Raw genomic sequence first — 57671 nt, forward strand, 5'->3', positions numbered from 1 at the left:
GAACAGTCGTAAAATCCAACAGGTGGAAAGGATTTTGGAATGAATTTTCTGAAAGGTATTATACAAAATTAACTGCGTAATATGAGAACTGCACCCTTATATTGTTTACATTTTCAGCTTTCCCCCAATCCCAAACCAACGAGCGGGCCCGGTGGTTTACTGATGCCCGGTTTGGCATGTTCATCCACTGGGGTGTTTATAGCGGCGCTGAAGGATTCTGGAAAGGCGAAAAACTGCGGAACGATAACGATTATGCTGAATGGATAATGTACCGCAACCGGATTGACCGGGAGGAATACCTCTCCTTACTGAACCGTTTCGATTGGGATAAAATCGATCCGGAAGAATGGGTCATTCTTGCCAAAAACTCAGGAATGAAATATGTAACGCTCACAGCAAAGCACCACGACGGATTTGCACTATGGGACAGTCAGGTAAGCGATTATGATTTAGGAAATTATACCAGCCCGAAGCGCGATATTGTAAAGGAACTGGCTGATGCCTGTCAAAAACACGGACTAAAACTGGGTTTGTATTATTCGCACTGGGTGGACTGGGAGCATGAATTTGGTTGGGATCACACCAAAGAAATTACCGGAATTGCTCCTGAAAAATACGACCGGTACTGGCAGGAAAAAGTGATTCCTCAAGTTCGGGAACTACTTATCAATTATGGCGAAATTGGTATGTTTTGGTTCGACATGTGGATTCACCACTCAGAAACGGTGGTTACGAAAGAGCAACTTTTGCAACTGAAAGGACTCATTCGGGAGCTGCAACCCAACTGCATTGTAAACTCGCGGCTGGGACTTTCCATCGAAGAAGACCCCGATGTTGATTTCAAAACGCTGGGCGATAACCAACTGGGTAGTCAAAAGGAAGATTTCCCCTGGCAATCACCGGCAACCGTGGCACATTCATGGGGATTTCATTCTGAAGATACTGATTGGAAATCAACCACAACCCTGCTCAAATCACTCATCAATAATGTAAGTTTGAATGGCAATTTTATGCTGAACATCGGACCGCGGGCCAATGGTGATGTGCCATACGAAATTTCGCAACGCATGTTGGAAATGGGAAAATGGCTTGACGTAAACGGTGAATCGATTTATGGCGCAGAAGCATTCGATTTGGACAAAGACCTGCACGACTGGGGAAAAATTACCTGCAAAAAAGAAGGGAACAAAACAAAGCTTTACCTGCATGTTTTTAACTGGCCATTAAACAAAAAGCTAAACTTCACCGGTATTTCCGCCACTCCCGAAAAAATTTACCTGCTGACCGACAAGCAACAAAAACCGCTTTCTTTTAAACATACTGGTGTTTTCACACAAATAGATTTACCTGCTATGGAACCTGATCCATACATTTCGGTGCTGGTGGTTGAATACGACCAATATCCGGAAACAGTTCAAAAACTGGTAGCCAAAACAACCGATGGCGGTTTTTCGCTTACCCCCCGAAACCTGATTTATTCAAAAGACGAAATAAAAATTCAGACCAAAAGCAGAAGGGGAACTATCCCGGAATTCACTCCGGTTGTTGGTTCACAAAAAATGAAATGGAAAATTTATGTGGATGAACCCGGAACCAAAACGGTTGACATTTCATACAGTTTCCAGGGGAAAAACCCGAAAAGTAAATTGGTGATAAGCGGATTTGATACCGCTCTGACGCATCAAGTTGAACCCACCGGGAAAACTGTAGGCGAACCAAATTCTGATTGGGTGATCGACAATTTCAAATCGTTTAGCCTGGGTGAAATACATTTTCCTGAAAAAGGATTTTATGAAATCAACCTGGAAGCTGAACCTGGCAGGAATGAAGAAATTAAATTTCAGTGGATCTGGCTGAAATAATCAACCAAAAAGGAAGGTAAAAGATATCAACAATTGTTAATAACACACGTTGAAACATGGTGAATACAAAACCAAATAAAAACTTGACAGATATTAGATTTTAATCTTACATTTGTTCTTACCAGGTGAGCGATAAAAGGCAGCTTCAAAAATGTGGAAACGGGGAACGTTTCTTAGTTGAAACCGGAACCATTTCTCCCCTTCCTTCGGGAAGGCACATCAGAGGAGCCGAAGTTTGAACCAGGAAGTCTGGAAACCATCGGTTCATTCAATCAACTGGAAGAAAACCAGACGTTCTTTCAAGATTGAGTCTTCAGGCAGAAGTTCAGCCAACCGAAAGGAAGGCATTTAAGACTTCGGTTTTTTTTAAGACAAACTGCACAGTAAACAACGGGTTACACCGCAAAATGCTGATTGACAACGACAAATTTCTTCGGAAAATTGTTTAAAGCACTGAAAGACACTTCGTCCGCGAAGGCATCCGGAAAGCCGAACGGACTGCTCAAAAGTTTAGCCGTAGAAAGCTAAAACGGAGAGTAAAGGGCAAACAAATTCATCTGAAAAGATGAACTTAAAGCCAGCCACGATAACCGTAGCCTGGCACTCGGGAAAACTTCGGTGGACCCAGTGAAATGGGAGCTATTCGTAAAAGAGTAGTTCCCATTTGTGTTTTAAAGAGGTGCAACTTTTAAAAACCGGTACATTTTTCCAAATTCATTTTTCCTGTTTTCCGCATTTTTTTGCAACACCCGCGTAACTAATTGTAAATCAATTACAGGTTAGTAAATTTGGGTGTTGCAAATTTTTTAATATGTATGTAAGAGAGTTAAAGAATCGTAGTGGAAGCATTAGTATCCAGATAATTAGCAAGGCCAGAGGCAGGTATAAAGTTGTCAAATCTTTAGGTTCTGCCATCACACGGCAAAAAATTGAAAGGCTTAGGCGGTTGGCACAACAGGAGATTGAGCGGTTATCAGAACCGTTGACTTTGTTTTCATCGCCTGATGATGTTCTTGTTGAGAAAGTGTTTGAATCGCTTGATAACTCAAGCATTCAGACGGTAGGCCCTGAGTTGGTTTTCGGGAAAATTTTTGATTATATCGGGTTTAATCAGGTTGGTGAGGAATTGTTCAGGCATTTGGTCGTTTCACGGCTTGCATTCCCGCTGAGCAAACTAAAAACCATCGAATATCTATACCGTTACCAGGGAGTAACGCTTGATATCGATGCAGTTTACCGTTTTCTCGATAAGCTGAACACAAAACTTAAAGAGCAGGTAGAGCAAATCGCATTTACGCATACCAAGAAAGTTTTGGAAGGAAACATTAGCGTGGTGTTTTATGATATGACCACGCTTTATTTTGAGGCCAGCGATGAAGATGACCTGCGTAAAACGGGTTTTTCGAAAGACGGCAAACACCAGAACCCGCAAATATTTATTGGTCTGCTGGTTGGTTTGGGAGGATATGCCATTGGGTACGATATTTTCGAAGGCAATTCTTACGAGGGGCACACACTGATTCCGTTTCTGGAAAAGATGAAGCAAAGGTTTAAGTTGGGTAAACTTGTGGTGATTGCCGATTCGGGGTTGTTGTCGAACGATAATATCGCGGCCCTTGAGGCCAATGGTTATGAGTACATCCTTGGCGCACGGCTAAAGAATGAATCGGGTAAAATCAAAACAGAAATACTTCAGCACACGTTTAGTGATGGCGATACCACCAGCATTACAAAAGATGAAAAAACAAGGCTGATTGTCAATTATTCCATGGCCAGGGCAACAAAAGATGAATACAACCGCAAAAGAGGTCTGACCCGTTTGGAAAAACAGGTTAAAGCAGGAAAACTTACCAAATCAAACATCAACAACCGGGGTTACAATAAATACCTGAAACTTTCGGGTGAAGTATCCATTGAAATCGATTACGAAAAGTACAATCAGGATAAAGTATGGGATGGACTCAAAGGATACGTTACCAATACCCGGCTAACTGATGCCGCAGTAATGGAAAACTACAAAAACCTGTGGCACATCGAAAAGGCGTTCCGCATGTCAAAAACCGATTTACGCATCAGGCCCATCTATCACAGGTTGCGAAACAGGATTGAAGCACACCTTTGTATTGCCTTTACTGCATATTGTGTTTATAAAGAACTCGAACGTATTCTTTACCACGAGAAATCAACACTTTCTCTCAAAAAAGCAGCCGAACTGACCCACAATATGTATCAGGTAAAATATACGCTTCCTGATTCCAGGTACACAAAAACAAGATTGCTAAATATGGATGACCAACAAAAGGAATTGTTCGATATTGTCTCAAAAAATTTTTAGGGTGTTGCAACGCTGAAAACAGGAGTAAAGGGCAAACAAATTCATCTGAAAAGATGAACTTAAAGCCAGCCACGATAACCGTAGCCTGGCACTCGGGAAAACTTCGGTGGACCCAGTGAAATGGGAGCTATTCGTAAAAGAGTAGTTCCCATTTGTGTTTTAAAGAGGTGCAACTTTTAAAAACCGGTACATTTTTCCAAATTCATTTTTTTTGGATTTTTGGCCAATAAATCAGATTTACACCGAATGGGTTTAATTGCAATACCTTTTAATAATATTGTATGCCCCTTCAATTCCAAGTTCGCCGGCACGACTCAAATCAAGCGCACCACCATCAATATCGTCGAGAAATATTTTGGTAAGGCCACGGTTAAAGTATGCTTCGGCAAATTCCGGTTCCAGTTCAATGGCCTTATTTAAATCTTCAATGGCACTTTTATACTCTTTCAAACGCAATTTAATATAAGCCCGGTTGTAGTAACCGAAAAAGAAATTGGGTTTAAGGTATAATAAAGCCTGGTAATCGTCCATTATTTTCTGGTATTCGGGTAATGCAACAGGTTCACCTGAGTCCATTTGCTGATTGAAATTTCCAATGGGCACTGAAACTTCATCGCGTGTATTACTCAGCAATTCAATTTGTTCCAGCATTTTATACCGTGTATTTCCCCTCGAAAAGAATCCGATGGCCTGACTTTTATCTAATTCGAGCGAACGGTTTAAATCTTCAAGTGCAGCATTATATTCGCCGGTTAGGCTGTAAAAAATACCGCGATTCAAATAATTATGACTATTTGCCTGAATATTAAGACGGGCATTAAAATACAAAATGAAATTTTCAAAAACGTCACGGTATTCATTCACCGGTTTATTGGTAATAGTTAAAAGCGGATTGTAATTGTTCATCTGATTCAGTTCGTCTATAGCCAGGTTATAATATTGTGAGCGTTCATAATCAACTGCATTTTTCTCGAAGGCAGAAACAATAAATATGGGTTGCAAATCAATTTCAATATTTCGGTTTTGCACCCTTCCGTCGTCAACTTCCTCATCATTATCGGAGGGCAAATCCCGTGAGTCTTCCACAACCAGATTAATGCGCTGACGTCTGTTTCTGCGGTTTTCATTTTCTTCTTCATCACCTGAATCATCATGTGGTGTTGGCACAGCGGAATTTTGTTGTGTGGAATCCTGCTGTGCATTGGTCTGATTGGCTGATTGCTTTTGTGTTCCGGATTGACCAGATGAAGCCCCTGCTTGCGATTGTCCTTGCTGACTTTGCTGATTTTGTGCCAATTGCTCAGCATCAAGACGGCGGCTTTCCAAATCGAACTGTGGATTAAGCTGAGCTGCAATCCGGTAATCGTCCTGAAAACCGGGTTTGCCCAAAATCTCACGCGCCATAGCCCGGTTGAAATACGCACTGGCCATTTCCGGATTTAATCTTAATGCCATATCATAATCCATAATAGCTCCCTCATAATCACCCAGTTTGTGTTTTACAATTCCACGATTATTGAAGGCCAAAGCATTTTGAGGTTCCAGTTTAATAGACTGGTCGTAATCGCGCAAAGCAGAAGCAAAATCATCCATCTCGAAACGGGCCAAACCCCTATTTAGATAAGCAGAACCAAAGTGCGGTCTGATAATAATTACCTGGTTTAAATCGCGGATTGCCTCTTCCACATCACCCTCCACAATATGCGCATTGCTTCGGTTCATTAAAGCGTGGGTTGATTTCGGATTGATTTCGAGTGCTTTATTATAATCTTCAATGGCACCTTCTACATTTTTCAGGGCAAGTTTGGCAATTCCCCGGTTATTGTAAATCGACTCATTTTCCGGATCGAAATCCAGACCGCGATTGTAATCTTCAATGGCTTTCTCATATTCCCCCAGGTTATGGTAAGCCATTCCTCGGTTCATGTAAGCCTGCGGATAAAAAGGTTTTATTTCAATGGCTTTGTTGTAATCGAGAATGGCCCCTCTGAAATCTTCCAGTTGGTGTTTGGCCACTCCGCGGTAAAAATAAGCTTCGGGCAGGTATGGTTTAAATTTTATTACAATGTTGAAATATTCGATAGCGCCTGTGTAATTTCCAATGGAAATTCGCGTGCGTCCTACCCTGATGTAATGGTTAATATTTAATTGTGCTTCAGCAAAAATTGCAGTAACCAGCAACAAAAACAATATGGTCGTAACTTTTTTCATTTTCTTATTTCGAAGTCAACAAAAATAATATTAAAAGAAAACCCGGTACTGATTCATTAATTTTATTTAACTTTTTGCCCAAAATACAGATAATATGTGTGAACGATGTAATTGGTCAACTTCCAGCGAAAGGATGATTAAGTATCACGACACCGAATGGGGAGTTCCCCTCCACGATGATGAAAAATTATTCGAATTTCTTGTACTCGAGGGTTTCCAGGCTGGTTTGAGCTGGCAAATTGTGTTGCATAAAAGAGAGGATTTCAGAAGAGCTTTTGATGGATTTGTTCCGGAAACAATTTCCGCATATGATGAAAAAAAGCTGGAAAAACTGCTTCAGGATAAAACTATTATTCGAAACAAACAAAAAATTTCAGCCTGTGTAAACAATGCGCTACAATTTATCAAAATTCAAAAAGAATTTGAAAGCTTCAACAATTACATTTGGAGTTTTGTGAATTACAAACCCATTGTGAATTCTTTTTCTGAACTAAACCAATTGCCGGCAAAAACTCTACTTTCAGATCAAATTTCTGATGACCTGAAAAAAAGAGGATTTAAATTTGTGGGGTCAACCGTTGTTTATGCCCACATGCAGGCAACCGGAATGGTAAATGACCACCTCACAAATTGCTTCAGATACCAGGAAATAATTTCCTGCTATTAAAAAATAAGGGTTAAAACACGGTTCATCTAAAATTCAGAATGTTTCTAAATGTTAAAATTTTCGTTAAGATATTTTTATTATTATTTTTGGCATTATTAAAAAAATAAGACGTTTTAAAGTTTTTTTAAATGAAGATTAACATTAAATATATACTGACAGCATTTCTTGTTGTCAGTTTTTCATTGGCAACCTACGCAGGCGATGAGGTAAAAAAAGACAAAAAAGAAGCATGGGAATTTGAAGATGTAATTTTGCTCCCAACCTCCCCGGTAGAAGATCAGCACCGTTCAGGTACCTGCTGGTCTTTTTCAGGACTTTCATTTTTACAATCTGAAATGATGCGTTTGGGCAAACCCGAAGTAAATCTTTCTGAAATGTTTGTGGTTTGGCACACCTATGCTGAAAAAGCTACTAAACATGTTCGGGTTCATGGCAACCTTAATTTTTCGGCAGGCGGTGCATTTCATGATGTAACCAATATGATTGCCAGGTATGGAGTTGTTCCCGAGTCGGTTTACGACGGGCTGAAATACGGGGAAGACAAACACGTGCACGGAGAAATGGACCGTGTATTACGCGAATATGTTGACGCAGTTGTTGAAAATAAAAACCGCAAACTCAGTACTGCCTGGCACGACGCTTTCACTCAAATCCTTGACACCTACCTGGGTGAAATTCCCCAGAAATTCGAATACGAAGGAAAAACTTACACGCCTCTCAGTTTTGCCGACAATTTTGTTGGGTTAAACATGGACGATTACGTTGAAATTACTTCCTATACCCATCACCCGTTTTACTCCAGTTTCATTATTGAAATTCCGGATAACTGGTCGTGGGACGAGGTGTACAATGTACCCTTAAATGAGTTGGAAGAAATTATTGATTATTCCCTTGAAAATGGATATACCATTGCATGGGCAGCCGATGTAAGTGAAAAAGGATTTGCTTCAGGAAATAAAGGAATAGCTGTTTTACCCGCCGCACCCGAAACTGACATGTCCGACGCCGAAATTTCGCGCTGGGAAGCTCTGCCGGAAAGAGAGCGTGAAAACGAATTGTACAAATTGGAAAAACCAGTTCCCGAAATGGAAGTGACCCAGGAAATGCGCCAAATTGCTTTCGATAATTTTCAAACAACCGACGACCACGGTATGCATATTATAGGATTGGCAAAAGACCCAAATGGAAATACTTTTTACAAAGTGAAAAATTCATGGGGCGATTATAATAAGTTTAACGGGTATTTTTACGCTTCAAAACCCTATGTAAACTATAAAACCATGTGTATTATGGTTCATAAAGATGCCATTCCTCCAGGGATAAGATCAAAACTGAGCTTATAAGTATATGAAGGACTGCCATATTTTTGCAGTCCTTTTTTATTTATTTTTACCCGGAATTTTAGTGAAAATGAAATCCCGACTTATAATTGTTTTACTTCTTTTTTCTGTTATTCGCGGAATGGCACAACAGTCTGGAAATGACATGTCGTGGTGGAATGAATTGCACGGCTGGGAAGAAGGTGATCCTGGCTGGCGAAACTGGATGAAAATTTCTCCCGGTTATTTTGGTCCCAACGCACTTCCCGTGCCTCATGTTCAAAAAGGAGAACTGTTTAAAGAAACAGAATTCGAACTCACTTTTTCAAATCATTTTCACCCGGGAGATCCTACGCAGGATTTATCAGGGTATGTATATATTCCATTTGCAAGCAATAAAATAGCTGTTGAAATGTATGGCGTTGCATTTGAACGTTTTGCCTTTTCAGAAGAAATACGGAATGAACGTTTTTCCCGCATAAAAGATGGCAAGGGATCGGCCATTGGCGATTTTTATTTCAGCACATTAATTCAGGTTCTAAAGGATAGAAAATTCCCCAACACATTATTCCGTTTTGGAACAAAAACAGCATCAGGAAACCAGTTGGAGGGAGCGCGTTACATTGATAGTCCGGCCTATTTTTTGGATTTGAGTTTTTCAAAAACCATCGGAAATTCTGAAACCGGTGCAGTCAAACCATTCGGGATGATTGGCTTTTACACCTGGCAAACCAACGACGAACTGAATCTGCAAAACGATGCCCTGCTTTACGGGCTGGGTGCAGATTACATTAAAAATACCTGGTTGTTTTCGGCCTCTTGCTCTGGTTATTCTGGCTACAAAAACGAACGCGACAAACCCATGCAGCTTCATTTCGACCTGCGGAAAGATTTTGCAAAAAAAGCTTATCGGGTCCAATATCAACATGGCTTGCGACATTGGGAATATAAAACACTCCGCTTTTCATACATTTTAAAAATTAACCGGAAAGAATAAGAAAAACGGTTTTGCAGCGGATTTATGTACCTTTGCCGAAAATTTCAAAAAAGTTCAGAAATCAAATAATTTCAAAACAATGAAAAAACTCTCGCTGGTTATTTGCGTTTTCAACGAAGAACCCAACATTAAACCCCTTTCGGAACAAATTCAGCAAGCATTAAAAAATATAGATTTTGAAGCCATTTTTGTTGACGATGGTTCCACAGACAATACCCGTTCTGAAATTCTGAAAATTAATGACGACCGTTTTATTTTGGTTGAACTAAAGAGAAATTACGGACAAAGTTCGGCATTGCAGGCAGGAATAGACCAGGCAGACGGCGAATATGTGGCACTGATTGACGGCGATTTGCAAAACGATCCGGCTGACATTCCAGGCATGTTAAAAATGATGGAAAACGAAAACTGGGACATGGTTGCGGGGGTCCGGGCCAATCGGAAAGATGGCATGTTTCTTCGGAAAGCGCCGTCGAAAATAGCCAATTACATGATTCGCCAATCAACCGGCACCAAAATGAAAGACCTGGGATGCACACTAAAGATCTTCACCAAAGAAACCATTAAGAGTATTCATATTTACGGCGAATTGCACCGGTTTATTCCGGTTTTAATAACCCTGGAAGGCGCTACACGAATTACCCAGGTTGACGTAAATCACCGGCCGCGTAAATTCGGAACCTCCAAATACAACCTGAGCCGCACTACTAAAGTCATGAGCGATTTGTTTTTGATGCTTTTCTTTAAAAAATATTTGCAACGCCCCATGCACTTTTTCGGCGGACTGGGAATTATCACCTTCGGAATTGGCGCACTCATCAACCTTTATTTGCTAATTCTGAAAATCCTTGGCCACGACATTTGGGGAAAACCCTTACTTTTACTTGGAATTCTTTTGGTGATGGGAGGAATTCAGTTTGTAACCACCGGAATTATTGCCGAGCTGCAAATGCGAACTTACTTTGAATCGCAACAGAAAAAACCCTATCGCGTTAAAAGAGTAATTGCTGCAAAAGAAGTAAAATAACAGACTACAAATCACGGTATGTTTTTTGATGCTTACTTGTTGAATATTTGAATTTTAAATTAAATTTGTACATTATATTATAAAGAGAGGAAACGCCATGAATACAAAATTTTCAAAAACATTACCTTTAATTGCAGTACTTTTTTTTGCATTGATATCCAATGCACAGGAAAGAATTGTACACGGAATGGTAACCACTTTTGACAGCATACCGCTAATTGATGCAGAAGTTCAGGTTAGAAGCACCAAACAAACCGTTTTAACAGATACCCTGGGAAGATTTTCGGTTGCAGTGAATCCCGGAGAAAGACTAAAAGTTTCAGCAACAGGCTTTTTCAATCAAAAAGTTAAACTGGAAGAAAAAACCAAATTTGCTGCCATTAATCTAAAACTGAAACCCGGAGAAAAAAACCGTGAATATGCCATTGGGTACGGGCATGTTTCTGACAGGGATAAATTGAATGCTTTGGCCTCTTTAAACAGTGATGATCTCGACTTTTCGCAATACAGTGATATTTATGATTTAATTAAAGGCCGTTTTGCTGGTGTTCAGGTGGTTAACGGCGAAATTATTATTCGCGGAATAAACTCCATAAACAGCAGCAGCGCAGCACTTATTGTTGTTGATGGTGTTCCGGTTGACGGAAGCGCACTCTCCTCCATTCCGCCGGTTCAGGTAAAAAGCATTAATGTGATTAAAGACGGAAGCTCAGCCATTTACGGTTCGCGCGGAGCAAACGGTGTGGTACTGATTGAAACCAAACGTGGCGACGATTAAATCTGCATATCAAAATAAATCAAAACAAACCATCTTCAAATGATTCGAATTTTTTTCCTGTTCGTTCTTTCTTTTACGCTTTTTTTTCAAAGCTGTAAAACGCAAAATACCACATCTGAAAGGGAGCTGAAACTCTGGTACGACAAACCGGCACAGGAATGGGTGGAAGCTCTCCCTGTTGGAAACGGACGGTTAGGCGCTATGGTTTTTGGCGGAATAAAAACCGAACGCATTCAACTCAACGAAGAATCGGTTTGGACCGGTGGGCCCATCGAACGTGCAAACCCGGAGGCGCTGGAAAACCTTGATAAAGTGCGCCAGCTTCTTTTTGAAGGCAAATATGCCGAAGGCGACCGGCTGGCTCAGGAAAAAATTATGGGAAAACGTATTGATGCCGGACAACACACCTACCAAACATTGGGCGATCTATTCCTGGAATTTGACGAATTAGGTGAGATTACTAATTATAAAAGATTGCTTGACCTGCGAGCAGCAATTACCACAACTAATTTTGAAGCCGGCGGTGTAAAATATGCCCGCGAGGTTTTTGCTTCGGCACCCGACCAGATTATTGCCATTAAACTCTCTTCTTCAGAAAAAGGAAAACTGAATTTTACAACCTGGCTGGAGCGCCCCGGCGATGCTGAAATAGTTTCAGCCAGCGACAATCAAATACTGATGACCGGTTTTGCCCAATATGAAGGTCGTGGAACCCGTTTTGCTTCGTTGCTGAATGTAAATAATACTGGCGGAGAAATTGTTGCATCAAGCGGAAAAATATCTGTGAAAAATGCTGATGAAGTGGTTTTGCTAATTTCAGGAAGAACCAGCTATTGGGGCGATCACGAAACAGAAAAATCGGCAGACGACATCAGAAGAATTGAGGAAACACCATACGAAGAATTAAAAAAGAACCATATTGCTGACTACCATCAACTTTTCAACCGGGTTGATTTGGTACTGAATGCACCCGATACGCTGAACATCCCAACCAATGAACGTTTAGAGCGGGTGAAAAATGGTGTAAACGACGATCATCTTACCGAACTCTATTTCCAGTTTGGACGGTATTTACTTATAAGTTCATCACGCCCCGGTGGTTTACCAGCCAACCTGCAAGGGATTTGGGACGGAACATTGTCGCCTCCGTGGAACGCCGACTACCACATCAACATTAATATTCAGATGAACTACTGGCCGGCGCTGGTAACCAACCTGGCCGAAACGCAGGAACCGTTTTTCGAATTTGTGGATGATCTGCGCGAACGGGGTTCCCAAACCGCCCGCGAAGTGTATGGCAGTCGCGGTTTTGTGGCCCACCACACCACCGATGTGTGGAAGTTCACCGACCCCATCGGTATGACCGGTTACGGCATGTGGCCCATGGGTGCAGCCTGGTGTTCCGACCACTTCTGGGAACATTATGATTACACCGGCGATGACCAGTTTCTTCGCGAAAAAGCATATCCGGTGCTGAAAGATGCTGCCCTCTTTTTTGTGGATTTCCTGGTAGAAGATCCCAAAACCGGGCTTCTGGTTTCGGGACCGGGCATGTCGCCCGAAAACAAGTTTATTGCGCCAAACGGAGAAACTGCGGCGGTTTGTATGGGGCCTGCCATGGATCATCAAATCATCCGCGAACTTTTCAATAACTGTATCAAAACCTCTGAAATGCTGAATATCGACACCCAGTTTGCCGACACATTGCGCACCATGCTGGCACAACTTACGCCGTCGCAAATCGGTTCCGACGGACGTGTTCTGGAGTGGTCGGAAGAGCTACCGGAAGCCGAGCCGGGGCACCGGCACATTTCGCACCTTTATGCCTTGTATCCCGGTGAGGAGTTTACCAATCCCGACGACCCGAAGTGGATGGAGGCTTCACGAAAATCCATTGAGGAACGATTGAGGCACGGTGGTGGGCACACCGGCTGGAGTCGTGCCTGGATCATCAACTTTTTTGCCCGGCTGAAAGACGGTGAAAAAGCGCACGAAAACCTTCTGGCGCTGCTGGCCAAATCCACGCACCCAAACCTGTTCGATAACCACCCGCCATTCCAAATTGACGGAAACTTTGGCGGTACTGCCGGCATTGCCGAAATGCTGCTACAAAGTCACAACGGAGTACTGCAAATGCTGCCTGCCCTCCCACCCTCCTGGCAAAAAGGCCACATTAGAGGCCTCCGTGCCCGTGGCGGTTTCGAAGTGGATTTGGCATGGGAAAATAGCCGGCTCATCGAAGCCAAAGTGCGGTCATTGCTCGGAAATACTTGTAAAGTGATGTATGGGAACAAAACGGTGGCCATTGAAACGGAAGTCGGGGAAGAGGTTTTGCTGGATGGGAATCTGCAATAAAATAAAATATCATTACACGAAATTTTTCCTCTCCTATAACAAATTTAACTATTAGAATAAATTTTTGCCTAAAGTAAGGGTGTCCGCCAGTTGGCTGACGGGGTGGTCAAACCAGATAAAAACTAATTTTAATTTTTTGTTTCTAAAAGATAAAAACCTTATCCCAACCTCCCCAAACCTCTCAGTAAATAAGGTCAACTTCACCCGTTTCAAAACCTTATACATCCACCTTATTCGATCCAAAGGCAATTAAGAAGGTTAATAAGGTTGGGTTTTAAGGGTGGTCAAATTGCTACAAAGGTTAAAAACAGAAAATTAGGTTTTCGAAGAAAAGTAACAACTCACACCTCCTGCACCGTTTCTACAATCTCTTGGCCTTTTTTAATGGCTTCCAGGTTTAGCGGAATGAGTTTGTGGTAGCGCTCGGGCAGTGATTTTTCCAGACCTTTTTCCACGTTGTCGAGTTTTAGAATGGGTCTTACTTTAAGAAAACTGCCGAAAACAATCATGTTGAAAACTTTTGGATTGCCCATTTCCACAGCCGTTTTGGTACCTTCCACCTTGTAAATGTTAATGTCTTTCCGTGTAGGGTGATTTACAATTCCGTTGGGATCGTACAACAACGTGCCGCCCGGTTTCACGGCCTTTTCAAACTTGTCCATACTTTGCTGGTTCAGAATAATGGCAGTATCGAACTCGTGCAAAACCGGTGAACTGATGCGGTTGTCGCTCACAATTACAGTTACGTTGGCTGTACCTCCGCGCATTTCGGGCCCGTACGACGGAAACCAGGTTACTTCCTTATCTTCCATAATTCCTGAATAAGCGAGAATTTTCCCCATGGAAAGAACGCCCTGACCACCGAATCCGGCAATTATCATTTCTTCTGTCATAACTTCTGGTTTTTAATTGTTTGTAACAGGTTCTCCTTTTTCACTGTCTTTCATGTCGCCCAGCGGATAATACGGAAACATGTTTTCTTCCATCCACTTGTTGGCCTGCACCGGCGACAATTTCCAGCCCGAGTTGCAGGTAGAAACCACTTCCACAAACGATGTCCCTTTTTTGTCGAGCACATTCTGAATGCCCTTTTTCAGCGCCCGTTTGCATTTACGAACCGATGCGGCTGTTTGTGCCGACTGCCGGGTTACATAAGAAGTTCCCGGAAGTTTAGCCACCAAATCGGTCATTTTCAGAGGGTAACCATTTCTTTCATGGTCACGTCCGCAGGGTGTGGTTGAAGTCACCATTTTATCGATGGTGGTTGGCGCCATCTGGCCGCCGGTCATTCCGTAAATGCCATTGTTAATAAACACCACCAAAATATTTTCGCCGCGATTGCAGGCGTGTATGATTTCGGCGGCTCCAATGGAAGCTAAATCGCCGTCGCCCTGGTATGTAAACACAAACTTTTCCGGATTCAGACGAACGACCCCGGTTGCCACTGCAGGCGCCCGTCCGTGGGCTGCTTCCTGCCAGTCGATGTCGATGTAGTTATAGGCAAATACGGCACAACCAACCGGTGCAATTCCTATCGTTTTTTCCTGAAGTCCCATCTCATCAATCAATTCAGCTAACAGCTTATGAACTACCCCGTGCGTACATCCCGGGCAGTAATGCGTAATGGTGTCAATCTGTACTTTCGACTTGCTGTAAACCAGGTTTTCCGGTTTTATAATTTCTTTGATATTCATCATTTACCCTCCTTTAAAAATTTCTGCTCCAACGCTTCCACTACTTCTCCCGGTGAGGGAATAATTCCTCCCATTCGTCCGAAATATTCAATACGGCGATGTATGCCAGCATCATAAACAGCGAGTTTTATATCTTCTATCATCTGCCCGGCACTCATTTCAACCGACATAAAACCTTTTACGTTTTTTGCCAGTTCTTTAATTATGGTTTTCGGGAATGGAAAAAGGGTAATTGGCCTGAGCAATCCCACTTTCAAACCTTTTTCCCGGGCAATTTCAACCGATTTCTCGCACACCCTCGATGAAGTTCCAAAAGCAACCAGAATGTATTCTGCATCGTCGCACTGAATGGCTTCGTAGCGTTGTTCTTCAGCTTCCATCTTCCGGTATTTTTCCTGAAAACGCTTGTTGTTGGCTTCCATTTTGTCAGAATCCATTTCCAGCGAGGTAATCACATTCCGCTCGCGGGTAGATGGTTTTCCAACAGTTGCCCAACTGCCGCTAATTTCATTCACTTCCTCATTGGTCCAGCGTTTTTTGTAATCCGAAAGTTCCACTTTTTCCATCATCTGGCCGATGGCGCCATCAGTTAAAATCATGGCCGGGTTTCGGTATTTAAAGGCCAGTTCAAAAGCCAAATCCACAAAATCGTTCATTTCCTGCACCGACGACGGAGCCAGCACAATCATTTTGTAATCGCCGTGGCCTCCGCCCTTAACAGCCTGGAAATAGTCGGCCTGCGAGGGCTGAATAGTTCCCAGACCCGGACCGCCACGCTGAACATTAACCACCAGGCAAGGCAATTCGGCGCCTGCAATGTATGAAATACCCTCCGACATCAAACTGACACCCGGGCTGGAAGAAGATGTCATCACTTTCTTTCCCGAACCGGCAGCGCCATAAACCATGTTAATGGCCGCCACTTCGCTCTCTGCCTGTAAAACCACCATTCCGGTTTCGTCCCAGGGCTGGCGTTCCATAAGCATTTCCATCACTTCCGACTGAGGTGTAATGGGATAGCCAAAATAGCCGTCGCATCCGCATCGGATGGCAGCCTCGGCCAGCACCTCATTTCCCTTCATTAATCTTAGTTCTCCCATTCTTATAAAATTTTGTTATTTCTTAATCCTTATTTTTTGGTCACTGGTCATTGGTCATCGTTGCAGTAAACTGAGACTATGACTGCGACTGCGACTGAAAACTTTCTTAAAGCTTCACCCGATATATTGTAATACAGGTATCAGGACAAACCACGCCGCAGTTGGCGCAACCAATGCAGGCCTCGGGGTTTTGCATATATGAATAGTGGTAACCACGACTGTTTACATCTTTATTCAGGGCCAGCACATCCTCAGGGCAGGCTTCCACACATAAACTACATCCTTTGCAACCCTCTTTGTCAACTACAACAGCTCCTCTTACTTTTGCCATATCTTATCAAATTTTCTGCTAAAATTAATATCCTTTTTATCAGAAAAACACCATAAAAATCAGGTTATTCCATAATTTTCAGACAAGGTTAAAATCTGTAAACCAATGGAATGTACTACTGACAAATTGTTAGTTTTTCTTTGGCACAGATTAAAATTTGAATCTGTTTGACAAAACTATTTTTTAACCGGCGGAAACTATGCAACTATTGTTGCGTTATCAAATTTTATAAAGAAAACGGGTTAGGATGTTACGGTGAATGCCTAAATAGGATGCAATGTGCTGACGTTGAAGCTTTTTCCCAAGTTCGGGATATTCCTCGAAAAATTTACGAATTCGCTGTTCGGCATTTAGTGACTGGAAAGAATGGATGCGCTCCAATGCCTGAATGTAACTTTCTTCGGCCAAAATACGCACAGTGCGTTCGAACTTGGAATTATGGTCGAGTAAATACTTAAACTCTTCTTTTTCAATGCAAATCAGTTCCGAATCTTCGTAAGCACGAATAGACTCGCTGGAATTTTTCCCAAGATAAAAGCTGCGGTGGTTGCTGACAATAAAATTGTTGGGCGGAAAGAAAAACCGCGAAACCCATTCTGTGCCGCTTTCTGCAATGTAGGTTGAATATAGGAGCCCGCTTATAAGAATGCCAATTTTTTGAGTTTTTTCATCGTAATTAATAAAAGAGTCTCCCTTTTTCAGAACAGAAGGTTTGTTTTTCAATTCAACTTTCTGAAGTAGTTCAAGCGTAAGTTTATAGCGCGAAATTACTTTTTTCGGGTCCATTCAAATTTCTCTCAATTCTTTTCTGAAAAATGGATATTGAATAATTTTAACCGGTGCTCCAAATCGGGGAACTGATTCCGTTTCACAAACGAAACACAGGCGCGGATTCCCTGTTCGTTACTTCCGGTATTATCAAGAGCAATGGCGCTGATTCCATAATAAAGCAGATTCGCAACCAGTTGGTTTCCGGTCATTCCGGGGTACGATATGGTGAAATAAAACCCGTCGGCAACAGGCAGATCTATGTCTTTTTTATAAACGATATCGAATCCGTTTTCTATGAAAAGTTTTTTCATCACTTTGGCTTTCTCACCATACTCTTTTACCTCTTCCACAAAATTGAAACGGCCTTCGTTGGCAGCTTTCAGCATGGCAGCCAGCGCCCATTGTGCCGAATGACTGGTGCCTGACGACAGCGCATACAACAACCTCAATGTAATGGTACTGCCAAAATCAGTTCCTCCAAACCGTTTTTGCAACGCCGGGTAATCGCGTTTAAAAAGTGAATCAGAAATCACCATCAATCCGCAACGCTGGCCCGCATAGGAAAATATTTTGGAACTGGAAATGAACAGCATGTAATTCCCGGTGTATTTCGCAACCGTTGGCTGATAAGGCGGCTGACCGGGTTTCGAAAAATCCTGCCTGAAATCCATACCGAAATAAGCCAGGTCTTCCATCACAATCACATCGTATTTGTTGGCCAAATCGCCAATTATATTCAATTCCTCTTCGGTAAAACAAATCCAGGTGGGATTGTTCGGATTGGAATAAACAATAGAACAAATATTTCCTTTGGAAAGAAACTCTTCCAGTTTCGACCTCAATTTTTCACCCCTGAAGTTAAATACATCAAAGGTTTCGTATTTCTGGCCCAACACCATCATTTGTTGTTTCTGCACCGGAAATCCCGGGTCGATAAAAAGGGTGGTATCTTTTCCTTCCACCGCATTTGCCGCGGCCATAAAAGCGGCATAAGTTCCCTGCATGGATCCAACCGTTGGAATACAACCTTTGGGAGAAACTTCGATATTCAGAAAATTTTTTACAAAACGTGACGCTTCCTCTTTCAGTGGTTTTATACCGTCAACCATGGGATAAATAGCCGCCACACCCCGCTGTAAAGCTTCAATTTCAGCTTCCACTCCCACCTTTGACGGCGGCAGTCCAGGTACGCCCATTTCCATGCGCACATATTTTTCGCCGGTTTCTTCTTCAACCAGATTTACCAGCGCAACAATTTCGCGGATGGAAGCTTTTCCCGGATCGGCAATCCGGAGTTCTTTAATTTTTTGATCGATAATTTCTTTTTCGAAAGGTGAATTCTTCATGGTATTTTTCTCTTTTAATACATTGCCGGTAAAAACGAAATTTGCACCAGATAAAACTCCGGTGCAAACTCAAAATTCTGTATGAATTAAAATCTAAATTCCGAAATGCGGACGAATTTGTTTCACCCAATTTTGCACCCGTTCATCGGTCAGTTCAGGCTCAAAGTCCTCATCAACTGGCAACCCCATAAATTTGCCATCGATTATAGATTCAGATTCGTCAAACTCATATCCATCGGTTGGGACCTGTCCCACAAGTGTTCCTCCGTTTTCCATCAGTTCGCGGCCAAGCAAACCAATATGATTCACAAATGTCTGTGCATAGGTAACATGGTCGCCTAATCCGAAAATAGCCAGTGTTTTGCCTTCGTAACGTGTTTTTCCAATTTCAGGTAAAAAATTGGCCCAGTCGGTATTGTTATATTTCGAATGCCAGGTTTCTTTTCCAACAGTTGAAATGCCGAAAATAATTTTGTCATATTTCTCCAAATCGGTAACACTGGCTTCTTTTACAGGAACCAATTCTGCTTTTTCTTCGCCAATGGCATCTCTTACTTTTTTGGCTACCCGGTGAACAGAGCCGTCGAGCGGGCCAAAGAAAATTGCAATTTTATTCATATAATTTTGTTTTTAATTGTTTACTGGTCATGCAAATAAACTTCACCCCTTTCGTATTCACCCAAAATGGCAAGGCTCGAAACACTTTTAAGCGTCTGATGGATAGCCCGTTCATAGTTTTCCATATTTTCCCATTCCACATCTACATGAATGGTATATTCATTGGGTTTTCCGATTATTGGCACCGACTGAATTTTCGCCAAATTAATTTCATTCTCGGCAAATACGTTCAGTACCCTGGCAAGCGCACCATAAAAATGGCCAACTTCAAAACAAAGAGATGCTTTGTTGGCTTTTTCAGTAGGATTGCCATGTTTTGCCAAAATGAGAAACCGGGTGTAATTTTTTTTGTTGGTTTCAATTCCGGTTTCAAGAATATTTAGCTTGTACAATTCTGCTGAACGCAAATTGCCAATGGCGGCAGCATTCACAGGCCTTTCTTCTGAAATAAATCTGGCTGCACTTGCAGTATCCATTCCTTCATGCAATTCAGCATTCGGAAAATACTTTTCAATGTATTCCACACATTGCTGGAGTGCAATAGGATGTGAGTAGATATCGGTAATATCGGCAGGTTTAACTCCCGGAATGGCCATCAGGTTCATTTGAATGTGCAGGTAAATTTCGCCAATAATACGAAGGTGGTAATCGCGAATCAACTGGTAATTTTTAAGTAAACTTCCGGCAATGGAATTCTCAATGGCTAAAACAGCAAAATCCACTTTGTCGGTATCAATTAACTGACAAACACTGGTAAACGACTTACATTCAACTACTTTAATTTTTTCACTGAAATATTTTTGTGCCGCATCTTCATGAAAAGACCCCACAATTCCCTGTACTGCAATACGCTTCATTCGTTTTTATTAAATTGAATTCAAATATACACATTATGATTTTAGAACAGGTCACCCTTATTTTGGTTCTTTAAAATTTTAATTTATAGCTGGTATTGATCATCGCCTGCTGATAATTCATTTTTATGATTTTCAAGAACCGAGAGGCATTTATCCAGATTAGCCGGCCTGATGACAATGACGGCTGTTTTATCATTCATCGAAAAAGCGTAAAGGTATTCGATAAATACACCCTCCGCATTCAGAATCTGAAGCATTCGCGACAACGCTCCCGGCTGGTTCGGGCTTTTTACCAAAACCACATCGGTGGTGCGCACCGAAAAATGTTTTTCCTTTAATACATTGCATGCTTTGTCCGGATCGGATACGATGAGCCGCAATACGCCAAAATCCGATGTGTCAGCTACAGTAAATGCAGAAATATTGATGTTTGCTTCACCCAAAATTTGAGCTACTTCGTTTAGTCTGCCCGATTTATTTTCCAGAAATACCGAAACTTGTTTTGCTTTCATATCTTTTCAGATTTTTCGATTGTCGATTACCCGTTTTGCTTTGCCTGCCGTTCGCTCAATTGTTTTCGGTTCTACCAGTTTCACATCCACCGAAATGCCCAGCATTCCCTGAATATTGGCCGTAATTTTTTTGCGCAGTGCTTCCAGTTCACGAATTTCGTCCGAGAAAAACTGTTCCTGAACTTCCACCAGTAGTTTGAGCACATCCAGCGAGCCTTCGCGTTCCACAATGAGGAGGTAGTGTGGTTCGGTTTCGCTCATTTCCAACAATACGCTTTCAATTTGCGACGGGAACACATTCACTCCGCGAATAATAAGCATATCGTCGGACCGGCCGGTGCATTTTTCCATCCGAACCAATGTACGACCACAGGTGCATTTGTCGTAATTCAGCCGGGTAAGATCGCGGGTTCGGTAGCGCAGAATGGGAATTCCTTCTTTGGAAACAGTTGAAAAAACCAGTTCTCCCAGTTCTCCCGCAGGAAGCGGTTCCAGTGTTTCCGGGTCAATAATTTCAGGGATAAAATGATCTTCGTTAATGTGCATTCCGGACTGGTGTTCACATTCGCAGGAAACGCCCGGCCCAACCACTTCGCTCAAACCATAAATATCAATGGCTTTCAGTTTTAATTTCGCTTCTATTTCCCGACGCATGTTTTCACTCCACGGTTCGGCGCCAAAAATACCAACACGAAGATTCAGAGAATCGGGTGCAATTCCCATTTCCTGCATCACTTCAGCTAAAAACAGCGCATACGAAGGTGTGCAGGCAATCACCGAAGTTCCGAAATCCTGCATCAGTTGAATCTGCTTTTTTGTGTTTCCGCCCGAAATGGGAATTACTGTGGCTCCAAGGTTTTCGGTTCCGTAATGCAGTCCGAGGCCGCCGGTAAACAACCCGTAACCGTAAGCCACCTGCACAATATCGTTTTTGTGAACGCCGGCCATACAAAGGGTACGCGTTACCACTTCGGCCCACATCTGCAAATCGTTGCGTGTGTAGCCTACCACCGTTGGTTTTCCGGTAGTTCCCGAGCTGGCATGCAAACGCACAATTTCACTCATGGGTACGGTAAACATACCAAACGGGTAATTGTCGCGCAAATCCGATTTATTTGTAAACGGCAGTTTACTTAAATCTTCAACCGACTGAATATCGCCTGGTGCCAGACCTTTTTCCTGCATTTTAGCCCGGTAACTGGGAATGTTGTGGTAAATGCGCCTCACCGTTTGCAACAGCCTTTCGCTTTGAACAGCGGCCATTTCTTCGCGTGATGCACACTCCATTTTTTCGTTCCAAATCATTCGTATTTTTTTCAAACTATTTTAAAACGTTTTCAATTTTTGAAAGGGAATTTTGCCGGTTATTTTCCGTAAACTGTTTGGTCGTCGAGTATTGGAATTCCGTTTTGTTCGAGCAGTTTTTTCGCTTCCAGCACATCCGGAACATCCAGTACCAAAATGGCCATATTGGTTTGGGAAATCAGTCGTGTGTAAGCATTTTCGATATGAATACCAACCCGTGCAATTTGCACAAGCAGTTCATCCAGACCACCTGCCTCGTCTTTCATTTCCAAAGCGATTACTTCGCGCAACGCCACCGAATTGCCTTTTTCAGACAACGCCTGATAAGCTTTTTCGGGTTTATCAACCAAAAGATTAAGTACGCCCCATCCGTGCAGAATGTTACTGAGCGTAAGTGAACGGATATTAATCTGTTCCTTTTTTAGAATATTGGTAATTCCTTCAAAATGAGCAATTTTATTTTCAAGGAAAACTGAGATTTCAAAAGCCATAATTGTTGATTTTTGGTAATACACTGATGCAAAATGCGGCAGCCTATTTTCAAATTTCAAACAAAAATAAAAGGAAAATCAGAAATTGTAAGCCACAGACAACATATTTCTGAAATTTGTTACATTTTCGGCATTTTTAATTTTTCCGAAATTGGTATAGTCGATATCGCCATAAGCCGCAGTTGTCCAACTCATTTCCCAGCCAAACATAAAATTTTTGTACGTATAAATCAGTTGTGGCGATATTTTATAAACCATGTCAATGTCTGTTGCCATACCATAAAATGGTCCGATGGGATTTTCACTGGTACCGAGATTTTTCAGGTAACCGGCAAAAAAACCGAATTTCCAGGTTTGGCCGTAAGTGAAATTGACCCAATTATACATGTGATTTAACGGTGTGTAAGTTTCTGTGCCGGTTGATGCATCGAGCGATGCTACCGCATATCCGCCCGGCAGAAGGCTTTCGTTTACATTCTGTCCATACATCGACTTAGCCTTAAATTCAAACTTGTTTTTAGTGTATTTCAGGTAAGCCAATGCTGCCCAGGTATTTAATTTTTCGGTTGTTTTAAAAGTTCCGTTGGTTCCGGCGGTAGCATTTCTGGGCAAAATACTTTTCCAGTCAACAGCAGCCCCGGCTACCCAGTTTTCATTAAAAAACTGCAATTGGGCATGAAGATTTGGAACCACAGCCTCGCGCTGGTAACGGTAAGTTTTACCGTCGGGCCCGTCGTTGGCATAATTAAACTGGTAAACTGCACCGGCAATAAAATCGAGGTTTTTAGCCAGATGGTGGGTAAGCCTCAACTGCGGACTCCTGTTAAACACCTGAAAAGGAAGGCCGGTATTTTCATTTAAAACCGAAGGATAAACCTTTTCAATAAATGTAGGGTGCCAGGCACGACCGAAAAGAAGGGTGGTTTTAGGCCAGACAAAACTGGTGTAGGCATGACGCAACCTGATGCCGTTTGTTGGAGAATAGCCGGTAAAGTCAACCTCAATATAACCGCTAACAGTTGCTTTTCCCAATTCCAGGCCAGAAAACCGGGTTCCAAATCGTGAGAAGGTATTCAAAAAATGGGCATTTGGCTGAGCATAAATATCTTCCCCATTTTCATCGTAAACCGGTTCGTACGGAAAAAATTCAAGCAGATGATCGCAGGCACATACATTTTTCCTGGAATCGAAAATAAAATCGTTTCGAACGAAACCCGAAAAATCAATTTTAATATTCTTTGAAGTAAGAAATCCCTGTGCTTGTGATCCAAATGAGATTAATAAAAACATTACAATCAGGTTCTGTTTCATAACAAATGTTGATTATTGGTTATTTAACTGAAAAAGAATATTGTATCTATTCTGCTGCTAAATTTAGCAGAAATACGGAGAGTACAGGCAGGTAAAAAAATAACTTCACAACATAATTCGGTAATTTATTTTCATTTTAAATAACGATTCTGCGTTACAATTTTTATATCCTCTTGTAACATCTGTTACAGGTTTAAAGTAAAAATTAAATAAAATTTGAATTTTACTTAACCGATTTAATAATTATGCTGAAAAAACTGCTTCCACCGCCAAAATGGAGGTTTCCTGTAATGATTGCCTCCGCTGTTTTTATAGGAATTGTGCTGTTTACCCTTTACATGTCGAAAGCCCATTCTTACTTGTCGGATGATCCGAAAGCCTGCGTGAACTGTCACATTATGGCTCCACAGTATGCCACCTGGGCGCATAGTTCCCACCGCGAAAGGGCTCATTGCAACGACTGCCATGTACCCCATAACAATATTTTCAACAAGTATTATTTTAAAGCAAATGACGGTTTGCGTCACTCCACACTTTTTGCACTCAGAAAGGAAAGACAGGTAATCCGGATTCTGGAACCCGGGGCCAAAGTGGTTCAAAACAATTGCATCAGATGTCATGAAAAACAACTTGTGGACCCGAAACTTGAAGCCACGGTGGCAAATCACAGAGACATCAGGGAAAGCAGGCGTTGTGTTGACTGTCACCGGGAAGAAGGAGGGCACGGAACCATGAACAGCCTGTCAAGTGTGCCTTATGCACGCGTTCCCCTGCCTGAAAATCCGATTCCTGAATGGTTAAGAAATTATTTAAAAAACTAAAATCATACAAAAATGAACAACAAATTGAGAATAACCGAAAAACACCCATGGTTGGCCTGGGTACTTTTTTTTGCAACCATAGTGGTTGTATTCCTGCTGGGACTTTTAGCTTCATCAATTGTGGAACGCCGGATGGAAGCAGTTTTTGTAAATACCCCGCAAACTGACATAATGCCCTATGAACCACGCAATGAAGTATGGGGAGAAAATTTTCCGCGTCAGTTTCAATCGTATTACGGAACAGCTGATACTTCCTTCCGCAGTAAATACAACGGCAATGTTATGATTGACATGCTGGAAGAAGACCCCAGACTTGTGGTATTGTGGGCTGGTTATGGTTTTTCCAAAGAATACAATCAGGGTCGTGGTCATTATTATGCCATCGAAGATGTACGTAATGTTTTACGCACCGGAGGTCCGAAAAATGCAAATGACGGCCCAATGCCAACTACATGCTGGACTTGTAAAAGCCCAGATGTTCCCAGAGTTATGAACCGCGAAGGTGTGGCCGAATTTTACACAGGTTCATGGGCAAGATTAGGCCCTGAAATTGTAAACCCAATTGGCTGTGCCGACTGCCATGACGAAAAAACAATGAATCTCAGAATTTCAAGGCCTGCTTTGATTGAAGCTTTTGACCGGATGGGAAAGGACATCACAAAAGCCAGTTACCAGGAAATGCGCAGTTTGGTTTGTGCGCAGTGCCATGTGGAATACTATTTTAACAAAGAAGTTGTGGAAGGCGCCCAATATTTAACTTTCCCGTGGGATAACGGTTTCACCGCCGAAGCTATGGAACAATATTACGACAATATAGCGTTTAGCGACTGGACCCATTCCATGAGCAAAGCTCCAATGTTAAAAGCACAACACCCCGGTTACGAAGTTTATATGACAGGAATTCATGCCAAACGCGGTGTGTCTTGTGCTGATTGCCACATGCCCTATTCAAGCGAAGGCGGACAAAAATTCACCGATCATAAAATGCAGTCGCCATTAAATAACATTGCCAATTCGTGCCAGGTATGCCACCGCGAAGAAGCAACCCGGCTGGTTCAGGATGTGTACGAGCGCCAGGATCGGATTATTGAAAACCGCGACGAACTGGAAAAATTGCTGGTGAGGGCACACGTTGAAGCCCAAAAAGCATGGGAATTGGGTGCAACCGAAGAGCAAATGAAGGATGTTCTCACTGGAATACGCCACGCTCAGTGGCGGTGGGATTACGCGGCAGCCAGTCATGGTGGTTCGTTCCATTCGCCGGTTGAAATTGGCCGAACTGTTGCCAACGGCATAACCATTGCTCAGGAAGCACGTATTAAACTGGCCAGGCTTCTGGCTCAATTCGGGCTGAATGAAGAAATTCCTTATCCTGACATTGCTACAAAAGAAAAAGCACAGGAATTTATTGGCCTGGACATGGAACAATTGAACGCCGAAAAGCAGGAGTTTCTGAAAACTCTGGTACCCGAATGGGATAAACAAGCTGCAGAGCGGGAAGCTTCATATGGAGTTTTAATGACGAATTAAATCGTTTTAAATCAATAAAAAATGAGCCGGAATATTTTTTTAACTCTTCTGGCAGAAATGCTTTTTTTCCTGCCGGAAGTTCATGCACAATTCATTCTTTCAGGCGAATTCAGGCCCCGGACCGAATTCAGCAGGGGGTATAAATCGCTTGCAGTTGAAGACCAGAAAATGTCAACGGCCACTGCACAACGCACCCGGTTAAATGCCATTTATAATTCTGAAGGAGTAAAAGCAAAACTGGTTTTGCAGGATGTGCGCTACTGGGGAAATCAGCCTCAACTGGTTACCAATGAAGATTACGCCACTTCAGTGCACGAGGCCTGGGCAGAAATAAAACTGGCTGAAAACTTATTTCTGAAAGCCGGGCGGCAGGAACTGGTGTACGACGACTCGCGCATTTTTGGAAACGTAGGCTGGGCGCACCAGGCACGATCGCACGATTTGGCCCTGTTTAAAATTGAAAATGAAATCAAACTGCATTTTGGGATTGCCCACCACGAAAATGCCGACATTACAAACAATTTTTATAACGGACCCGATGCATACAAAGACCTTCAATTTTTGTGGTTTAACAAAACCTGGGAACAAACCGGGTTGAGTTTGTTATTCCTGAATAACGGAGTTCCGGTTTTTGTAGCAAACAACGAACAGGAAAACCGCTACAGCCAAACCTTAGGCGGAAGAATTACCCACAGTTTGGAAAATGTGAGGTTTGCCGGAAATCTTTATTACCAAACCGGGGAACTTCCCTCGATGCAAAAAATCAGTGCTTTAAACTTTTTGTTCGAAGTATCCCTGAAAAATGGCATTTCTGCAGGATTTGAACACCTTTCAGGAAACTGTTACGATAAAAACGATAAAAATTATGCGTTTAATCCGTTGTACGGAACCAATCATGCATTTAACGGGCACATGGATTATTTTTATGTAGGAAACCACATCAACTCGATTGGTTTGAACGATGTTTATCTGAAATACGGGTACAAAAAAGAGAAATTCGGATTCAACGGACACCTGCACTATTTTGCTTCGGCGGGGAAAATTTCGGCAGATGCCAAAAACTATTTGGGAACTGAAGTGGATTTGGGCATTTCGTATGCCGTTCAGCCCAATGCCGTGTTAAGCACCTGCTGGTCGCTGATGTTTGCCGGCGAAGGTATGGAACTGCTGAAAGGTGGCAGCCATACAGCCGGTCAGCATTGGGGGTACATTATGTTGTCGGTTACACCCACTTTCATTCAATAGAATTATAATAAAGGTCATAAATAAAGTGCAGGGGTATTTGAAAAATTTGTTAAGATAAAACCTTTATATTTGCAGATGTAATTCATTGGATATGAAAATAGCTGAAAGTAAAATACTGCATCTCCCTATTGTTATTGAACAGGATGAAGATGATTTTTATATTGTGAGTTGTCCGGTATTTAAAGGATGCCATTCTTACGGTAAAACAATTGATGAAGCCCTTGAGAATATAAGGGAGGTAATTGATATATGCATTGAAGAAGACAAAGATAATGCTTCGGAATTGAATCGCTTCGTGGGTTTCAGAGAAATGCAGGTTTCAATCCAAACTACCTCATTATAAACACTTCGAACAATGCCTCAATTGCCCGTTATCTCAGGAAAAGACTTTCTTAAATTCCTCATATCCATTGGATTCTCTGTTGTCAGAATAAATGGTTCTCATCATCGGTTAAGGCATCCCGATGGCAGAGTTACCACAATTCCGGTTCACAAAAGTCAGGATTTACCAAAAGGTTTGATTCGGAAAATTATCCGCGAAGATTTGGAATACGAGCTGGATAAATTTTTGGAGTTGTGGAATCAACATAAATAATCCATTACGAATTACATTTCCCTGACCGGCACCTGATCAAAATACTTCTTAAACATTGAAAACCGCTGCGATTTGGATTGCGTGCGTTTTTCCCGGATGAATTCAAACCGAAGCGGCGAATATTTTTCCAAAGCTTGCAGATATTTTTCTGAATAGGATTGCGGATTCAGACCAACTGATTCAATAACCATGGTTTCAATGCTGCGATTCATCAGACACAACATGGATACCATTTCAGTTCCGCTAAAACAGCGGAGCTCTTCCATGGCAATTCGTCCAAAATGAATCGTTTTATTGACAAAAGAACCTAAATCGGGAGTTCCGTCCAGACAGGAGAAAAGAGTTTTGGTATGGGCTTCGGCATCTTCCTTCACATCCTGAATATCATCGAGCAGTTGCAGGTAAATGCCATAACCGAATAACGCCTGTTCCTGTTCTGATGAAAGACGTCCGGCAACCAGGTACCCGTCGGCCAGCACCGAAGCGCCACCTTTTTCGAAACAAATTTCACGAATCACTGAGTCTTCCAGTCCGTTGCAGTTTATCAGGTTCAGGCTGCGGGTTTGCCCCTGCTGAATGGCGTACAAACTTTCGTAAACTTTTGGGAATTCGTTTCGCGGAAACTGCTCTTCGAACATTCCAACCAACCTGAACAACTGCGATTCGGTATGGTTTTGAGGTTCCACATTTTCACCGTGCAAACGCTGGTTAAACCTGTGGCTGAAATCCTGTTTTTCTTTTTCTGTAATGCTCAGATCATCCAGCAGATTGTCGCTGTAAGGATAAATCATACTGTAGGCAAAAACCGAAGGAGTAATTTCAACCGGAATGCCCATCATCAATTGCAGCCCGTTCATTATCCAAACATTGCGCATTCCCTGGTAAATATTTTCGGGCGACAACTCCGGGCCAAACATGCGTGCTTTGTAAAAAAAATCTTTGGAAACATTTTTAAACTCGCTGGAAAGAATAATTTCCAGTTGGTCGGGTTCAAAATCAAAAACATTTTGGAGAAAAGCACGAAAAACAGGAAAAAACGTTTGACCGGGATCACGTTCTTTTAATGCCCGGATGTTCTTTTTCGACTGGAAACTTTTTACTTTTTCCTGAAAAGCATTAAAATTGTTCTCTCTTGCATTTTGCTCTTCTGCTGAATAGCTTCGGTTAAAACCGGGCAAAGTTTCAGCACTTTCTTCCCAAATTTTTACAAAATGATTGATATATGATTCTACAGCCAGCATAAGCTTTTATTTTGACAAGTAAAAATAAACAACAATTGCCGGCTATTTTAACTTTTTAGATAACCTGCTGAATTCTGACGGTAAACAAAGGGTGACGGGGGAAAAGTTCCAATAAACAAGAATCAAAATCCTCTTTTGGAGGCCTTCGGACAAATAAAATCCAATGAAAAAAAAAGAAAATTTCAAACCTTTGAAAACGGATTTATTTGGTATTTGATCTTTGCTATTTGGAATTTCTGTTACGCAATATTGGTGTAAACAGCCTGAATGTCGTCGTCTTCATCGAGTTTGTCGAGCAATTTTTCAATCTCTTCCAGTTGCTCTTCCGTAAATTCCAGCGGGTCGTTGGGAAAGCGTTTTAATAAAGCTTTCTGCACATCAATTTTCAGATTTTCCAGCGCATGGTTTAAATCGCCAAAGCTGGTATAATCGGCATAAGCGTAAACCACGCCCTCGTTTTCTTCAATTTCTTCCAGTCCGGCATCAATAAGCTCCAGTTCAAGCTCATCCAAATCCATTCCTTCCTGTTTTTCAAACTCGAAAACTGCTTTCCGGGAAAACATAAACTCCAGCGAGCCGGAGGGCACCAAACCGCCGCCAACTTTGTTGAAATAACTTTTTACGTTGGCCACTGTGCGGGTGGTATTGTCGGTGGCACATTCCACAAAAACCAGCACGCCATGAGGTCCTTTTCCTTCGTAATTCACTTCGGTAAAGTCGGCGGCATCTTTCCCGCTGGCCCGTTTAATGGCGGCATCAATGTTCGCTTTGGGCATGTTCTGTGCTTTGGCATTCAGAATAGCAGTGCGAAGTGCAGCATTCAAATCGGGGTCGGGGCCACTTACTTTGGCTGCAATGGTAATCTTTTTTGCCAGTTTCGGAAATGTGCGCGACATTTTATCCCAACGCTTCTCTTTGGCCGCCCTGCGGTATTCAAATGCTCTTCCCATGTTTTAAAAATTATGGTATAAAAAATTTCCGCGAAAATAGTTTTTGTATTCGAAAAATCAGTTGACCGGCGTCAGGAAATTTATTCAGTCTTTAATTTTTTTAGGCTTGCACACTTTTTCTTCCTTTTTTACCCGTGCTCTGCACTTTTTGCATTCGTATTTAGCATCCTCTTTATCTTTGAAATCTTTTTTCTTGCATGCCGTTTTCGCCATTCTGTCTCCTAAAATTGTTGTTCCCGGTGAACAAGAACAACGTTAACCGGAAAATTGTTCCGCAACCAGTCTGCCAGTTTTTCGGCAGCGTAAACCGAACGGTGCTGCCCGCCCGTGCAGCCAAAGTTTACGGACAGGTGGCTAAATCCGCGCTCCAGGTAATTTTTCACCGACTGCTCCACCAGGGTTTCTACCGGTTTCAAAAAAAGTTTCATTTCTGAATTTTGCTCGATAAACTGCTGCACATTTAAATCTTTTCCGGTGAGGGGTTTAAACTCGGCATACCTTCCCGGGTTGTTTAACGCCCGGCAATCGAACACAAAACCGCCGCCATTGCCCGAGGGGTCAGACGGAATTCCTTTTTTATAGGAAAAACTGGTAACACGAACTGTCAGGTTACTTTGTACCTGCCCAATTTCTTTCAATGTCTCTGACCGTGTAAGCAGATGTAAAACATTCAATAGTTCCGGAATTTCCACCGGCAGGTTCAGTTCAGGCAGCAGATTCTGCAAATTATTTATGGCAAACGGAATACTTTTCAGGAAATGTTCTTTTTTCTCGTAAAAACCCCTGAATCCGTATGCGCCCATCGCCTGCATAATTCGAATGAGCACAAATCCGTTAAAATACGAAGTGAATTCCGATTCATTTACCGGAATGTAATTTTTCAGCTTTTCAATATAAAATTTAAAAAGCTGTGTACGTATTTCCTGCGGAATATCGGCCTTACCATCGTATAGCAGCGAAGCCAGATCGTATTGCAGCGCGCCGCGCCGGCCTCCCTGATAGTCGATAAAATGAACACCTTCGTTTTTAAGCATCACATTGCGCGACTGAAAATCGCGGTACAAAAAATAATCAGAGGGTGCAGAAAGCAGGTAGTCGCTGAATGCCTGAAAATCGTCTTCCAGGGCCTGTTCGTCAAACGAAATTTTAGCCAGTTTCAGAAAATAGTATTTGAAGTAATTCAAATCCCACATCATCGACTGTTTGTCGAACGCCTCGCGCGGATAGCAAACTGAGTAGTCCATATCTTTGCCACCCAAAATTTGTATTTTTGGCAACACTTTCAGCACTTTCCGGTATTCGGCCACAATGGTTTCCGAAAATCCTTCCGACTCGCGTGTTTCAGAAAGAAAATCGAACAAAGTGACATTGCCCAAATCCTCCTGCAGGTATTTTTTCAAATCGGAACTCACTGCAAAAATTTCAGGAACCGGAAGGCCTTTTTTCCTGAAATGATTGGTAAACGAAAGAAAAGCCGTGTTTTCCTTCACATCGGCGTTAAAAGCGCCAATCACAGACCGGTGGCTGTTTTCGAGCCGGCAATATTCGCGGTACGAACCCGATGGCGGCAACATGGAGAACGTTTCCACTTTTTCCTGGAAATGGTGTTCAAACAACCGGATTATTTCTTTTTTTACTTCGTTTTTCAAAACTATGACAGTTGAAAGATTAAATGTATTTTTATGCTTTATTCAAATTACAATGACTAAAACAAAAATCAAAAGTATTTATTTTTTAAGGATACTCCGAATTTTTTTCGTGTTGTCGGGCATATTCTTTTTAGTCGCAGTATTGCTTGCATTCACTACCCTGCCCTTTTGGGGAATTCACTGGCTGGGCACCAGCAAATCAGAATTAAAATGGGAACCCGAAACCATTATTTTACTGGGCGGCGGCGGAATGCCCAGCGAAAGCAATTTAATGCGAAGCTGGTTTGCAGGAAAAGCAGCCCGCAGTTTTCCTGAATCCAGCCTGATTATTGCCATGCCGGGTGATATTACCGACAGCGTGAGTACCCCGCAGTTAATGAAAAAGGAACTGGTTTTACGCGGTGTCGATCCTCAAAAAATTCTTTTTGAAAGTGAAGGAACCAACACCCGGGCCCAGGCATTAAACTCTCAAAAAATACTTGATAATTCAAAACCAATTTTGCTGATAACTTCGCCCGACCACACCCGCCGGGCAGTACTTTGTTTTGAAAAAGTTGGGTTCGAACAAGTAAACGCCCTGCCCACATTTGAAAATGCCACCGAAGCAAACCTCGTTTTTAACGACGATGAACTGGGAGGCCGTAAAACCGCTGCACCCGATGTGGGAAAAAGCATTCAGATACGCTACCAGGTTTGGAACCATCTGAAATACGAAATCACCTTTGCACGCGAAATGCTGGCTTTGGGGTATTATAAACTAAGGGGGTGGATTTGAAAGGAATTTCCCTGACAGCCTTTTTTATTAAAAATCTGCGAAAAAGTTTTGGAACGGACATCTTAAAATACCGGCATTACATTCCCAGGTAACGGGTTAAAAATTCAGCGCAGGCAATATCTTTCCCGTCAGGATCGTCCAAAACGTTTTTTTTAATCCGGAATAAATCGCCGCAACCTGCCTCGCAAAACAGCGCTTTCAGCTTTTCATCCTTTTTGATATCGGAAAGAATAAAAGTGCTCAGTTTGTCAATGCCCAGGTATTGTTTATCTGCCTTGTGAATACCGGCCAACTCCTGCAATTTTTTCCCTTCAGGAGTGCCATTGTGGGTTAAAAACAAAAAAGTACGGATAATCAGCTTATCACCGATAATGTCTCCTTTTAAATAGCCGAGTTTTATGTTGGCATGTGTTACGGGAAAAAGATAGCTGGTTTTTTCGGCCACAGGTACGGGTTCGTTCACCAGGATGGCCGGGATGATATTTAAGTAATTATACCTGCAGAGTTGTTTACCCAGCCGTAATTCAATTCGGTCGAAGGCATGTTGCTGCATATAAACCTTGAGCGGAAATCTCTGCATAACTCCCGTGATCCCCAGTTTTTCAGGGGTGATGGTCAGTGGGTTAAATTCCTGCCCGAAGTTCAGAAGCAGCCGGTAAACCGGGCGCGTGTAACCATTGATTTTCACCGTTTCAATTTCCGGCTTTTTTACTTCCAGCATGTAATTATTGAAAAAAGCCGAATTATCTAAAACCGATGCAGGTTTATTTATTTTCTCAGGAACAAAACGGATCACGTGCGACGATAAATCGGACAGAAAAAAAGCGGTTTCCTGCAGTTTCTGAACGATCAGGCTGTTTGCTTTTAACCGGATTTCTGTAAACTTCTCATGAAACACGGGGAAACAGGCCCGGAACCTGTCAGCAATTTCAGGATGGTTTTCAGGCATATTGCACCACTGCAGTTGAAGGGTTTCCACGTAAACCGTAAAGTCGTACAAACTCAGCCTGGCCTGTCCCATGTCAACAAACGTTTTTTTCAGAAGGTAATTTAGTACCAGATTGATTTGTTTTAATGTCAAAAGTTTATCCGGGAAATGGCCCATCTCCTTTGGGGCGATTATCTTTACCGGGCGAAGGCGACAATCATATACCAACCGCCGGTCGACTTTATCTAACAGTTTAAAAGCCGAAGCATCGCCCAGAACGGCCATCACCTGCTGCAACCGTTTGAAAAATTCATTCCGGTGGTGCCGGCTCTCCTGTTTTTGCTGTTGGTTCCTTTTTTTCTTTTTACGCTTTTTCATTTGTTAATGGCCGGATTAACATATGTTATCTTTTAACCTTGTTTTTTCATCATCAACCTCTCCTCCTCTGACGCAGATTTATAATCTGTGTCCGCCAATGTCATCACCTTTCCAATAAATTCCGACTTCCCCTCCGTATAGGCTTCCCGGTCGTTTCTGTATTTTTCAGCCAGTTGCAGTTTTAATGCCTCGTAATCTTTAGCCGCATGAATATGCTGAATCAGATAATCCCGGAACCGGATTTCATCCCAGTCGCCTTTGTACCGTACATGCACATGATACGCCTGCCCATCAAACCCGCGGGGCGAATACCCCTTTACAAACGTGAGGTGCGGAGGCGGGTTTTCGGGCCGGCGATTCATCTCGTAACCGAGGGACTGAAAAACATCTTCCAGCTTTTGCAACTCCAGGCGCTCCGAAATCTGCAATAAAATATCGATGGTGGGTTTGGCTTTTAACCCGGGAATGGCCGTACTGCCTATGTGGTCCATCCGTTCAATCTCCCGCGGAGCAAAGGCCTCTGCAATCCGCTTTTCCTCCGCCCGGTAAAACTCCGGCCAGGCACTGTTGTAATTCTCAATCACCACCGGAAACAACTGTCCCAGCTCTTGGGCAGTCATTTTGTGGAGTGGTTTATTTGATGGATTGTTTTTCATGCTATCTTTTTTGTGGTCGAAAACTAATTTCTGTTTAGTTGGGTATTTTTAATGGATTGAGCTTTGCTAACGGTCACTCGTATGTGGGTGGGGCGGGATTTCTTGAAGAAATCGTGTCAGATCCGCAGAAAAGTAGGCACAAGGTCTGACTTGTCAGACCGCTAAAACCCCCGCCTGTCATTTACAATTATCTAGTGTGTAGTTTTTTATTTCTAAATTTCTCCATCTTCTGTATATTCTTCTATTACTCCGTCATTCATATATTCAAGACGTCTTTCTTTTGATAACTCGGTCAATGAGTCGTAAGACAGAAATGAACACGATTTTGCCAACGGACCTTTTTCGAGTAAAGTGAATACTGGCCGTGTTATTTCTTGTAAAACTTTATCTTTTCTCTCGGTCGGTGCGACGATATGAGCTTTTATGTCAAGGTTGGGTTGAAGAGCCATTAAGTCAGCCATTCTTAATATTCCAGAGTAAATTGAAGTTGTATGTTCTACTTCAAATGCTCTAACAATAGAACGCCTCCTTATCCAAAGAACATCAATATTTTCAATTGTTTTTAATGTTGTATCGTCATAATTAAGGGGTAGATTTTCAAGAAGGGTTCCATCTAAAGGTTTCCAAAGTTTCATTACTCTTTCTCTGTCACTTCTTGGTATCCATACTTTCAGATTCATCCTTTCTCCAATTTTTGCAAGCATAGCTTGCATTTTTATAGATTCTCTAACCGTAGTATCCTCAACGTTGTCATCAACATCTTCATCCTCTGGAATTGAAACAGGAACATCCTTGCTATCATGAGTTCGTACTGTAAGATTTTTTAATTTTTTCAAGTCATCTTCTGAAAACTCAAATAACTTTGATTTTTGCATTTGTTTTTCAAGAAGTTGCTCAATAAATTTACCATCCGATGCACTCATTTCTCTTTGACTTACTCTCATTGGTCCAGTCCATACTGAACTGTTTTTATCATGATCTTTTGTAAATGAAATTTTATCCCAAACGAAATCTTCTTTTATAGGAACAGCTTTTTCAAGTGGTAGCCAAATTGTAGGTTTAACTTTGAAACGAATAACAAAAGGGTCATCCGATTCTACGAAAATTGGTGTATTGTCTTCAAAGTTTTTGCTTGTAACTTCAAGAATACCAACCCACCGTGAAAGTCTTGTTACATAGCAAAGAAGTTTATCACCAGGCTTAATTTTTGAAGCAGCATTTAGTTGCCTTGGTCTAAATCCTGAAATCGTTTGGTCAGACTTTGTGTACTTTTCATAAGTCTCAGGGGAAAATAAGTCTAAATAATATTTCATAATTTCATTTTATTCTTCTAATTCTATTTTGAGTTTTTCTTTTATTATTATAATCAATATTCTTCTCCAGTGATTAATGCATTCTTGCATACTATTTGTTAACATCGCAATATCTGCTGGATTTATGTCTTTAGTAATTTTACCTTGATAAAACTTACCTACAAATACCAAGTAATCATTTAAATTATTAATCAATTCGTTTATAGCTTATCTGATTTTTAAAATTACACACAACGGTTATGGACATGTAAAGTTGGGTTATTTCTCTATTATTTGGTTGGGATATAATACCAATAAAGGCGTATAACCCAACTTTTTCGCTAGAAAACTTTATCCGGCTCACCCCGCCTGATTTTCCCCCATTTTCACTGGTACCGGAATTTTCGGGGCCTGGAAAAATTTCATTTTTTCGTGTTATTTCAGGTTCTGAATTCAATTTTTGATTTATTTAGGGTTTAAAAATAAGTATCTTATATGATATGTCAAACAATAAACATAAAAAATGAGCATCATAAAAAATACTGCAGCCGCTGTTCTTGTCCTGTTTATCTTTTTCACCTCGTGTAGCACCGCGCCAAAGAATCCGTTTTGGAACGACGGGCAGCCGGTTTTTGAGGTGCAGCAACTGTTTGCTGATGAACGGTTTCCCAATGTGATTACTGCTACCGACGGAACCATTGTGGCAACGTGGGGTCGTGAACATTTCAGGGTGCGCCGCAGCGAAGACGGCGGAAAAACCTGGGAACCGGAAATCACAGTGGCCAATCCCGGTTTTCAGGGTGGCGGAACAACCGTTGATGAAAACAGCAGCCACATCCTGGTTTTTGTGGAAGGCGGGCATCCGCCTGCCCCGCTCACCGTTTACCGCAGCAAAGACCACGGAAAAACCTGGAACGCGGAGAAAGTAACCATCAAACCCAACAGCCTGGGTCACATCCCATCCATGCACATGAACGAGCACGGCATCACACTAAAGCAGGGGAAATATGCAGGACGGCTGATTCGCCCGTCGCGCTGGTACGGCAACGGCAATGGCCGGGAGTTCTGGGACGAACACTACACCAATGCCATTTTCAGCGACGATGGCGGCAAAACCTGGCAGGCCAGCGAACCGTTTCCGGCGTATGGCACCGGCGAAGCAGCCATTGCCGAACTGTCGGACGGTACGCTCTACTACAACTCCCGGCGCCATAAATCAACAGATGGGCTGAACCCGCGCCGGAGATACATCGCCTACAGTTCCGACGGCGGCCAGACATGGGAAGACTTATGGGTAGATGAAGAACTGCCCGACGGCGCACAGCACACCGATTACGGACTGATGGCCGGGCTGGTGCGGTTGCCCGTGGATGGGCACGACATCCTGCTGTTCAGTAACATCGATGTTCCGGCAGATAAAAAAGACGAAGATGTGCCCTTTGAGCTGCGCACCTCCCGCCGGTTCAACGGAACGGTGTGGGCAAGTTTCGACGGCGGCAAAACCTGGCCGGTACGCCGCGTGGTGGACGAAGGTAGTTTTGCCTACTCATCATTAACCGCAGGGTGTGCAGGAACCGCTTCGGAAGGATTGATTTACCTCTTCTACGAAAGCGACGGCGGCGGAAAAATAGCCCGGTTCAACCTCGCCTGGCTCACCGGCGGCAAAGACTGGAAAGAATTTATCAAACCATAATTAAATCCAATTTTATTATCAACATTTAAATCCATTATTATGAAAACAAAAGTTTTAGCAGCATTCAGCATGGTTTTCTTTTTTATCTCTGTTATGTCCGCTTCGGGGCAATCAACCATTTTCTCAGGCGAATGGAAATTGAACAAGGAAAAATCAACCGCTTTAAACGACCAGCTTTTTCTTTCGAAAATGACGATTTTACAGAAAAACGACAGCCTCTTCACCAACCGTGTTTATGAAAACGGATATGGCGAAGCCTACCCGTTTCAGGAAAACCTGTCACTCAGCGGTGCAGAATCCAAAATCACGATTTACGATATGCCCAGAAAAGCAAAGGCTTTGATGACGGAAAACAATAAATCAATCGCATTTGAATCCATCACAACGTTTTACGGAAACGGCGGTGCAGACGACTTGAAAACAAAGGAAAAGTGGTCGATTGAAAATGGCGGAAAAACGCTGAAGATGGACTATTCAACGAGCTACTCCGGCGGAACAAGCGAGGGTACGCTCTATTTCGATAAGGTAAAATAAGCATCGGAAATTCTCAGCAAGTATCAGTGACTGGTGACCGGAATCCGGTAACCAAATCCGTAGCTTACCTGCACTCTTTGTCCCCTTTCACAAAGGATACGCTCTATTTTGACAAAGTAAAATAAGCTTCGGAAATTCTCAGCGAGTTTCAATGACTGGTGACTGGAGTCCGAAAACCAAATCCGTAGCTTACTTGCACCCTTTGTCCCCTTTCACAAAAGATACGCTCTATTTTGACAAAGTAATATAAGCATCGGAAATTCTCAGCAAGTATCAGTGACTGGTGGCCGGAGACCGGTAACCAAATCCGTAGCTTACCTGCACCCTTTGTCCCCTTTTTACAAGGGGGACAAGACCCGATTTATCGGGTCAGGGGGTTGCAATGACAGAAGAAAGAAGCTCGAAGAGGGAAGTCCGAAGACCGAAGCTCAAAGCTCGAAGCACGAAGTGGGAAGCCCCAACCCCTGTTTCCAATTGACCAACGACAGATGACCGTTTACCTGACAACCGGACAACCACCAGTGAAATTTTCTCCTGACGTCGGATTTCACGGGGTAAACCCGACAATCTACTCAACCATTTCACCATTTATCAATTTCACCATTCCACACCCATATACACCAAAAAATAGTATATTTGGGAAAAAGATAATAAAATGAATCGTCAGCGTATAAACGACCTGGATAACGAAATTGTAAAACGCTTAAAACCACTTAAGCCGCTCAGAATTATTTTGTTTGGAAGTTATGCTTATGGCACCCCAACTGATAACAGCGATATTGATATTTGCATTGTTAAGGAAAAGGTAAAATCTAAAATCGAGGAAAAAAGAAAAGCCAGGAAATTACTTAAAGGCCTCCCCATAGCAAAAGACATTCTTATACCTTCAAAAAGTGAATACGATTTTTATAAAGATGAATTCGGTTCAGTTTATATGGACATTGATAAAAAAGGAAAACTACTGTGGTCAAATACTTAAAACAATATGAGCTTTTTTATAAAAAAGCCGGCGTTGATTTTAAAGCTGCTCAAAATCTTTATGAAGACTTTCAGAATGGAGATTCTGAACTCGATCTTGAAATAATATTCTTTCATTTGCAGCAGACTGCTGAAAAACTTCTTAAAGCCTTGTTGTCATTTATGCAGATAAGCTTTCCGAAAATTCATGATTTGGAAGAACTTTTGAACATTATCCGTCAAAATAATATTGATCTTCAAACAGACAACGAAAAACTTACAGATTTGGGAGATTATGCTGTAGAAGGCAGATATTCAATCATCCACGATGACTTTGAAGAGCAAAAGAATATTTCAATATTATCTCCACCTTAAAAAGCGATATAGAAAATATCATATTTCAAAAATCTCCCAACGCTGGTAATACAGTGTGATAACCAGGACAACCGGACAACAACGAAAACCACGACAACCACCAGTGAAATTTTCTACTGATGTCGAATTTCACGGGGTAAACCCGGCAACCTCCTCAACCATTTCACAATTTTTCAATTTCACAATTTCCCAATGTCCAGTTACCAGTGACAAAATTTCAATCCCAGTCTTTTGCCTTCTCCCGTTTTTAAATATCTTTAGGGCAAATCAACAAAAAGCCTGATTCATGAAGCGAAGAAACTTTATTAAAACCACCGGATTGGCGGCTGCCGGCGCCGGACTGGCAGGAACAACAACAGCCGCAAACTTTCTGAACACCACAAAAAACAAACTTCCGCGCTGGAAGGGTTTTAACCTGCTCGATTACTTTTCGCCCATAGGCAGCGGTGGACGGTCGGCAACCACCGACAATGATTTGAAATGGATGGCCGACTGGGGCTTCGATTTTGTGCGGCTTCCCATGGCTTATCCACGGTATGTGAAGTTCGACCCGTCGAAAGACATTACACCCGACGATGTGCTGAACTTTAACGAAAAAGAGCTGGACAACATCCAGTCGCTGGTGGACAGGGCGAATAAACAGGGGCTGCACATGAGCCTGAACCTGCACCGCGCACCCGGTTTTTGCGTGAATGCCGGGTTTAACGAACCTTACAACCTGTGGCAGGACAAAGAAGCGCAGGATGCTTTTTACGAACACTGGAGTATGTGGGCCAAACGGTTTAAAAACTATTCTTCCGATAAAATCAGTTTCGATTTGGTGAATGAACCCTGTACCCGCGAAGACATGAACGACCAGCATTCGCGGCGGGGCGCCATTCCCGGGCAGCTTTACCGCGAAGTGGCCAAAAAATCAATGGATGCCATTCGCGCGCACAATCCCAACCACCTGGTTATTGCCGACGGCAACAACGTGGGAAGCGATGTCATTCCGGAAATTTTCGACCTCGACATCGGCCAAAGTTGCCGAGGTTACTATCCGCATTATATTTCGCACTACCGGGCATCGTGGGTTTGGAAAAACCCGGATGATGCGCCCACTCCGGTATGGCCAGGCAAAATCAACGGTCAGCAATTCAGCCGAGACAAACTGAAGGAATTTTATGCACCCTGGATTGACGCCGTAAACAAAGGCGTTGGTGTGCATTGCGGCGAGTGCGGATGTTACAATGAAACCCCGCACGATGTTTTCCTGGCCTGGTTTGGCGATGTGCTCGATGTTTTATCGGAACACGGAATCGGTTATGCACTTTGGGAGTTCCGCGGCACGTTCGGCATTATGGACTCCGGCCGCAAAGATGTGGACTACGAAGACTGGCACGGCCACAAACTCGACCGCAAGCTGCTGGCACTGCTTCAGAAATACTAAACTTCAATCCAAAAGAAACACGCTTCAACATCCGCCAGCGAACCATCGAAGCTTTGTCCCCTTGTGGCGTTAGTGCCACAGGGGGACGAGGTCAGATTTATCTGGCCGGAGGGGGTCCGTTGACCGTCATCTTATTTAGAATGTAAACTGATTTCGATACGCGTTCTCAATTTATTTTTAAGCTGTCCGCCAGTTGAATTCATATCATCAGGAAAATCCTGAAATCGTTGTGTCACTAAAATTTTTTCCCTTGACCAGAATTTCTCTATCTGCATTTTGTATTCAAAATACAATATCCTATATTGCCGAAAATTTTGATACATGATTCAACATTCCGACTTGAGTATCCCGGTTTACAACAAGCTCAAAGAAATGATAATTGATAACGAGCTGAAACCCGGAGAAAAACTGCTTCAGGAAAAGCTGGCTGCCCGGCTGGGCGTCAGTCGTACACCGCTGCTAAAAGCCATGCAAATGCTTGAATACGACTTTTTGGTTGAAAGCATTCCGCGCCGGGGCATGTTCGTTAAAAAACTTTCCACCAACGAAATGCGCGACATTTACGATGTGCGTGAAGGAATTGAAACCGTTGCTGTGCGGCTGGTTGCCGAACGGAGAGACGAAAAACAACTCAGGCAGTTAAAAAACATCTGGAAGCCGTTTGAAAATGCTTCTTCCATCGAAGTTGAAAAATACCGGAAAGCCGACGACCGTTTTCATGCACTTTTACTTGAATTTTCGGGAAACAAAATGCTGCAGAAAATTTACAGTCATTCTTTGGTGCAACTCAGGGTGGAGCAAATGGGCCTGATGCGCCCGCCGGAGGAAACAATATCTGAACACCTTGCCATATTGAATGCCATTGAAAAAGGTGATACTGAGCTTGCAGCACTTGAACTTAGAAACCATTTGTTAAAATCAAAAGCTTTAATTCAGGAAAATTTTAAAAATTAAATACCATGCAAAAATCACTATTTATTATTGTACTTCTGTTTGCAACTGTTTTTTGCTTTGGACAGCGTCGTGGCGAATTCGTCCCCAACTACGACGAAAGTAAAGTTCCCCAGTTTGAGTTGCCCAATCCGCTAACTTCATTCAGTGGGCGGAAAATAAAAAACACCCGGCGCTGGGAAAGGGTCCGCAGGCCGGAATTGCTGGACTTTTTCAGCAACAACGTTTACGGAAAAGTGCCCGGCAATCTGGAAATTTCAAAATGGGAAGTGGTGGAAGAGAGCGACAATGCCCTGAATGGAAAGGCCCGTCGCAAACAGGTGGACATCGTGTTCAACAAAAACGGCAGAACACTTTTTTTTAACGTTTTGATGTACTTGCCAAAAAATGTTGAAAAAGCGCCTGTTTTTCTGGGATATAATTTTTACGGAAACCATACAGTTTGCAACGATGTAAACATTCGGATTTCGAATGCCTGGACGCGCGACAATGAATCTTATGGCATAGCCAACAACCAGTTAACTGAAAAGTCGAGAGGTGTGAGTAAAGATAGCTGGCAGGTGGATAAAATCATTGATACCGGTTATGGACTGGCAACCATCTTTTACTGCGAAGTGGACCCCGACAAAAACGATTTTACCGACGGAATCCACCCGCTGCTTTATACCGATGACCAGCAACGCCCTGCTGCCAGCGAATGGGGCTCCATTGCAGCCTGGGCCTGGGGATTGAGCCGCGCCATGGATTACCTGGAACAGGACAAAGATGTGGATGCTTCGAAAGTGATTGTTTTCGGCCACTCCCGCCTGGGGAAAACATCCTTGTGGGCCGGCGCTACTGATGAACGTTTTGCAGCCGTCATTTCAAACAATTCAGGGTGTGGCGGTGCAGCGCTCTCCAAACGCCAGTTTGGCGAAACAGTGGCACGCATCAACAATTCGTTTCCACACTGGTTTGCCAGGAATTTCAGGAGTTACAATCTGAATGAAAAAGCATTGCCTGCCGATCAGCACGAGCTGCTTGCACTCATTGCTCCCCGCCCGCTTTACGTGACCAGTGCCGAAGATGACCAATGGGCTGATCCGCGCGGTGAATTTCTATCTTCCCATTATGCAACTCCTGTTTACGAACTCTATAACAAACAGGGAATCTCAACAGTTGAAATGCCGCAGGTAAACCAACCAATTATCAACACGGTGGCTTACCACATTCGTACCGGAGGACATGGTGTAACTGCCTTCGATTGGAACCAGTACATTAAATGGGCCGACAAAAACCTGTTCAACAAAGAAATTTTCGAACCACAAACCCGCGTTTCCATTGAAGAGGAAAAGTTTTTCATCAACGGAAAACCAACCTTCGAAGGGCGAACCTGGCAGGGAATTTCTGTGGAAGGACTTTTGCCCAATTCACGAATGGTGCAGGGCGTTTTCGACGATTTGAATCCGGAAACAGTGGACAAATGGAAATACCCTGATACCGGAAAATGGGACCCGGAACGCAATACCCGCGAGTTTATCGAAGCCATGCCCGAATGGCAGAAACACGGATTGCTGGCTTTTACCATCAATTTCCAGGGTGGAAGCCCCGAAGGTTATTCTGCCAATCAACCCTGGGAAAACAACGCTTTTGAAACCGACGGAAAATTAAGGCCCGAATTTGCAAACCGAATGGAACGCATCGTAAAAAAAGCCGATGAACTGGGCATGGTCGTGATGCTTGGCATTTTCTATTTTGGTCAGGATGAACGGCTGGAAAATGAAAAAGCAGTAATTGCCGCCGTGGACAATGTGGTGGAGTGGATTCAGAAAAAAGGATTTACAAACATTTTGATTGAAGTGGCCAACGAATGCAACAACCGCAAATACGATCATGAAATTATCAAACAAGACAGAATGCACGAACTCATTTTGCGGGTTAAGGAGAAAGCACCGGAACTGCTGGTTTCCGCAAGTTTCAACGGAAATACGATCCCACCCGATAAAATAGTGGAAGTTTCGGATTTTGTTTTTCTGCACGGAAACGGAGTGAAGCAACCTGAACGGATTATAGAAATGGTGGAGATTGTCCGTTCTCTCCTCTCTTACCGGCCCATGCCCGTCGTTTTTAATGAAGACGATCATTATGATTATGATAAACCTGCCAACAACTTTGTTAATGCCACCAAAGCCTATGCTTCATGGGGCTTTTTCGATTTCAGAAGAGAAGGCGAAAGTTTCGACGAAGGATACCAAAGCGTACCGGTAAACTGGGGAATAAGTTCCTTACGAAAAAAAGAATTCTTTAACAAAGTGAAAGAAATATTTATCGATTAACAAAAAATGAATACATTCAAAATAGCTGTTGTTCCCGGCGACGGGATTGGGCTGGAAATTGTTCCGGCCGCATTAAAAGTGGCGGATGCGTTGGGCGAAAAAGAAGGGTTTCAACTGGAAAAGGAATTTTTCCCGTGGGGAGCCGGAAATTACCTGAAAAACGGTGAATTTATGCCGGTCAACGGATTGGAAATTCTGAAACCTTTTGATGCCATTTTTTTTGGTTCTGTGGGGTTACCCGAAGTGGACGATACACTTCCTGCCAAAGATTACACCTTTAAAGTGAGGACCGGTTTTCAGCAGTATGTAAACTACCGTCCGGTGCGTACCTGGCCTGGTTTTCATGGTCCACTGAAAGAAAAGAAAAACATCGACTTTGTGGTGGTGCGTGAGAATACAGAAGGCGAATTTGTGCAGGTGGGCAGTCAGATAATGCCCGACTCGCCCAACGGTATGGGAATCGACACCAGCGTGTTTACCCGCCGCGGAATTGAGCGGGTGGCACATTATGCTTTTCAACTGGCTCGCAAACGCCGGAAAAAAGTGCACCACATTACCAAATCGAATACATTAATAAACAGCCTCACATACTGGGACAGGTTGATAAAAGAGGTGGCAAGCCAATATCCGGATGTAGAACATTTCCAGATGTACATCGACAACTGCTCGGCCAATTTTGTGCTCCGTCCCGAAATTTTTGATGTGGTGCTCACTACGAATCTTTTCGGCGACATTTTAAGCGATTTGGGTGGCGCTGTGATGGGCAGCCTCGGTTTGGGAGGTTCGGGGAATATCAATCCGGAAAAAGAGTTTCCTTCGATGTTCGAACCTATTCACGGTTCGGCGCCCGACATTGCCGGAAAAAACATTGCCAATCCGCTGGGAACGATTTGGTCGGCCTCACTGATGCTGAAACACCTGGGAGAAATCACCGCGGCAGAAAAACTGATGGCGGCTATGGACAAAACCTGTTCCGAGGGAATACTCCCGGTTGATTTGGGCGGAACAGCAGGGACAACGGAAATTGCAGATGCGATCATTCAACGACTTGAAATATGAAATTCATCGACGTCACATTAACATACCAGCCTGGAATGAGGGGCGTAGACTTTGAGCCGGCCAAAATCTTTTCAAAGGACGGCTGGAACGCCAAAACACTGCACCTTTACTCGCACTCCGGCACACACATGGATGCACCTGTTCATTTTGAAGTGAATGATAAATCCATTGACCAGGTTGATCCTGCCCGGTTTTTTGTTTCGTGTTACGTTGTCGATTTAACCGGAATTCAACCCAACACAGAAATTACGGTTTCCGATTTGGGTGAAGTGGGCAACCAAATTCAAAAGGAGGAAGGACTTATTTTCCGAACCGGTTGGAGCCGGTTTGTAAATGAGCCGGTTTACCGCGACGGACTTCCGGGAATAAGCCGGGAACTGGCAGAGTGGTGCATCAAAAAAGGCATCGCATTCATTGGAGTGGAACCGCCTTCAATAGCCGATGTGAACAACCTGGAAAAGCTGATGGAAATCCACCGGATACTTTTGGGCGGCGATGTTCTGATTGTGGAAGGGCTAACTAATCTGGAAAAAATAACAAAACAGAAAGTACAGCTCGTTGCCCTGCCGTTGAAAATAAAAGATGGCGACGGGGCTCCGTGCCGGGTCATTGTAATTGAAGAATCATGACAAATTATACTGAAACTATTCAATCCTTGCCTTCGGAATATCCCGAACAGCTAACCGGAAAAAACCGGGAAGCCTTTCTGGATTCGGGGCTGACCATTATCGTTTTAGACGATGATCCCACCGGAACACAAACCATTTACGATGTACCGGTTTTAACTATCTGGGGCGAAAAAGAGATTGAAGCTGAATTAAGCGCAAACACTTCCCTCTTTTTTATCCTAACCAATTCGCGTAGCCTGATTCCTGAAAATGCAAACCGGCTGGCATTCGAAATTGGCCGGAACATTAAAAATGCATCTGAAAAAACAGGCCGGAAAACGCTGGTCATCAGTCGTGGCGACTCTACCCTGCGCGGTCATTATCCCAACGAGGTTGATGCACTGGGAGAAGGACTGGGAATAAAAAACGCGCCGCACATTTTAATCCCGGCTTTTTTTGAAGGCGGAAGAGTGACCATTGACGACGTGCATTACGTCCGCGACGGAGAAAACCTTATTCCTGCAGGAAAAACCCCTTTTGCGCAGGATTCCAGTTTTGGGTATCGCTCTTCCAACCTGAAAGATTATGTGGAAGAAAAAACCAAAGGCAGGATAAAAGCTTCGCAGGTAGTTTCCATCAGTCTGAATGATTTAAGGGAAGAAGGACCAGAAAAAGTTGCATCCGTTTTAAAGGAGTTGCAAAACGGGCAGGTTTGTATTGTAAATGCAACGGCCCAATCCGATTTGGATGTTTTCTCCGCCGGATTTTACAACGCAGTTAAACAGGGTTTAAAACCGGTTTTATTTCGAACAGCAGCTTCCATTGTTCCGAGTCTGGCCGGTTTGCCGTTAAAATTGCCGCTGAAAAGAGACCAAATCGAAACCACAGGAAAAGGTGGCGTAGTGGCCGTTGGTTCCTATGTGCCTATGACTTCCAAACAATTGGATTACCTGAAACAACATTTACCGGTGGAATACATAGAAATTCAGGCTAAAAAATTATTGGATGAATCAGGTTTTAAAACCGAAACGAAAAGGGTTTCAGCAAAAATAAATGCCAATCTTGAACTTGACCGGATTGTGGTAATTTATACCAGCCGGGAAGTGATTAAAGGAAAAACGGCTGATGAAAGCCTTCAGATTGTAAACCGCGTTTCGGCAGGTGTGGTGGCAGCGGTGAGGGGAATAAAAGTCAGACCCCGTTTTTTTATTGCCAAAGGAGGAATCACATCCAGCGATATTTTGACCAAATCATTTCATGTAAAAAAAGCGAAGGTGCTCGGGCAAATCATTCCAGGTGTTCCGGTGTGGCAACTCAACGATTGTAAACCTTTTCCGGCGTTGATTTACATGCCCTTTCCCGGAAACTTAGGCGGCGACGATGCCATTTGCAAAGCCATTCTGAAATTTATCTAAAATCAATACAATGAAAAAAATTCAATTTCTATTTTTTGTGCTGCTAATTCCAGCTTTTGCACTTTCCCAAATTAATGTGGAAAAAAACGGAAAAGTGGCTGTGGAAGCCGAACACTTTTTTAAACAGGAAAAAGATGAAATCCGGAAATGGTATGCAATTGACAACCAAAGCGTTCTGCTTTACAAAGGCACAGAACCTGTTCAATGCGAAACTGCCGGTGGAAATCAATTCATTGCTGTTTTACCCGATACACGACAAACACACGACGATAAACTGATACGCGGGGAAAACTTCTCCAACGAACCGGGAAAAATGGCCATCGTTAGTTATAAAGTTCAGGTTGAAAATCCCGGGAAATATTACGTTTGGGTCAGGGCCTTTTCAACCGGCGCCGAAGATAACGGGATTCACGTGGGACTGAACGGAACCTGGCCGGAAAGTGGCCAGCGCATGCAGTGGTGCGAGGGAAAAAACCAGTGGACCTGGGCCAGCAAACAACGTACTGAGGAAGTCCATTGCGGCGAAGAGCAATTAATTTTTCTTGAAATTCCTTCACCGGGAGAGCATGTGATATCATTTTCCATGCGCGAAGACGGGTTCCGGTTCGATAAATTTGTGCTGAGTAAAACTTACGAATTTCCGGAAGAACAGTAACCAATTAATTTAAAAACGATGAAAAAACGGATACCAACCCGCGTAATGCTTGTTTTCGGAACATTTTTCCTGTCGTTGCTGCTTTACATTGACCGCGCCTGCATTTCGGCAGCAAAAATTCCCATTTCCGATTCGCTTGGGTTTTCCGACAAACAGATGGGATGGGTACTTTCGGCCTTTGCACTGGGCTATGCGCTTTTTCAAACGCCTTCGGGTATGTTGGCCGACCGCCTGGGACCACGTAAAATCCTGACTACCATTGTAATTTTATGGTCGGTATTTACAGCACTGACAGCCGCCACCTGGAATTATGCTTCCATGCTGGTGGTCCGGTTCCTTTTCGGAGCCAGCGAAGCAGGAGCATTTCCCGGAATTTCACGGGCCGTTTATTCCTGGTATCCGCTAAAAGAACGCGGACTGGTAACCGGAATCAACTTTTCGGGTTCCCGCCTCGGAGCAGCGTTTGCGTTGCCTCTGGTCGCCTGGCTCATTCATGCCACCGGATGGCGAATCACTTTTGTAATCCTTGGGATTATTGGAATTTTATGGGCAATTTTCTGGTTTTTTTGGTTCAGAAATACACCCGAAGAACATAAAGGAATTTCAGAGGAAGAGAAAAATTATATCATGAATAACCGGCAACAAACCGACATTACCGAAAAAGCCGGAATACGAATGGATACAATGCTGAAATCGGGGAATATGTGGCTGGCCATGCTGCAGTATTTTGCCAGTAACTTCACCTTCTTTTTTACGCTCACCTGGCTTTTCCCACACCTGCAAACCAAATACAGCCTCGAAATTGTGGAAGCGGGTTTTTATGCCTCGGCGCCCTTGATTGGAGGAGCTTTGGGTAACTGGTTTTCGGGCTGGCTGGTAGATGTGATTTACAAAAAAGGGAACTGGAAAATGTCGCGGCGTATTCCAGCAATCGCCGGTTTTGTACTGGTAATCATCGGTTTACTGGGCAGCCTGCACATGGAAACAGTAACCGGCGCCGTGCTGTTTCTGACTTTGGCCATTTTTGGCGCCGACATGACGTTAAGTCCGTCCTGGTCGTTTTGCGTGGATATTGGCCGGAGGAATTCGGGCGCCGTTTCCGGAACCATGAATATGGCCGGTAATCTGGGTTCATTTATCACAGCGCTGGCATTTCCATATTTGCAGGCCTGGACCGGTTCTGAAGAGCCGTTTTTTTATACCGGGGCGACGCTGGCATTTATTGCCATTGTAAGTTGGGAATTTATGCACCCGAATAAACCGATATTGAATGGGTAATGATGTAATAAATTTAATCTGCCCTTTCAGGGCGAAGACAAACGGTTGGCCGTTTCTTTCCCGGAGCGGTGCCACCGGGCTGAAATAATCTGGGCTTTCAGCCCGAAAAAATTGGAACTGGATATTAAATCGAAATTTGAATTGAAAAATGAAATAGAATAATATGGAAATAAATAATAAAATAGTTGAATCAGTTCTACGCCCTGAAAGGGCAAATTATTTCAACCCAACGGCAACGCTTTGGGGTAGCGAACAGTACAATAAAAAAGCGCCCTGAAAGAGCAACTTAATAACGAAAAACAATAACTTTAAAAATTAAATATCATGAAAAACAATCTTTTAATTCTAATCATCTTCTTTGCAGCATTGTCCTGCAAAAACTCCGAACAAAAAACCATCAGCCTGTTCAACGGCACTAACCTCACCGGTTGGCACGTGGATGTGCCGGCTATGGACAACAACCCCGACACCATCAATCCGTTTATTGTGCGCGATGGAATGCTGGTGAGCCTGGGCACTCCAGGTGGCCACCTGATTACCGATTCGGTGTATCAGAATTATCGGCTGGAAGCAGAGTATCGCTTTGCCGGAGAACCCGGAAATTGCGGTGTGCTGGTGCACGCATCCACTCCGAGGGCGCTATATGGTATGTTTCCCAAATCGCTGGAAGTGCAGATGATGCATGAAAACGCCGGCGACTTCTGGTGCATTGTGGAAGACATTACCGTACCCGACATGGAGGAACGACGCGGTCCCAAAGAAGAGTGGGGAATTACCGAAGGAAAAAAACGCAGGATATTAAACCTGACCGACGGCTCAGAAAATCCGGTTGGCGAATGGAATACGATGATAATTGAATGCGTGGGAGACGAAATAAAAGTATGGGTAAACGGCGATTTGGTCAATTACGGATACGATTGTACAGCGACCATAGGACAAATTGCCGTTCAGGCTGAAGGCTCAGAGGTAGAGTTCAGAAAGCTGGAAATAACCCCAATTGAAAAGATTACTCAAACCGAATAAGGTATGAAGCAATTGAAAGGCGTGGGTATTGGTGCCGGCTATTTCAGTCCGTTTCAATACGAAGCATGGACCCGGATTCCCGAAGTGGAAATTACAGCCCTGTGCAACCGCGATGCGGAAAAAGCAAGGCCTTACATGAAAAAATATGGAATTCAACGGCATTACACCGATTACCGAGAAATGATTGAAAAAGAAAAGCCCGATTTTGTTGACATCATCACTCCACCGGAAACCCATTTGGAAATGACAAAGTTTGCAGCGGACCGGGATATTGATGTCATTTGCCAAAAGCCGCTGGCGCCAACCTTCAAAGAAGGAAAAAAAATTGTGGAATACGCCACCAAAACCGGTATCCGTTTTATGGTACACGAAAACTGGCGGTTTCAGCCCTGGCACCGCGAAATTAAAAAGCTCATTCTAAATGAAGAAATAGGGAAAGTGCATTTTATGAACTGGCGCAAACGCATGGGCGACGGCTGGGGCGAAAATGCCTACATTCCAAGGCAACCATATTTTCGGGAATATCCGCGTTTGATTGTTTATGAAAACGGCATTCATTTTATCGACACGTTTCGGTACCTGGGCGGAGAAATCAAGCGTGTATTTGCCTGGCTGAAAAAATTGAACCCGGTGATTGCCGGTGAAGATTTTGCGCTGGTGAATTTTGAATTCGAAAATCCGGACCTGCTGGCTGTCTGGGACGCCAACCGCTACAATGAACCCAACTACGAAAATCCACGCCTGACTTTCGGCGAATTTCAGGTGGACGGAACGAAAGGTACCATCCGTTTGTATTCCAGCGGAAAAATTACCATTCAGAAACTGGGCGAAAAGGAAAAAGAACATCAATACGAAATGCAACCCATAAATTTTGCCGGCGATTGTGTTTACACCACTCAGCGCCATTTTATCGACTGCCTGCTCAATGGAAATGAGTTTGAAACAAACGGCCCCGACTATCTGAAAAGTCTGGCCGTTCAGGAAGCAGTTTACAAATCGGCGGAAACCGGAATGCCAGAAAACACAAGAGAGTTTAAAGTATAAATTATAATACATTATTTGCATCATTAAAATTCAAAACAATGAAAAACCTGATTTACATTTTTCTGATTTTCTTTCTTTTTACCAAATCAAAAGCCGATGAACCGTATATTTTAATTGACGGGGAATTGAAACAATGGCACAAAGTTACGCTGGTTATTCCAGGTCCGCTTGCTTCGGAATATGCAAAAGAAAATCCGTTTCTGGATTATAAACTGGAAGCAACGTTTACTAACGGAAACAGGAGTTATACCGTACCTGGATTTTTCGCTGCGGAAATAAATGCCGCCGAAACTTCAGCTGAAGGGGGAAATATTTGGAAAGTGCGGTTCCGGCCTGACAAACCCGGCGAATGGAAGTTCAAAATTTCTTTAAAAAAAGGAAAAGATATTGTGGTGAAAGAGAATGATGAATTTGGTGAACCTGTCATTTCAATTGATGGGCGGGAAGGAATTTTCACCGTTGAAAAATCAGATAAAACCGGGGACGATTTCCGTGCAAAAGGGAGAATTGTAAATGACGGAAAAGGGTATTTCAAATTTAAGGATTCCGAAGAAATATGGATTAAAAACGGCGCCGATAGCCCCGAGAATTTTCTGGCATTTGCCGACTTTGACCAGACTTCGCGTTTCAGCCTGAAAACTGAAGTGCGTGAAGGTGAAGCCGACCCTAAAAAAGATTTACACAAATATGAACCGCACCTGGCCGACTGGAACGAAGGCGATCCCATGTGGCAAGGCGGAAAAGGAAAAGGAATTATTGGCGCGCTGAATTACATCCATTCCGCCGGAGTGAATTCAGTTTATATGCTAACGATGAACATTCTGGGCGACGGCAAAGACGTTTGGCCTTACAAAGACTATAACGAACGCTACCGTTTCGATTGCAGCAAACTCGACCAGTGGGAAATCGTTTTCGACCATGCACAGAAACTCGGAATCATGCTGCATTTTGTTTTGCAGGAAACCGAAAATGAAACGTTGCTCGACAATGGTTTCACCGATGTACAACGTATGGTTTACCTGCGCGAACTGATTGCCCGCTTCGGCCACCACCTGGCTGTTACCTGGAACATGGGCGAAGAAAACGGTCCGGCCAACTGGACACCAATCGGCCAAACCCACGACCAAAAAGTGGCCATGGCCAACTACCTGAAAAAAACCAACCCGTTTCCCAACATTGTGGTGGTGCACACCCATGCCAACGACGAGAAACAAGATGAATACCTGACGCCGTTCCTCGGTTTCGAAAATTTTGACGGGCCCAGTATGCAAATCGGCAATCCGGCACGGGTAAACCAGCGTATTGCCAATTGGATAACCGCATCGGAAAAAGCCGGAAAGCGCTGGTTGGTAAATCTCGACGAAATTGGCCCGCACTGGAAAGGTGTGCTGCCCGACTCGCATGATGCAGACCACGACACAGTCAGGGCAGATTGCCTTTGGGGTGCACTGCTTGGAGGTGCCACCGGTGTGGAGTGGTATTTCGGTTACCGGTATCCGCATAATGATTTAAACCTGGAAGATTTCCGCAGTCGGGAAAACTGGTGGAAACAATCCACCATTGCCACCCAATTTATGAACACTCTGCCGGTTGAATCCATGAAACCTGCCAACGAACTGGTTAATCTGGAAAATGCTTTTTGTTTCGCCAATCCCGGTGAAATGTATGTGATTTACCTTCCGATGAATTCAGACGAATGTAAACTGAAGCTCGATTCAGATAAAACCTACATTGTAAAATGGTTTAACCCACGAGAAGGAGGTGAGTTAAAAAATGGAAGCATATCCAACGTGAAAGGCCCCGGTATTTCTACTATTGGAAATCCGCCGGAAAATAAGGAAAGGGATTGGGTGGTGCTAATTCAGTAAAAATGGTTTAATCAATTTGTCGTGCCATCACTCCCTTATCCGTAATCTTCACCGGAAGAATTTTTCCATCTTCGTTGAACTCCATTTTGTCGATACAGGTAACCCGGTGGTGAGGCGAAGTTTCGGTAAGCGGACGGCGGTGATACACGGCATACCACTCATCGGTGCCGGGAATGTTCAGCACCGAATGATGTCCGGCACCGGTAGCCACTTCCGGGTCCTGCTGCAAAACAGTTCCGACACGTTCAAACGGCCCAAACGGATTGTCGGAAATGGCGTAAGCCACACGGTAATCGGGTCCGGTCCAGCCACCTTCCGACCACATGAAATAATATTTTCCGTTGCGAATAAACATCACCGGACCTTCCACATAACCTTCGGGTGTTACTTCCAAAAACATTTCGCCGTTGGGCAGTGGCTCCAGACCGGTAAAGTCATCATTCAGCTTTACTACGTTACAGTGGCTCCAGCCTCCGTAAAACATGTAAAAGCTGCCGTCCACGTCTTTAAAAACAAACTGGTCGATGGGCTGTGCGCCGTTTACGTTTTCACTGATAAGCGGTTCGCCCAGCAAATCTTTGTAAGGTCCTTCCGGCTGGTCGGCAACCGAAACACCAATTCCTCCCACTTCACCGGGATGAACGTCGTTGGCAGCAAAAAAGAAGTAATATTTCCCCTCTTTTGAAATTACTCCCGGCGCCCACATGGCCCGGTGCGCCCATTTTACTTCCGAAGTGTCGATGATGTTTTCGTGTTTTGTCCAGTTCACCAGGTCGGGCGACGAAAAACAATCAAATTTCACCTGCTCTTCGTAAGGGGCAGAAAAGGTAGGATAAATCCAGTATTTGTCGTCATAAACAATCACTTCGGGGTCGGCATACCAGCCTTCGAAAACCGGGTTTCCTGACCATTCCTTTTCCTCATTCTTTCCTGAATTTGTGCAAGAAAACATAAAAATCATTAAGCCAGTCAAAATGAAAAGCTTCCGCATAGCTATTTATTCAGAAAATTTGAAATTTCAAGATTCGCTTTCCTGATTCGCTCTTCATCCATCTTAATCACTTTCCTGTCGTAAGTCATCAGCCCGTTTACCTCCACTTCCACGTCGGTGGTCTGGGTATAAACAGCACCTGAGTAGCCATTGGGAATCAGTTCTTTCAGTCTGTAAATCATTTCGATGTATGCATCGGTAGCTTCTTTTGAAGTTTTGTACTGCACATACCCCCAGTTGCGGCCTTCCTCCCAAAGATGGTTATCTACCACCAGACCGATTCCTCCATATTCACCCAAAACATTTACCCGTTTCGAATCATACAAACCCATTACCGGGTTCGGGTAATTGTGCATGTCCAGGATATCTCCCACCTCGTAGTGGTTTCCGCCACTTGCTGAATTGATTAAACGCGAAGGATCATAGTTTTTAGTCCATTCCACAATATCTGCGGTTTTAAACTGGCCCCACGCTTCGTTAAACGGCACCCAAACCACCACACTCGGATTGGAATAGCAAAGGTCCATGATTTCTTTCCACTCGTGGCGGAAGTTTTTTTCGGATTCGGCACTCCGTTGCAGTTCCAGTCCGTTGAAATAGTTACGCATTTGCCACTGGGGCGAGCGGTCGCCATTGGGCATATCCTGCCACACCAGAATGCCTTCGCGGTCGCAGTGATAATACCAACGGGCCGGTTCCACTTTTACGTGTTTTCGAATCATATTAAAACCGAAATCTTTGGTTTTTTTGATGTCGTACAGTAACGCTTCATCTGTGGGTGCGGTATATAATCCATCAGGCCACCAACCCTGGTCGAGCGGACCGAAATGAAAATAGTCCTTGTTATTCAATTGCATCCGAACTACCCCGTTTTCATCGCGTGCTGTTGAAATTTTGCGCATTCCGAAATAACTTTTTACCTTATCAGTGGCTTTTCCGTCTCGCAGAATGGCGACCTCCATATCGTAAAGCAAAGGAGATTCGGGACTCCAAAGTTTGGCATTGGGAACTGCAACCAGCACCTCTTGTCCGGCGGCTGCTTTTCCTGTTCCAACCACGTTCCCGTTTTCCAAAACTTTTACTTCGATTATATCTGAAAAATTTGTGCCTGCCGTGGTAGCCAGAACCAACACATTCCCGCCATCAATATTGGGAACGGTTTTCAGATGCGAAATATATGCCTTTTCAACCGGTTCAATCCACACCGTTTGCCAGATGCCTGTTACCGGGGTATACCATATTCCGCGGGGCTCATTCACCTGTTTTCCGCGGGGTTGAAATCCTTTGTCAGTTGGGTCCCACACTTTTAACACCAGTTTCTGTTCGCCGCTTTTGTTCAGAAACGGTGTTATATCAAAACTGAAAGACGTGTAACCTCCCTGATGCGAACCCACTTTAATGTCGTTTACCCAAACATCGGCTTTCCAGTCAACGGCGCCAAAGTTAAGCACTACGTTTTTATTTTTCCAGGAAGAAGGAATTGTAAACGTGCGGTGGTACCACAATTCCTGATCTTCACCTACCCTTTTCTGAACACCGGAAAGACTGGATTCGATGGGGTAAGGAACCAAAATTTTTCCGTTGAAAGCAACAGGTAAGTTTCCTCCCCGTTCCAAAATGGTATAATCCCAAAGTCCATTAAGGTTTAACCACTGATCACGCACCAGTTGCGGACGCGGATATTCGGGCAATGGATTGGCCGGATCGATTTGTTCGGCCCATTGGGTTTTAATCCGGTCGCCGGCAGGTTGCCAGGGTTGGGTATTTCCCACGGTAAAAATTGCAAGAAAGAAAATAGTTGTAATGTATTTTTTCATTTGGTTCAATGTTTAAATGTTCAAAAAATATTGAATGTTAAAAATACAATCTTTGATTACGAATTGACTTCTTTGTAACACATTTTTTTTGTTTTTATGCCAATTATTTCAGCTCAAGCCAATAATTAAAAGTTAATGGCCATCGGATTCAATCTTGTCCAACACATTAGCGCAATCTCTTTTAAAAGCGACATATCACATCGTAAACCATCCGGGAAAAAGCCTGCGCCCACCTTAAAAATTTGGTGGACGAAATACGCGAAGACTGCAGAAATTTGTTCCGGCAAAATTCTAACCGGCACAGGGGAAAATAACGGCGTGCCGAACGTGGGACTTGTTGGAGCGTGTTATCAGATTATGAAAAAAGTGGCATCTTTTAAACAGGGTTGACTTTATTACGAAAAACATGCAATTTAGGATTGACTTTGTTACAATTTTTATTTTTATTGATTTGAGTCATGCATGGAAAGCTAACATAATTCCACATATAATTACCCAGTAAATCTTATCACTCAACATATAAAGCTATAAATAACCGCTTTTTTTGGTGAGGGAGAAAAAACAATCGTCTGCAGAAGTAGATTTGGCTATTTCATTTCGCGACAAGGTAATACGCGTTGAAATAAAATCGTAAACTTCGAATATTTTCTGAGCAATTACAAACTTTAGCAGGAATATGTTATTCATTTTAAAGTTCAGTTGAAATACAGGGGGAACTTAGTAAAGCAAATTGATGTTTGATTTAAAACAGTTTTTCCAATAGTTCCTTTTTCGATAACTGAAAATGGTTGGCTATATCCGACAAAATATTGGAAAGTGTCCCAATCTTCAAAGGATTATGGTTTGGAACCGTGATATGATGAATTCCATTTTCTTTTGTTGTAAGTCGAATGTGACTTCCTGTTTGCCGGGTAATTTGATAACCAAATTTTCCGATTATTTTGATTAATTCATAACCAGTAATGTCCCGTGGGATTTTCTTCATGCCGCAAAAACTTCTTCTTTTGTAAAATGTACCCTGATAATCTTCGGGAGTTTCTCTTCAAAATGGCAATGAACTGCATCCCGTATGTTTTCTTTAATTTCGTCGTAAGTATCTCCTTCTACAAAAATAGAAAATCCAAGAGCCCTTCCTTCAAAACCCCCTTCAGGTGATTCTTTCACAATAAATATGATCTCGTTCATTTTATTACAATTTTATTGAAAACAAAGATAGTGATGATTTTTTTTATATTCCAATGGCGGTAAAAAAATCGTTCCCATGCTTCCTGATAAGACGTGCTTCCTGATTCTATTTGACTTAACCAGCCACAGCCAAAAACTTACTTCAAAATCATTGTAATTAATTGCTTTTCCTGAAATCCCTCCATGGAATCTGTTAACATGATTTCTTTCCCATTTTTTATCTCATTAAATTGTTAATTTCATTGGTATTCGATGGAATTGCCATGAATAAATTTTTCACGTTAGATGTTAAATACCAAATATCATGACAATTTCATTTTTTTTGACGTTTTTATGTCAAGTTATTTCAGGGTAAGACAGTTAACTTCAATGTTATCAATTTTCGGAAATCCTTTTTTTGGTGCAGTAAAACCATTTTAATCACTACGTTTGCACACTTTTTTAAAAGAAAAGAGTAAAACCAGTTTATAACAATTTATTCGGATGATAACAGTTGCAGATTTAAAGATACAATTTGGGAAAAGAGT

The 57671-nt window shown here is 43.0% G+C and carries 55 protein-coding genes (1 of these 55 running past the window's edge); 31 read left to right on the forward strand and 24 right to left on the reverse strand.

Features of this window, described 5'->3' with window-relative positions:
* The first annotated feature begins 101 nt into the window (after positions 1–101).
* Together ACESMA_RS01240 and ACESMA_RS01245 are read left to right on the forward strand one after the other, a co-directional pair.
* On the forward strand, positions 102–1862 hold the full coding sequence (locus ACESMA_RS01240) for an alpha-L-fucosidase (protein ID WP_372946928.1): 1761 nt from the start codon (positions 102–104) through the stop codon (positions 1860–1862).
* Positions 1863–2673: 811 nt separating this feature from the next.
* Complete coding sequence (locus tag ACESMA_RS01245; protein ID WP_372946929.1) at positions 2674–4197, forward strand: IS1634 family transposase; 1524 nt, start codon at positions 2674–2676, stop codon at positions 4195–4197.
* A 252-nt stretch (positions 4198–4449) separates the two neighbouring features.
* Here ACESMA_RS01245 and ACESMA_RS01250 read toward each other — a convergent pair whose 3' ends face one another.
* Positions 4450–6408, reverse strand: a complete 1959-nt coding sequence (locus ACESMA_RS01250) for a tetratricopeptide repeat protein (RefSeq protein ID WP_372946930.1) — start codon at positions 6406–6408, stop codon at positions 4450–4452.
* Between the two features lie 94 nt (positions 6409–6502).
* Between ACESMA_RS01250 and ACESMA_RS01255 the strand changes: the two genes are divergently transcribed.
* The 6 genes from ACESMA_RS01255 to ACESMA_RS01280 all read left to right on the forward strand — a co-directional run bounded on the left by ACESMA_RS01255 (position 6503) and on the right by ACESMA_RS01280 (position 13551).
* On the forward strand, positions 6503–7075 hold the full coding sequence (locus ACESMA_RS01255) for a DNA-3-methyladenine glycosylase I (protein ID WP_372946931.1): 573 nt from the start codon (positions 6503–6505) through the stop codon (positions 7073–7075).
* A 128-nt stretch (positions 7076–7203) separates the two neighbouring features.
* Positions 7204–8418 carry an aminopeptidase C gene (locus ACESMA_RS01260; protein ID WP_372946932.1) on the forward strand — a complete coding sequence of 405 codons (1215 nt, stop codon included), beginning with the start codon at positions 7204–7206 and terminating at the stop codon, positions 8416–8418.
* Positions 8419–8485: 67 nt separating this feature from the next.
* The gene (locus ACESMA_RS01265) at positions 8486–9391 is read left to right on the forward strand and encodes a hypothetical protein (protein ID WP_372946933.1); all 906 of its coding nucleotides are present in this window, start codon (positions 8486–8488) and stop codon (positions 9389–9391) included.
* A gap of 79 nt (positions 9392–9470) precedes the next feature.
* On the forward strand, positions 9471–10418 hold the full coding sequence (locus tag ACESMA_RS01270; protein WP_372946934.1) for a glycosyltransferase family 2 protein: 948 nt from the start codon (positions 9471–9473) through the stop codon (positions 10416–10418).
* A gap of 97 nt (positions 10419–10515) precedes the next feature.
* Positions 10516–11196 carry a TonB-dependent receptor plug domain-containing protein gene (locus ACESMA_RS01275; RefSeq protein WP_372946935.1) on the forward strand — a complete coding sequence of 227 codons (681 nt, stop codon included), beginning with the start codon at positions 10516–10518 and terminating at the stop codon, positions 11194–11196.
* A 39-nt stretch (positions 11197–11235) separates the two neighbouring features.
* Positions 11236–13551 (forward strand): glycosyl hydrolase family 95 catalytic domain-containing protein, encoded by a 2316-nt coding sequence (locus ACESMA_RS01280; protein WP_372946936.1) that lies wholly within the window; start codon positions 11236–11238, stop codon positions 13549–13551.
* Positions 13552–13892: 341 nt separating this feature from the next.
* Here ACESMA_RS01280 and ACESMA_RS01285 read toward each other — a convergent pair whose 3' ends face one another.
* From ACESMA_RS01285 to ACESMA_RS01340, 12 genes are all read right to left on the reverse strand, one after another.
* On the reverse strand, positions 13893–14444 hold the full coding sequence (locus ACESMA_RS01285; RefSeq protein WP_372946937.1) for a 2-oxoacid:acceptor oxidoreductase family protein: 552 nt from the start codon (positions 14442–14444) through the stop codon (positions 13893–13895).
* Between the two features lie 12 nt (positions 14445–14456).
* Positions 14457–15248 (reverse strand): thiamine pyrophosphate-dependent enzyme, encoded by a 792-nt coding sequence (locus tag ACESMA_RS01290; protein WP_372946938.1) that lies wholly within the window; start codon positions 15246–15248, stop codon positions 14457–14459.
* Positions 15245–16345, reverse strand: a complete 1101-nt coding sequence (locus ACESMA_RS01295; protein ID WP_372946939.1) for a 3-methyl-2-oxobutanoate dehydrogenase subunit VorB — start codon at positions 16343–16345, stop codon at positions 15245–15247. Before ACESMA_RS01295 ends, ACESMA_RS01290 begins: the two co-directional genes overlap by 4 nt.
* A gap of 106 nt (positions 16346–16451) precedes the next feature.
* Positions 16452–16676 carry a 4Fe-4S binding protein gene (locus ACESMA_RS01300; RefSeq protein ID WP_372946940.1) on the reverse strand — a complete coding sequence of 75 codons (225 nt, stop codon included), beginning with the start codon at positions 16674–16676 and terminating at the stop codon, positions 16452–16454.
* 219 nt (positions 16677–16895) lie between these two features.
* A complete protein-coding gene (locus ACESMA_RS01305) occupies positions 16896–17462 on the reverse strand; it encodes a Crp/Fnr family transcriptional regulator (RefSeq protein ID WP_372946941.1) in 567 nt (188 codons plus the stop codon).
* An 11-nt stretch (positions 17463–17473) separates the two neighbouring features.
* Positions 17474–18793 carry an aminotransferase class I/II-fold pyridoxal phosphate-dependent enzyme gene (locus tag ACESMA_RS01310; protein ID WP_372946942.1) on the reverse strand — a complete coding sequence of 440 codons (1320 nt, stop codon included), beginning with the start codon at positions 18791–18793 and terminating at the stop codon, positions 17474–17476.
* A gap of 93 nt (positions 18794–18886) precedes the next feature.
* Positions 18887–19411, reverse strand: coding sequence for a flavodoxin (locus ACESMA_RS01315; RefSeq protein WP_372946943.1), 525 nt, complete (start codon positions 19409–19411; stop codon positions 18887–18889).
* A 20-nt stretch (positions 19412–19431) separates the two neighbouring features.
* Complete coding sequence (locus ACESMA_RS01320) at positions 19432–20268, reverse strand: prephenate dehydratase (protein WP_372946944.1); 837 nt, start codon at positions 20266–20268, stop codon at positions 19432–19434.
* Positions 20269–20351: 83 nt separating this feature from the next.
* Positions 20352–20780, reverse strand: coding sequence for an ACT domain-containing protein (locus ACESMA_RS01325; protein WP_372946945.1), 429 nt, complete (start codon positions 20778–20780; stop codon positions 20352–20354).
* Between the two features lie 6 nt (positions 20781–20786).
* Positions 20787–22085, reverse strand: a complete 1299-nt coding sequence (locus ACESMA_RS01330) for a phenylacetate--CoA ligase family protein (RefSeq protein ID WP_372946946.1) — start codon at positions 22083–22085, stop codon at positions 20787–20789.
* 59 nt (positions 22086–22144) lie between these two features.
* Positions 22145–22576: a hypothetical protein gene (locus ACESMA_RS01335; protein ID WP_372946947.1), complete on the reverse strand. Its 432-nt coding sequence runs from the start codon at positions 22574–22576 to the stop codon at positions 22145–22147.
* A 78-nt stretch (positions 22577–22654) separates the two neighbouring features.
* Complete coding sequence (locus ACESMA_RS01340; RefSeq protein ID WP_372946948.1) at positions 22655–23887, reverse strand: hypothetical protein; 1233 nt, start codon at positions 23885–23887, stop codon at positions 22655–22657.
* A gap of 245 nt (positions 23888–24132) precedes the next feature.
* On the opposite strand from ACESMA_RS01340, the gene nrfH reads away from it, so the two are divergent.
* The 5 genes from nrfH (at position 24133) to ACESMA_RS01365 (ending at position 28078) form a co-directional block, all read left to right on the forward strand.
* The gene (gene nrfH / locus ACESMA_RS01345; RefSeq protein ID WP_372946949.1) at positions 24133–24708 is read left to right on the forward strand and encodes a cytochrome c nitrite reductase small subunit; all 576 of its coding nucleotides are present in this window, start codon (positions 24133–24135) and stop codon (positions 24706–24708) included.
* Between the two features lie 12 nt (positions 24709–24720).
* Entirely contained in the window at positions 24721–26238 is a 1518-nt protein-coding gene (gene nrfA / locus ACESMA_RS01350) for an ammonia-forming cytochrome c nitrite reductase (protein ID WP_372946950.1), read from the forward strand.
* Positions 26239–26259: 21 nt separating this feature from the next.
* Complete coding sequence (locus ACESMA_RS01355) at positions 26260–27483, forward strand: hypothetical protein (protein ID WP_372946951.1); 1224 nt, start codon at positions 26260–26262, stop codon at positions 27481–27483.
* Positions 27484–27574: 91 nt separating this feature from the next.
* Positions 27575–27826, forward strand: coding sequence for a type II toxin-antitoxin system HicB family antitoxin (locus ACESMA_RS01360; RefSeq protein ID WP_372946952.1), 252 nt, complete (start codon positions 27575–27577; stop codon positions 27824–27826).
* A 12-nt stretch (positions 27827–27838) separates the two neighbouring features.
* Positions 27839–28078: a type II toxin-antitoxin system HicA family toxin gene (locus tag ACESMA_RS01365; protein ID WP_372946953.1), complete on the forward strand. Its 240-nt coding sequence runs from the start codon at positions 27839–27841 to the stop codon at positions 28076–28078.
* 11 nt (positions 28079–28089) lie between these two features.
* Here the strand turns inward: ACESMA_RS01365 and ACESMA_RS01370 are convergent, their stop codons facing one another.
* The 3 genes from ACESMA_RS01370 to ACESMA_RS01380 all read right to left on the reverse strand — a co-directional run bounded on the left by ACESMA_RS01370 (position 28090) and on the right by ACESMA_RS01380 (position 31918).
* Positions 28090–29319 carry a hypothetical protein gene (locus ACESMA_RS01370; RefSeq protein WP_372946954.1) on the reverse strand — a complete coding sequence of 410 codons (1230 nt, stop codon included), beginning with the start codon at positions 29317–29319 and terminating at the stop codon, positions 28090–28092.
* Positions 29320–29558: 239 nt separating this feature from the next.
* Entirely contained in the window at positions 29559–30269 is a 711-nt protein-coding gene (locus ACESMA_RS01375; protein ID WP_372946955.1) for a YebC/PmpR family DNA-binding transcriptional regulator, read from the reverse strand.
* A gap of 221 nt (positions 30270–30490) precedes the next feature.
* On the reverse strand, positions 30491–31918 hold the full coding sequence (locus tag ACESMA_RS01380; RefSeq protein ID WP_372946956.1) for a phosphotransferase: 1428 nt from the start codon (positions 31916–31918) through the stop codon (positions 30491–30493).
* Positions 31919–31970: 52 nt separating this feature from the next.
* Here ACESMA_RS01380 and ACESMA_RS01385 point away from each other — a divergent pair, with 52 nt between their 5' ends.
* Positions 31971–32693 carry a YdcF family protein gene (locus tag ACESMA_RS01385; RefSeq protein WP_372946957.1) on the forward strand — a complete coding sequence of 241 codons (723 nt, stop codon included), beginning with the start codon at positions 31971–31973 and terminating at the stop codon, positions 32691–32693.
* A 76-nt stretch (positions 32694–32769) separates the two neighbouring features.
* Here the strand turns inward: ACESMA_RS01385 and ACESMA_RS01390 are convergent, their stop codons facing one another.
* The 3 genes from ACESMA_RS01390 to ACESMA_RS01400 all read right to left on the reverse strand — a co-directional run bounded on the left by ACESMA_RS01390 (position 32770) and on the right by ACESMA_RS01400 (position 35968).
* Entirely contained in the window at positions 32770–33999 is a 1230-nt protein-coding gene (locus ACESMA_RS01390; RefSeq protein ID WP_372946958.1) for a hypothetical protein, read from the reverse strand.
* 32 nt (positions 34000–34031) lie between these two features.
* Positions 34032–34655 carry a GrpB family protein gene (locus tag ACESMA_RS01395; RefSeq protein ID WP_372946959.1) on the reverse strand — a complete coding sequence of 208 codons (624 nt, stop codon included), beginning with the start codon at positions 34653–34655 and terminating at the stop codon, positions 34032–34034.
* Positions 34656–34867: 212 nt separating this feature from the next.
* Positions 34868–35968 carry an EVE domain-containing protein gene (locus tag ACESMA_RS01400; RefSeq protein WP_372946960.1) on the reverse strand — a complete coding sequence of 367 codons (1101 nt, stop codon included), beginning with the start codon at positions 35966–35968 and terminating at the stop codon, positions 34868–34870.
* A 502-nt stretch (positions 35969–36470) separates the two neighbouring features.
* Between ACESMA_RS01400 and ACESMA_RS01405 the strand changes: the two genes are divergently transcribed.
* The 15 genes from ACESMA_RS01405 (at position 36471) to ACESMA_RS01475 (ending at position 53151) form a co-directional block, all read left to right on the forward strand.
* A complete protein-coding gene (locus tag ACESMA_RS01405) occupies positions 36471–37640 on the forward strand; it encodes a sialidase family protein (RefSeq protein ID WP_372946961.1) in 1170 nt (389 codons plus the stop codon).
* Between the two features lie 39 nt (positions 37641–37679).
* The gene (locus tag ACESMA_RS01410) at positions 37680–38174 is read left to right on the forward strand and encodes a hypothetical protein (RefSeq protein ID WP_372946962.1); all 495 of its coding nucleotides are present in this window, start codon (positions 37680–37682) and stop codon (positions 38172–38174) included.
* Between the two features lie 655 nt (positions 38175–38829).
* Entirely contained in the window at positions 38830–39153 is a 324-nt protein-coding gene (locus ACESMA_RS01415) for a nucleotidyltransferase domain-containing protein (protein ID WP_372946963.1), read from the forward strand.
* Positions 39138–39506 (forward strand): HEPN domain-containing protein, encoded by a 369-nt coding sequence (locus ACESMA_RS01420; protein ID WP_372946964.1) that lies wholly within the window; start codon positions 39138–39140, stop codon positions 39504–39506. Before ACESMA_RS01415 ends, ACESMA_RS01420 begins: the two co-directional genes overlap by 16 nt.
* 286 nt (positions 39507–39792) lie before the next feature.
* Entirely contained in the window at positions 39793–40935 is a 1143-nt protein-coding gene (locus tag ACESMA_RS01425) for a glycoside hydrolase family 5 protein (protein WP_372946965.1), read from the forward strand.
* Positions 40936–41256: 321 nt separating this feature from the next.
* Positions 41257–41889 carry a GntR family transcriptional regulator gene (locus ACESMA_RS01430; protein WP_372946966.1) on the forward strand — a complete coding sequence of 211 codons (633 nt, stop codon included), beginning with the start codon at positions 41257–41259 and terminating at the stop codon, positions 41887–41889.
* Positions 41890–41894: 5 nt separating this feature from the next.
* Positions 41895–44201: an alpha/beta hydrolase family protein gene (locus ACESMA_RS01435; RefSeq protein WP_372946967.1), complete on the forward strand. Its 2307-nt coding sequence runs from the start codon at positions 41895–41897 to the stop codon at positions 44199–44201.
* 6 nt (positions 44202–44207) lie between these two features.
* Positions 44208–45260 carry an isocitrate/isopropylmalate dehydrogenase family protein gene (locus ACESMA_RS01440; protein ID WP_372946968.1) on the forward strand — a complete coding sequence of 351 codons (1053 nt, stop codon included), beginning with the start codon at positions 44208–44210 and terminating at the stop codon, positions 45258–45260.
* A complete protein-coding gene (locus ACESMA_RS01445; protein WP_372946969.1) occupies positions 45257–45889 on the forward strand; it encodes a cyclase family protein in 633 nt (210 codons plus the stop codon). The genes ACESMA_RS01440 and ACESMA_RS01445 overlap by 4 nt, the downstream gene beginning before the upstream one ends.
* Positions 45886–47283, forward strand: coding sequence for a four-carbon acid sugar kinase family protein (locus ACESMA_RS01450; protein ID WP_372946970.1), 1398 nt, complete (start codon positions 45886–45888; stop codon positions 47281–47283). Before ACESMA_RS01445 ends, ACESMA_RS01450 begins: the two co-directional genes overlap by 4 nt.
* A 10-nt stretch (positions 47284–47293) precedes the next feature.
* On the forward strand, positions 47294–47938 hold the full coding sequence (locus tag ACESMA_RS01455; RefSeq protein ID WP_372946971.1) for a hypothetical protein: 645 nt from the start codon (positions 47294–47296) through the stop codon (positions 47936–47938).
* A gap of 18 nt (positions 47939–47956) precedes the next feature.
* Positions 47957–49216, forward strand: a complete 1260-nt coding sequence (locus ACESMA_RS01460; RefSeq protein ID WP_372946972.1) for an MFS transporter — start codon at positions 47957–47959, stop codon at positions 49214–49216.
* 324 nt (positions 49217–49540) lie between these two features.
* Positions 49541–50239: a DUF1080 domain-containing protein gene (locus ACESMA_RS01465; RefSeq protein WP_372946973.1), complete on the forward strand. Its 699-nt coding sequence runs from the start codon at positions 49541–49543 to the stop codon at positions 50237–50239.
* A gap of 3 nt (positions 50240–50242) precedes the next feature.
* Positions 50243–51283: a Gfo/Idh/MocA family protein gene (locus tag ACESMA_RS01470; RefSeq protein WP_372946974.1), complete on the forward strand. Its 1041-nt coding sequence runs from the start codon at positions 50243–50245 to the stop codon at positions 51281–51283.
* Between the two features lie 38 nt (positions 51284–51321).
* Positions 51322–53151 (forward strand): DUF5060 domain-containing protein, encoded by a 1830-nt coding sequence (locus tag ACESMA_RS01475; protein ID WP_372946975.1) that lies wholly within the window; start codon positions 51322–51324, stop codon positions 53149–53151.
* A 7-nt stretch (positions 53152–53158) separates the two neighbouring features.
* Here the strand turns inward: ACESMA_RS01475 and ACESMA_RS01480 are convergent, their stop codons facing one another.
* Positions 53159–54103: a glycoside hydrolase family 43 protein gene (locus tag ACESMA_RS01480; protein ID WP_372946976.1), complete on the reverse strand. Its 945-nt coding sequence runs from the start codon at positions 54101–54103 to the stop codon at positions 53159–53161.
* A gap of 41 nt (positions 54104–54144) precedes the next feature.
* Complete coding sequence (locus ACESMA_RS01485) at positions 54145–55959, reverse strand: glycoside hydrolase family 2 protein (RefSeq protein WP_372946977.1); 1815 nt, start codon at positions 55957–55959, stop codon at positions 54145–54147.
* Between the two features lie 135 nt (positions 55960–56094).
* Between ACESMA_RS01485 and ACESMA_RS01490 the strand changes: the two genes are divergently transcribed.
* The gene (locus tag ACESMA_RS01490; protein WP_372946978.1) at positions 56095–56349 is read left to right on the forward strand and encodes a hypothetical protein; all 255 of its coding nucleotides are present in this window, start codon (positions 56095–56097) and stop codon (positions 56347–56349) included.
* A 135-nt stretch (positions 56350–56484) separates the two neighbouring features.
* On the opposite strand, the gene ACESMA_RS01495 is transcribed toward ACESMA_RS01490, so the two are convergent.
* From ACESMA_RS01495 to ACESMA_RS01505, 3 genes are read right to left on the reverse strand one after another with little or no spacing between them, the layout of a single operon-like run.
* Entirely contained in the window at positions 56485–56646 is a 162-nt protein-coding gene (locus ACESMA_RS01495) for a hypothetical protein (RefSeq protein ID WP_372946979.1), read from the reverse strand.
* Between the two features lie 55 nt (positions 56647–56701).
* A complete protein-coding gene (locus ACESMA_RS01500; protein WP_372946980.1) occupies positions 56702–56944 on the reverse strand; it encodes a type II toxin-antitoxin system HicA family toxin in 243 nt (80 codons plus the stop codon).
* On the reverse strand, positions 56941–57144 hold the full coding sequence (locus tag ACESMA_RS01505; RefSeq protein WP_372946981.1) for a 2-oxoisovalerate dehydrogenase E1 subunit beta: 204 nt from the start codon (positions 57142–57144) through the stop codon (positions 56941–56943). The genes ACESMA_RS01500 and ACESMA_RS01505 overlap by 4 nt, the downstream gene beginning before the upstream one ends.
* A 483-nt stretch (positions 57145–57627) precedes the next feature.
* On the opposite strand from ACESMA_RS01505, the gene ACESMA_RS01510 reads away from it, so the two are divergent.
* On the forward strand, positions 57628–57671 hold the 5' end (the start) of the coding sequence (locus tag ACESMA_RS01510) for an ABC-F family ATP-binding cassette domain-containing protein (RefSeq protein ID WP_372946982.1). Its footprint extends 1570 nt past the window's final position; 44 of the gene's 1614 nt are visible here — the first part of the coding sequence; its start codon is at positions 57628–57630; its stop codon lies beyond the right edge, outside the window.

Origin of the sequence: Mariniphaga sp. (assembly GCF_041687215.1) — a bacterium.
In the GTDB taxonomy this organism is placed as follows: Bacteria; Bacteroidota; Bacteroidia; order Bacteroidales; family Prolixibacteraceae; genus Mariniphaga.

Bases quoted from the DNA above. Each gene is read 5' to 3' on its own strand.
- ACESMA_RS01295 (WP_372946939.1), bottom strand. From the start codon at position 16,345: ATGGGAGAACTAAGATTAATGAAGGGAAATGAGGTGCTGGCCGAGGCT.
- ACESMA_RS01325 (WP_372946945.1), bottom strand. From the start codon at position 20,780: ATGAAAGCAAAACAAGTTTCGGTATTTCTGGAAAATAAATCGGGCAGA.
- ACESMA_RS01425 (WP_372946965.1), top strand. From the start codon at position 39,793: ATGAAGCGAAGAAACTTTATTAAAACCACCGGATTGGCGGCTGCCGGC.
- ACESMA_RS01385 (WP_372946957.1), top strand. From the start codon at position 31,971: ATGACTAAAACAAAAATCAAAAGTATTTATTTTTTAAGGATACTCCGA.
- ACESMA_RS01410 (WP_372946962.1), top strand. From the start codon at position 37,680: ATGAAAACAAAAGTTTTAGCAGCATTCAGCATGGTTTTCTTTTTTATC.
- ACESMA_RS01465 (WP_372946973.1), top strand. From the start codon at position 49,541: ATGAAAAACAATCTTTTAATTCTAATCATCTTCTTTGCAGCATTGTCC.
- ACESMA_RS01440 (WP_372946968.1), top strand. From the start codon at position 44,208: ATGAATACATTCAAAATAGCTGTTGTTCCCGGCGACGGGATTGGGCTG.
- ACESMA_RS01365 (WP_372946953.1), top strand. From the start codon at position 27,839: ATGCCTCAATTGCCCGTTATCTCAGGAAAAGACTTTCTTAAATTCCTC.
- ACESMA_RS01265 (WP_372946933.1), top strand. From the start codon at position 8,486: ATGAAATCCCGACTTATAATTGTTTTACTTCTTTTTTCTGTTATTCGC.
- ACESMA_RS01455 (WP_372946971.1), top strand. From the start codon at position 47,294: ATGAAAAAAATTCAATTTCTATTTTTTGTGCTGCTAATTCCAGCTTTT.
- ACESMA_RS01400 (WP_372946960.1), bottom strand. From the start codon at position 35,968: ATGAAATATTATTTAGACTTATTTTCCCCTGAGACTTATGAAAAGTAC.
- ACESMA_RS01445 (WP_372946969.1), top strand. From the start codon at position 45,257: ATGAAATTCATCGACGTCACATTAACATACCAGCCTGGAATGAGGGGC.
- ACESMA_RS01305 (WP_372946941.1), bottom strand. From the start codon at position 17,462: ATGGACCCGAAAAAAGTAATTTCGCGCTATAAACTTACGCTTGAACTA.
- ACESMA_RS01370 (WP_372946954.1), bottom strand. From the start codon at position 29,319: ATGCTGGCTGTAGAATCATATATCAATCATTTTGTAAAAATTTGGGAA.
- nrfA (WP_372946950.1), top strand. From the start codon at position 24,721: ATGAACAACAAATTGAGAATAACCGAAAAACACCCATGGTTGGCCTGG.
- ACESMA_RS01255 (WP_372946931.1), top strand. From the start codon at position 6,503: ATGTGTGAACGATGTAATTGGTCAACTTCCAGCGAAAGGATGATTAAG.
- ACESMA_RS01475 (WP_372946975.1), top strand. From the start codon at position 51,322: ATGAAAAACCTGATTTACATTTTTCTGATTTTCTTTCTTTTTACCAAA.
- ACESMA_RS01330 (WP_372946946.1), bottom strand. From the start codon at position 22,085: ATGATTTGGAACGAAAAAATGGAGTGTGCATCACGCGAAGAAATGGCC.
- ACESMA_RS01245 (WP_372946929.1), top strand. From the start codon at position 2,674: ATGTATGTAAGAGAGTTAAAGAATCGTAGTGGAAGCATTAGTATCCAG.
- ACESMA_RS01335 (WP_372946947.1), bottom strand. From the start codon at position 22,576: ATGGCTTTTGAAATCTCAGTTTTCCTTGAAAATAAAATTGCTCATTTT.
- ACESMA_RS01320 (WP_372946944.1), bottom strand. From the start codon at position 20,268: ATGAAGCGTATTGCAGTACAGGGAATTGTGGGGTCTTTTCATGAAGAT.
- ACESMA_RS01290 (WP_372946938.1), bottom strand. From the start codon at position 15,248: ATGATGAATATCAAAGAAATTATAAAACCGGAAAACCTGGTTTACAGC.
- ACESMA_RS01355 (WP_372946951.1), top strand. From the start codon at position 26,260: ATGAGCCGGAATATTTTTTTAACTCTTCTGGCAGAAATGCTTTTTTTC.
- ACESMA_RS01300 (WP_372946940.1), bottom strand. From the start codon at position 16,676: ATGGCAAAAGTAAGAGGAGCTGTTGTAGTTGACAAAGAGGGTTGCAAA.
- ACESMA_RS01250 (WP_372946930.1), bottom strand. From the start codon at position 6,408: ATGAAAAAAGTTACGACCATATTGTTTTTGTTGCTGGTTACTGCAATT.
- ACESMA_RS01490 (WP_372946978.1), top strand. From the start codon at position 56,095: ATGGCCATCGGATTCAATCTTGTCCAACACATTAGCGCAATCTCTTTT.
- ACESMA_RS01495 (WP_372946979.1), bottom strand. From the start codon at position 56,646: ATGAATAACATATTCCTGCTAAAGTTTGTAATTGCTCAGAAAATATTC.
- ACESMA_RS01405 (WP_372946961.1), top strand. From the start codon at position 36,471: ATGAGCATCATAAAAAATACTGCAGCCGCTGTTCTTGTCCTGTTTATC.
- ACESMA_RS01395 (WP_372946959.1), bottom strand. From the start codon at position 34,655: ATGAAAAACAATCCATCAAATAAACCACTCCACAAAATGACTGCCCAA.
- ACESMA_RS01375 (WP_372946955.1), bottom strand. From the start codon at position 30,269: ATGGGAAGAGCATTTGAATACCGCAGGGCGGCCAAAGAGAAGCGTTGG.
- ACESMA_RS01480 (WP_372946976.1), bottom strand. From the start codon at position 54,103: ATGTTTTCTTGCACAAATTCAGGAAAGAATGAGGAAAAGGAATGGTCA.
- ACESMA_RS01285 (WP_372946937.1), bottom strand. From the start codon at position 14,444: ATGACAGAAGAAATGATAATTGCCGGATTCGGTGGTCAGGGCGTTCTT.
- ACESMA_RS01430 (WP_372946966.1), top strand. From the start codon at position 41,257: ATGATTCAACATTCCGACTTGAGTATCCCGGTTTACAACAAGCTCAAA.
- ACESMA_RS01280 (WP_372946936.1), top strand. From the start codon at position 11,236: ATGATTCGAATTTTTTTCCTGTTCGTTCTTTCTTTTACGCTTTTTTTT.
- ACESMA_RS01500 (WP_372946980.1), bottom strand. From the start codon at position 56,944: ATGAAGAAAATCCCACGGGACATTACTGGTTATGAATTAATCAAAATA.
- ACESMA_RS01470 (WP_372946974.1), top strand. From the start codon at position 50,243: ATGAAGCAATTGAAAGGCGTGGGTATTGGTGCCGGCTATTTCAGTCCG.
- ACESMA_RS01360 (WP_372946952.1), top strand. From the start codon at position 27,575: ATGAAAATAGCTGAAAGTAAAATACTGCATCTCCCTATTGTTATTGAA.
- ACESMA_RS01260 (WP_372946932.1), top strand. From the start codon at position 7,204: ATGAAGATTAACATTAAATATATACTGACAGCATTTCTTGTTGTCAGT.
- nrfH (WP_372946949.1), top strand. From the start codon at position 24,133: ATGCTGAAAAAACTGCTTCCACCGCCAAAATGGAGGTTTCCTGTAATG.
- ACESMA_RS01460 (WP_372946972.1), top strand. From the start codon at position 47,957: ATGAAAAAACGGATACCAACCCGCGTAATGCTTGTTTTCGGAACATTT.
- ACESMA_RS01390 (WP_372946958.1), bottom strand. From the start codon at position 33,999: ATGAAAAAGCGTAAAAAGAAAAAAAGGAACCAACAGCAAAAACAGGAG.
- ACESMA_RS01485 (WP_372946977.1), bottom strand. From the start codon at position 55,959: ATGAAAAAATACATTACAACTATTTTCTTTCTTGCAATTTTTACCGTG.
- ACESMA_RS01270 (WP_372946934.1), top strand. From the start codon at position 9,471: ATGAAAAAACTCTCGCTGGTTATTTGCGTTTTCAACGAAGAACCCAAC.
- ACESMA_RS01315 (WP_372946943.1), bottom strand. From the start codon at position 19,411: ATGAATAAAATTGCAATTTTCTTTGGCCCGCTCGACGGCTCTGTTCAC.
- ACESMA_RS01505 (WP_372946981.1), bottom strand. From the start codon at position 57,144: ATGAACGAGATCATATTTATTGTGAAAGAATCACCTGAAGGGGGTTTT.
- ACESMA_RS01275 (WP_372946935.1), top strand. From the start codon at position 10,516: ATGAATACAAAATTTTCAAAAACATTACCTTTAATTGCAGTACTTTTT.
- ACESMA_RS01450 (WP_372946970.1), top strand. From the start codon at position 45,886: ATGACAAATTATACTGAAACTATTCAATCCTTGCCTTCGGAATATCCC.
- ACESMA_RS01415 (WP_372946963.1), top strand. From the start codon at position 38,830: ATGAATCGTCAGCGTATAAACGACCTGGATAACGAAATTGTAAAACGC.
- ACESMA_RS01310 (WP_372946942.1), bottom strand. From the start codon at position 18,793: ATGAAGAATTCACCTTTCGAAAAAGAAATTATCGATCAAAAAATTAAA.
- ACESMA_RS01340 (WP_372946948.1), bottom strand. From the start codon at position 23,887: ATGAAACAGAACCTGATTGTAATGTTTTTATTAATCTCATTTGGATCA.
- ACESMA_RS01435 (WP_372946967.1), top strand. From the start codon at position 41,895: ATGCAAAAATCACTATTTATTATTGTACTTCTGTTTGCAACTGTTTTT.